40 protein-coding genes and 3 tRNA genes (1 of these 43 running past the window's edge) are annotated in these 44,484 nt (G+C 58.4%); 23 read left to right on the top strand and 20 right to left on the bottom strand.

The window, feature by feature from the left end:
- Positions 1 to 125: 125 nt before the first annotated feature.
- The 3 genes from Q0106_RS01765 to Q0106_RS01755 all read right to left on the bottom strand — a co-directional run bounded on the left by Q0106_RS01765 (position 126) and on the right by Q0106_RS01755 (position 444).
- A tRNA-Thr gene (locus Q0106_RS01765) sits at positions 126 to 200 on the bottom strand.
- Positions 201 to 208: 8 nt separating this feature from the next.
- A tRNA-Gly gene (locus tag Q0106_RS01760) sits at positions 209 to 282 on the bottom strand.
- Between the two features lie 76 nt (positions 283 to 358).
- Positions 359 to 444, bottom strand: a tRNA-Tyr gene (locus tag Q0106_RS01755).
- Positions 445 to 589: 145 nt separating this feature from the next.
- Here Q0106_RS01755 and cls point away from each other — a divergent pair.
- On the top strand, positions 590 to 2,056 hold the full coding sequence (gene cls, locus Q0106_RS01750; protein ID WP_297608053.1) for a cardiolipin synthase: 1,467 nt from the start codon (positions 590 to 592) through the stop codon (positions 2,054 to 2,056).
- A 74-nt stretch (positions 2,057 to 2,130) separates the two neighbouring features.
- On the opposite strand, the gene Q0106_RS01745 is transcribed toward cls, so the two are convergent.
- Positions 2,131 to 2,535: an adenosylhomocysteine nucleosidase gene (locus tag Q0106_RS01745; RefSeq protein WP_297608050.1), complete on the bottom strand. Its 405-nt coding sequence runs from the start codon at positions 2,533 to 2,535 to the stop codon at positions 2,131 to 2,133.
- Positions 2,536 to 2,946: 411 nt separating this feature from the next.
- Between Q0106_RS01745 and folE2 the strand changes: the two genes are divergently transcribed.
- The 5 genes from folE2 to Q0106_RS01720 all read left to right on the top strand — a co-directional run bounded on the left by folE2 (position 2,947) and on the right by Q0106_RS01720 (position 7,656).
- Positions 2,947 to 3,744 carry a GTP cyclohydrolase FolE2 gene (gene folE2, locus Q0106_RS01740; RefSeq protein ID WP_297608047.1) on the top strand — a complete coding sequence of 266 codons (798 nt, stop codon included), beginning with the start codon at positions 2,947 to 2,949 and terminating at the stop codon, positions 3,742 to 3,744.
- A gap of 49 nt (positions 3,745 to 3,793) precedes the next feature.
- Positions 3,794 to 5,566, top strand: coding sequence for an arginine--tRNA ligase (gene argS, locus Q0106_RS01735; RefSeq protein WP_297608044.1), 1,773 nt, complete (start codon positions 3,794 to 3,796; stop codon positions 5,564 to 5,566).
- A gap of 20 nt (positions 5,567 to 5,586) precedes the next feature.
- Positions 5,587 to 6,111 carry an SPOR domain-containing protein gene (locus tag Q0106_RS01730; RefSeq protein ID WP_297608041.1) on the top strand — a complete coding sequence of 175 codons (525 nt, stop codon included), beginning with the start codon at positions 5,587 to 5,589 and terminating at the stop codon, positions 6,109 to 6,111.
- A 41-nt stretch (positions 6,112 to 6,152) separates the two neighbouring features.
- Complete coding sequence (locus Q0106_RS01725; protein WP_297608036.1) at positions 6,153 to 6,794, top strand: thiol:disulfide interchange protein DsbA/DsbL; 642 nt, start codon at positions 6,153 to 6,155, stop codon at positions 6,792 to 6,794.
- A gap of 82 nt (positions 6,795 to 6,876) precedes the next feature.
- Positions 6,877 to 7,656: an SDR family oxidoreductase gene (locus Q0106_RS01720; RefSeq protein ID WP_297608033.1), complete on the top strand. Its 780-nt coding sequence runs from the start codon at positions 6,877 to 6,879 to the stop codon at positions 7,654 to 7,656.
- A 17-nt stretch (positions 7,657 to 7,673) separates the two neighbouring features.
- Here Q0106_RS01720 and recQ read toward each other — a convergent pair whose 3' ends face one another.
- Together recQ and sstT are read right to left on the bottom strand one after the other, a co-directional pair.
- Positions 7,674 to 9,509: a DNA helicase RecQ gene (gene recQ, locus Q0106_RS01715; protein ID WP_297608031.1), complete on the bottom strand. Its 1,836-nt coding sequence runs from the start codon at positions 9,507 to 9,509 to the stop codon at positions 7,674 to 7,676.
- Positions 9,510 to 9,620: 111 nt separating this feature from the next.
- A complete protein-coding gene (gene sstT, locus Q0106_RS01710) occupies positions 9,621 to 10,850 on the bottom strand; it encodes a serine/threonine transporter SstT (RefSeq protein WP_297608029.1) in 1,230 nt (409 codons plus the stop codon).
- Positions 10,851 to 11,280: 430 nt separating this feature from the next.
- Between sstT and Q0106_RS01705 the strand changes: the two genes are divergently transcribed.
- From Q0106_RS01705 to Q0106_RS01680, 6 genes are all read left to right on the top strand, one after another.
- The gene (locus tag Q0106_RS01705) at positions 11,281 to 12,498 is read left to right on the top strand and encodes an MFS transporter (protein ID WP_297608026.1); all 1,218 of its coding nucleotides are present in this window, start codon (positions 11,281 to 11,283) and stop codon (positions 12,496 to 12,498) included.
- Positions 12,499 to 12,645: 147 nt separating this feature from the next.
- Positions 12,646 to 12,882 (top strand): chaperone NapD, encoded by a 237-nt coding sequence (locus Q0106_RS01700; RefSeq protein ID WP_297608023.1) that lies wholly within the window; start codon positions 12,646 to 12,648, stop codon positions 12,880 to 12,882.
- A gap of 73 nt (positions 12,883 to 12,955) precedes the next feature.
- Positions 12,956 to 15,700, top strand: coding sequence for a nitrate reductase catalytic subunit NapA (gene napA / locus Q0106_RS01695; RefSeq protein ID WP_297608020.1), 2,745 nt, complete (start codon positions 12,956 to 12,958; stop codon positions 15,698 to 15,700).
- Positions 15,701 to 15,704: 4 nt separating this feature from the next.
- On the top strand, positions 15,705 to 16,502 hold the full coding sequence (napG, locus tag Q0106_RS01690) for a ferredoxin-type protein NapG (protein ID WP_297608017.1): 798 nt from the start codon (positions 15,705 to 15,707) through the stop codon (positions 16,500 to 16,502).
- Complete coding sequence (napH, locus tag Q0106_RS01685; RefSeq protein ID WP_297608014.1) at positions 16,499 to 17,362, top strand: quinol dehydrogenase ferredoxin subunit NapH; 864 nt, start codon at positions 16,499 to 16,501, stop codon at positions 17,360 to 17,362. Before napG ends, napH begins: the two co-directional genes overlap by 4 nt.
- Positions 17,363 to 17,380: 18 nt before the next feature.
- Positions 17,381 to 17,716, top strand: a complete 336-nt coding sequence (locus Q0106_RS01680; protein WP_297608011.1) for a nitrate reductase cytochrome c-type subunit — start codon at positions 17,381 to 17,383, stop codon at positions 17,714 to 17,716.
- Positions 17,717 to 17,747: 31 nt separating this feature from the next.
- On the opposite strand, the gene narL is transcribed toward Q0106_RS01680, so the two are convergent.
- From narL to Q0106_RS01650, 6 genes are all read right to left on the bottom strand, one after another.
- Positions 17,748 to 18,431 (bottom strand): two-component system response regulator NarL, encoded by a 684-nt coding sequence (narL, locus tag Q0106_RS01675; RefSeq protein ID WP_297608008.1) that lies wholly within the window; start codon positions 18,429 to 18,431, stop codon positions 17,748 to 17,750.
- Positions 18,432 to 18,613: 182 nt separating this feature from the next.
- Positions 18,614 to 20,422, bottom strand: a complete 1,809-nt coding sequence (locus tag Q0106_RS01670; RefSeq protein WP_297608005.1) for an ATP-binding protein — start codon at positions 20,420 to 20,422, stop codon at positions 18,614 to 18,616.
- A 106-nt stretch (positions 20,423 to 20,528) separates the two neighbouring features.
- Positions 20,529 to 22,166, bottom strand: a complete 1,638-nt coding sequence (locus Q0106_RS01665) for an NAD(P)-binding protein (RefSeq protein ID WP_297608002.1) — start codon at positions 22,164 to 22,166, stop codon at positions 20,529 to 20,531.
- A gap of 15 nt (positions 22,167 to 22,181) precedes the next feature.
- Positions 22,182 to 23,249 (bottom strand): thiamine pyrophosphate-dependent enzyme, encoded by a 1,068-nt coding sequence (locus Q0106_RS01660; RefSeq protein ID WP_297607999.1) that lies wholly within the window; start codon positions 23,247 to 23,249, stop codon positions 22,182 to 22,184.
- 2 nt (positions 23,250 to 23,251) lie between these two features.
- Complete coding sequence (locus Q0106_RS01655) at positions 23,252 to 24,517, bottom strand: transketolase C-terminal domain-containing protein (protein WP_297607996.1); 1,266 nt, start codon at positions 24,515 to 24,517, stop codon at positions 23,252 to 23,254.
- On the bottom strand, positions 24,510 to 25,088 hold the full coding sequence (locus Q0106_RS01650; protein WP_152157490.1) for a 2-oxoacid:acceptor oxidoreductase family protein: 579 nt from the start codon (positions 25,086 to 25,088) through the stop codon (positions 24,510 to 24,512). Before Q0106_RS01650 ends, Q0106_RS01655 begins: the two co-directional genes overlap by 8 nt.
- A 409-nt stretch (positions 25,089 to 25,497) precedes the next feature.
- Here Q0106_RS01650 and Q0106_RS01645 point away from each other — a divergent pair, with 409 nt between their 5' ends.
- Both Q0106_RS01645 and Q0106_RS01640 read left to right on the top strand, forming a co-directional pair.
- Complete coding sequence (locus tag Q0106_RS01645) at positions 25,498 to 25,980, top strand: DUF3455 domain-containing protein (RefSeq protein WP_297607993.1); 483 nt, start codon at positions 25,498 to 25,500, stop codon at positions 25,978 to 25,980.
- Between the two features lie 126 nt (positions 25,981 to 26,106).
- Complete coding sequence (locus tag Q0106_RS01640) at positions 26,107 to 26,616, top strand: DUF1801 domain-containing protein (protein ID WP_152157489.1); 510 nt, start codon at positions 26,107 to 26,109, stop codon at positions 26,614 to 26,616.
- 69 nt (positions 26,617 to 26,685) lie between these two features.
- Here Q0106_RS01640 and Q0106_RS01635 read toward each other — a convergent pair whose 3' ends face one another.
- Both Q0106_RS01635 and Q0106_RS01630 read right to left on the bottom strand, forming a co-directional pair.
- On the bottom strand, positions 26,686 to 27,603 hold the full coding sequence (locus Q0106_RS01635) for an alpha/beta hydrolase (RefSeq protein ID WP_297607990.1): 918 nt from the start codon (positions 27,601 to 27,603) through the stop codon (positions 26,686 to 26,688).
- Positions 27,600 to 28,880 carry a sigma 54-interacting transcriptional regulator gene (locus Q0106_RS01630; RefSeq protein ID WP_297607987.1) on the bottom strand — a complete coding sequence of 427 codons (1,281 nt, stop codon included), beginning with the start codon at positions 28,878 to 28,880 and terminating at the stop codon, positions 27,600 to 27,602. Before Q0106_RS01630 ends, Q0106_RS01635 begins: the two co-directional genes overlap by 4 nt.
- 166 nt (positions 28,881 to 29,046) lie before the next feature.
- Between Q0106_RS01630 and cydP the strand changes: the two genes are divergently transcribed.
- The 5 genes from cydP (at position 29,047) to Q0106_RS01605 (ending at position 32,863) form a co-directional block, all read left to right on the top strand.
- Complete coding sequence (gene cydP, locus Q0106_RS01625) at positions 29,047 to 29,241, top strand: cytochrome oxidase putative small subunit CydP (protein ID WP_139688364.1); 195 nt, start codon at positions 29,047 to 29,049, stop codon at positions 29,239 to 29,241.
- 30 nt (positions 29,242 to 29,271) lie between these two features.
- Positions 29,272 to 30,822 (top strand): cytochrome ubiquinol oxidase subunit I, encoded by a 1,551-nt coding sequence (locus tag Q0106_RS01620; protein WP_297607984.1) that lies wholly within the window; start codon positions 29,272 to 29,274, stop codon positions 30,820 to 30,822.
- Between the two features lie 18 nt (positions 30,823 to 30,840).
- Positions 30,841 to 31,980, top strand: coding sequence for a cytochrome d ubiquinol oxidase subunit II (gene cydB / locus Q0106_RS01615; protein ID WP_297607981.1), 1,140 nt, complete (start codon positions 30,841 to 30,843; stop codon positions 31,978 to 31,980).
- 167 nt (positions 31,981 to 32,147) lie between these two features.
- Positions 32,148 to 32,471: a cyd operon YbgE family protein gene (locus Q0106_RS01610; RefSeq protein WP_297607978.1), complete on the top strand. Its 324-nt coding sequence runs from the start codon at positions 32,148 to 32,150 to the stop codon at positions 32,469 to 32,471.
- A gap of 2 nt (positions 32,472 to 32,473) precedes the next feature.
- The gene (locus Q0106_RS01605) at positions 32,474 to 32,863 is read left to right on the top strand and encodes a hypothetical protein (protein ID WP_297607975.1); all 390 of its coding nucleotides are present in this window, start codon (positions 32,474 to 32,476) and stop codon (positions 32,861 to 32,863) included.
- 89 nt (positions 32,864 to 32,952) lie between these two features.
- Here the strand turns inward: Q0106_RS01605 and Q0106_RS01600 are convergent, their stop codons facing one another.
- Together Q0106_RS01600 and Q0106_RS01595 are read right to left on the bottom strand one after the other, a co-directional pair.
- Positions 32,953 to 33,510: a YaeQ family protein gene (locus tag Q0106_RS01600; protein WP_297607972.1), complete on the bottom strand. Its 558-nt coding sequence runs from the start codon at positions 33,508 to 33,510 to the stop codon at positions 32,953 to 32,955.
- A gap of 83 nt (positions 33,511 to 33,593) precedes the next feature.
- Positions 33,594 to 34,067, bottom strand: a complete 474-nt coding sequence (locus Q0106_RS01595) for a hypothetical protein (protein WP_297607969.1) — start codon at positions 34,065 to 34,067, stop codon at positions 33,594 to 33,596.
- Between the two features lie 53 nt (positions 34,068 to 34,120).
- Between Q0106_RS01595 and Q0106_RS01590 the strand changes: the two genes are divergently transcribed.
- The 4 genes from Q0106_RS01590 to Q0106_RS01575 all read left to right on the top strand — a co-directional run bounded on the left by Q0106_RS01590 (position 34,121) and on the right by Q0106_RS01575 (position 38,283).
- Positions 34,121 to 34,663, top strand: coding sequence for a hypothetical protein (locus tag Q0106_RS01590; RefSeq protein WP_297607966.1), 543 nt, complete (start codon positions 34,121 to 34,123; stop codon positions 34,661 to 34,663).
- Positions 34,644 to 35,300: a response regulator gene (locus Q0106_RS01585; RefSeq protein WP_297607963.1), complete on the top strand. Its 657-nt coding sequence runs from the start codon at positions 34,644 to 34,646 to the stop codon at positions 35,298 to 35,300. The genes Q0106_RS01590 and Q0106_RS01585 overlap by 20 nt, the downstream gene beginning before the upstream one ends.
- Before the next feature lie 23 nt (positions 35,301 to 35,323).
- Positions 35,324 to 36,688: an ATP-binding protein gene (locus tag Q0106_RS01580; protein WP_297607960.1), complete on the top strand. Its 1,365-nt coding sequence runs from the start codon at positions 35,324 to 35,326 to the stop codon at positions 36,686 to 36,688.
- 161 nt (positions 36,689 to 36,849) lie between these two features.
- On the top strand, positions 36,850 to 38,283 hold the full coding sequence (locus tag Q0106_RS01575) for a DegQ family serine endoprotease (protein ID WP_297607957.1): 1,434 nt from the start codon (positions 36,850 to 36,852) through the stop codon (positions 38,281 to 38,283).
- A gap of 88 nt (positions 38,284 to 38,371) precedes the next feature.
- Here the strand turns inward: Q0106_RS01575 and Q0106_RS01570 are convergent, their stop codons facing one another.
- The 4 genes from Q0106_RS01570 to Q0106_RS01555 all read right to left on the bottom strand — a co-directional run.
- Complete coding sequence (locus Q0106_RS01570) at positions 38,372 to 39,028, bottom strand: TetR/AcrR family transcriptional regulator (protein WP_297607954.1); 657 nt, start codon at positions 39,026 to 39,028, stop codon at positions 38,372 to 38,374.
- Positions 39,025 to 40,458 carry an efflux transporter outer membrane subunit gene (locus Q0106_RS01565; RefSeq protein ID WP_297607951.1) on the bottom strand — a complete coding sequence of 478 codons (1,434 nt, stop codon included), beginning with the start codon at positions 40,456 to 40,458 and terminating at the stop codon, positions 39,025 to 39,027. The genes Q0106_RS01570 and Q0106_RS01565 overlap by 4 nt, the downstream gene beginning before the upstream one ends.
- Before the next feature lie 109 nt (positions 40,459 to 40,567).
- Positions 40,568 to 43,738 (bottom strand): efflux RND transporter permease subunit, encoded by a 3,171-nt coding sequence (locus tag Q0106_RS01560; RefSeq protein ID WP_297607948.1) that lies wholly within the window; start codon positions 43,736 to 43,738, stop codon positions 40,568 to 40,570.
- Positions 43,739 to 43,755: 17 nt separating this feature from the next.
- Positions 43,756 to 44,484, bottom strand: the 3' portion of a protein-coding gene (locus tag Q0106_RS01555; RefSeq protein ID WP_297607945.1) for an efflux RND transporter periplasmic adaptor subunit. Its footprint extends 468 nt past the window's final position; 729 of the gene's 1,197 nt are visible here — the last part of the coding sequence; the start codon falls outside the window, past its right edge; it ends in the stop codon at positions 43,756 to 43,758.

Raw genomic sequence — 44,484 nt, 5'->3', positions numbered from 1 at the left:
CAATCGTGCCCACGTTCACATGCGGCTTCTTACGCTCAAATTTTTCCTTGGCCATTGTCGGCTCCTGAATGAACAAAGATCCGCCTTAGGATAGGTCGGATCAGATTGGACGTAGAAAGGAATTCTGGTGCCCATGATGCGGATCGAACGCATGACCTCTCCCTTACCAAGGGAGTGCTCTACCACTGAGCCACATGGGCAATTTATCTGGAGCGGGTGAAGGGAATCGAACCCTCGTCGGGGGCTTGGAAGGCCTCTGCTCTACCATTGAGCTACACCCGCTCAGGATCGAGAACTAGTCATTCCGCTCCGCTTTTAGGAGCTTGCGGCGCTAATGCTTGTTCGTCGCAAGTTTCGCTGGTGGAGGGGGATGGATTCGAACCATCGTAGGCGTAAGCCAACAGATTTACAGTCTGCCCCCTTTAGCCACTCGGGCACCCCTCCGTAGCGAGAGGACCGAATTATTACGGCTTTTTTAGATTCTGTCAAGAGCTGAAATGAAAAAAGTTCCTTGATTTCGTTTTTCCGAAGGCCCTAACCCCGGCAGATTTCATTAATATCATCGACATTCTTGTCGGATTATTTTTTTATGGCAATCCCAGAAAGCTTCACGCTATGGAGTGCGCTGGCTGCGCTCCTGCAGCTGCTCATCGTTCTCAGCGTCATTGTCCGCGTCATGCTGACGCGGCATCCGCCAGGTTCTGCCTTTGCCTGGATTCTGCTGACCACAATCCTTCCCTACTTCGGCTTTCTTCTTTACCTTGCCTTCGGCGAACGGCCAATCGGAAGGCTCAGAGCCAAGCGTCTGCAAGCAGCTATTGAACGCTGGGGCCAGCTCTCTCAGCATAAGCTCACGCCGCTCGGGCCCCTCCCCCGGCATCTTGCCCGCCACCGCACGCTGCTGCGGCTCGCAGCAAAATTGGCCGGAATGCCGCTTGCCACCGGTTCTTCCGCGCTCCTCAGGGCGTCCTCCGCTGAAACCATTCAATCCCTCCATAAGGACATCGCAGCAGCGCGCGAATCCATCGACATGGAGTTCTACATCTGGGAAGACGGCGGGGAGATTCGGGAAATAACTCGATCCCTTATTGCAGCCGCGAGGCGGGGCGTGCGCATACGGCTTCTCGTTGATGACTTTGGTTCGCGTGTTTTTCTTCGCTCGGACGCCAAGAAACTCCTCGAACGCGAAGGCATTGTCATCGCTGCTGCACTCCCCATGAAATTCCTTCGCTTCTTCGGCCTGCAGCGCGCTGACATCCGACTTCACCGCAAAACCGTGGTGATCGACAATAAAGTCGCTTATACGGGAAGCTTCAACATGATCGATCCCAGAAGCTATGCGGAAGCTACCGTTGTCGGGGCCTGGGTCGACGCGATGGTGCGGGTCGAAGGTCCCGCCGTCAGAGCGCTTGCCGCAGTCTGGCAATTCGACTGGGCGCTTCAGCCCGATGGCGATCTCACGGATTTCGAAGAAACCTTTGCCGCGGAATCGGCGCTTAATGTCGGAGACGCCGTTATCGCGACCGTACCGTCCGGGCCTTATGCCAACGGCGACCGCAACCTTCTGCTGGTGCTTGAAGCCATCAACCGCGCGGAACATACCCTGACCATCACCACGCCCTATTTCATTCCGACGGAATCGGTAGTCTGCGCGCTCTTTAATGCGGTGCTGCGCGGCGTCTCCGTGACGCTCATCGTGCCGGAAAAGTGCGACAGCCCCGCTACGGGCTGGGCCATGCGGCGCTATTTCGACGAACTTCTTGAATCGGGCGTGCGGATTCTTCTCTATGAGGGAGGACTCCTGCACACCAAATCCATTTCCGTAGACAATGAATTTGCTGTTTTCGGAACACTCAATATCGACAATCGCTCCCTGCACCTCAATTTTGAGCTGATGATGGCGATTTTCGACCAGGCGTTCGTACGCGACCTTTCTGCGCTCCATGCCGAATATGAAACGCACTGCAGGGAGCTTGAGGCCGACGCCTGGCGCAATCGCCCGCTTTCGGACAGACTGCGCGAAGGCGCTTCCTTCCTGATTTCACCGCTCCTCTGATGCAATTCGGGCGCACAGCTGCGATTCGCAAACTGTACGCCCGGGAATACAAATCAGGGATTCAGCCTTCTGCCTCAGGATTTCGATGAATCCTTCGGGGTCACAGGCGTTTCCTCAATATCCTCAACATCCTTCATTACGCGGCGGCGATCTCCGGGTCGCTGAGGGGAAGAAATTCGGATCTCCTCACGCTCATAAACAGTACCGCCCCCGTGATACTGAGAGCGCGCCATGGCTTCGGCCTTTTCCATCACCTGCCGGAAAGCTTTTTCCTCTTCGGACTCCCAGCCGAACTTGCGTTTAAGCCATCCCCAGCAATACACAGCCGCAATCAGCACAATGACGGCAATAACTATGCCGGCAATGAGCGGCAGGAAGAAAATCACGAGACCTATGAGAATGGCAAGGGTGGCGAGTCCGACCAAGAAACTCAGGATGGGGCTGCCGCCGCCGCTGGGGGGAAAAATAAATACTGGCATCGTTGTCTCTCTACTCTATGACGCTCGTTGCGGGAGGCTTTCCTGCTTCCTTCTATCAGCATCATGTGCCAAAAGTATATCGGGCGCATGAGCGGCATATTTCACGTTCTCAGACCTTCCGCGACCTCTAAATCATTGCAGACGGCAGAAATATGCAATAAATCGTATCTGTCTACATAGTTAGGCCCACGCTCTGCGGGCGCATCCACTGCGCACCTCTAGTAAGATAGCCTCCCAACTCAAGGAAAAACCCCTTAAGGTTTTTTCCGGTATCTGCGCGCGTGCCTCTGGCCGCCGTCTCGTTCACGCCGAACCAGCCGACGCGTGCATGAAGTCATTCAAAGGACTGCGGGGACCATCATCCTGATCGGCAACGTCAGTCCGCACCAAATAAAAGAAAAGACTTTCGCCATGGAAGCTGAAAACAAGACAACTCTCCCGGACGTACAGTCCTCCGAAGATGAGCGCAACATCGCCATCAATCGCGTCGGCGTGCGCGGCATCCGCCTGCCGGTTATTGTCGCCGGCCGCGACGCACCGCAGCATACGGTCGCCGACATCACCATGACCGTTTCGCTCCCTGCCGACAAAAAGGGCACGCACATGTCGCGCTTCATCGCGCTCATGGAGGAACTAAGCGAACCCCTTGATGCAGATCTCATGCGCCGACTCTTCACGGAGATGCTCGAGCGCCTTCATGCCGAGGACGGCACGATCGAAATTCGCTTTCCCTTCTTCGTGCGCAAAATCGCGCCCGTGAGCAAGCTCGAGAGCATCATGAATTATCAGTGCGCGCTCATCGCCACATCGGTCAATGGTGAAGTAACCGTGCGCCAGGAAGCCCTTGCGCCGGTGACAAGCCTCTGCCCCTGCTCGAAGGAAATCTCCCGCTACGGCGCTCATAATCAGCGCTCGCATCTGACGAGCTCGCTTATTCTTTCCGCTCCCATGAGCTTTGAAGAGCAGGTTGCCATTGCGGAAAACGCTGCTTCCTGCCAGCTCTGGTCGCGCCTGAAGCGTTCGGATGAAAAGTACGTCACCGAGTACGCCTACGATCATCCGAAGTTTGTCGAAGACCTCGTGCGCGACATGGCCAAGGTCCTCAACGCCGACGATCGCGTCGTCGCCTACCGCGTCGAAGCGGAAAACTTCGAATCCATTCACAATCATTCGGCCTACGCCTGGATCGAGCGCGACAAGCGCCTTTGATCTCAGAGCCCTGTCAGCGCCCGCAAAACTTAGAAGTCCGTTCTCTCCCATGCTCGACAATCAGAAAGAAGCCATTCAGAAGCTCATCGCCGGAGCTCTCGCTAAACTCGGCGCAGAAGATGCTCCGGTGACGCTTGAGCGCCCGAAGGATCCGACGCACGGCGACATCGCCTGCACCTGCGCTCTGCAGCTGGCCCGACGCCTGAAGAAAAATCCGCGCGCCATCGCCGAAGAGCTTGTTGCCGCCATGAAGGCTGATCCCGCCTTCTCCCAGACGGCAGACACGGTCGAGATCGCCGGCCCCGGCTTCATCAACATTCGCGTTGCTCAGAATGCCCGCGTGGCGATCATCGGCGAAGTGCTTCGTCAGGGCGAGAGATACGGCACGAACCGCGAGCATGAAGGCGAATCGGTCCTTCTCGAGTACGTTTCAGCGAATCCCACCGGCCCCCTGCACCTGGGCCATGCGCGTCAGGGCGCTTTGGGCGACGTGCTTGCCAATCTTCTCAGCTCTCAGGGCTGGAAGGTTTCCCGCGAGTTCTACTACAACGATGCGGGCGTTCAGATCGGGAACCTCGCGCACTCCGTGCAGCTGCGCTGCCGGGAGCTTCAGGGCGAAGCCATCGAGCTTCCTGAAAATGCCTATCACGGCGAATACATTATTTCGATCGCCCGCGATTTCCTTGACAAGAAGCCCGTCCATCCGCATGCCGGCGGCGTCATTGAATCTTCCGGCGACTACACGGACACGGATCTCGTGCGTCGTTATGCCGTCGCCTACCTTCGCAACGAGCAGGACGACGACCTCTCAGCGCTTGGCGTGAAGTTCGACAACTTCTTCCTCGAATCCTCGCTGTATTCCACCGGCGCGGTTCAGAAAACCGTTCAGGCGATCATCGACTCGGGCAATACCTACGAAAAGGATGGCGCGCTCTGGCTTCGCACCACATCGTTCGAGGACCTCGGGAACGGTCTTACGGACGACAAGGACCGCGTGATGAAAAAGGCCGACGGCACCTACACCTATTTTGTGCCGGACGTCGCCTACCACCTCAACAAGTTCAGCCGCGGCTACACCAAGGCTGTAAACATTCAGGGCACGGATCATCACGGCACCATCGCCCGCGTCCGCGCAGGCCTGCAGGCCGCGTCGGGCGTCCTTGGAATCTCAATTCCCAAGACCTTCCCGGAATACATCCTTCATAAGATGCTCTCCGTCATCAAGGACGGCGAACCCGTGAAGATGAGCAAGCGCTCGGGCAATTACGTGACGCTACGCGATCTGGTCGACTGGGCCGGCCGCGACGCCGCCCGCTACTTCCTGGTTTCGCGCAAGGCCGATGCAGAATTCGTCTTCGACGTGACGCTCGCTCAGCAAAAGAGCGACGAAAACCCGGTCTACTATCTGCAGTACGCTCATGCGCGCATCTGCTCGGTTTTCGCAAACGCCGCCGAACAGGGTTATGCCGTGCCCGCGAACGACAAGCTTGCCGAAATCGATCTTTCGCCGCTCAGTTCCAAGGCGAGCGAAGCGCTCATCGGCGCCATTGCGGAATATCCGACGACGCTGCGCGTTGCTGCACGCGATCATGCGCCGCACGTGCTCTGCTACTACCTCAAGAACCTTGCGGCCGCGTTCCATGCTTTCTACAACGCCGAACGCGTGGTGGTTGAAAATGATGCCGAACGCAATGCTCGTCTCGCGCTTCTTGCCGCCGCCCGTCAGGTCCTTGGCAATGGTCTTCGTCTTCTCGGCATTTCCGCCCCTGAGCGCATGAGCCGCCGCGAAGAGGAACCGGCTGAAGAAGAAAAGTCTGAATAACTTGGTCTGGGAGCCTTGAAGTGGCTAAAAGCGGATTCGCTGCCGGCTTTGCCGGCTTTCTCATCGGCGTGGTTACCGGTCTCGGCATCGCAGCAGGCGCAATGCTGGTCATTGCCAAAAGTCCGGTGCCTTTCGTCGATAAGGTCGACCGCGTGACTGCTGACGTGGATCCCGCCGCGAAGCTCGCGGGCGGAGTGGATCCCAATGCACGGCTTAATCAGCAAAACGATGCCGGCAGCTCCGACCAGGAAACAGGAAGCGTACGTACTGTTACCGTGGCCAGGGATTCAACTTCTGAAACAGAAAAGGCTCCTTCTTCAGCTCAAAACTTCTGGGTTCAGGTGGGATCATTCTCGAAGCAGGGTGATGCAGAAACAAGTGCCGCCACCCTTGCCATGCAGGGCATCGGCGCGCAAATCCGGCAGTCTGGTTCATACTGGCGGGTCCGCGTCGGCCCCTTTGCCTCCCGCCCTGCCGCTCAGGAAGTCCTCAACAGTCTTTCTGATCAGGGACTGAATCCTGTTATTGTTCAGGACAAGCAGTAAACACCCCTTCGGAACTGCACATTCAAAAAGGATTACGCACAATGCTTTCTCGTCGCCAGGTTGTTCTCGCCGCAGCGCTCGCCCCGGCTTCCGGTTCCCTTCTTGCCGCGCCGACCTATACCGCCGGTAAGGAATACCTCATCGTGAATCCTCCGGCGCCCACGCCGCGCGACACAATCGAAGTCGTGGAATTCTTCGCCTATACCTGCCCGCACTGCCTGCAGTTTGCGCCGCATTTTGAAAAGTGGGCCAAGACCGCCCCCAAGGACGTGACCATCCGCGTGTGCCCGGTTGCCTGGCAGCCGAAATTCCTGCCCTTCACGCAGACCTACTTTGCGCTTGAAGCGCTCGGCCTCCTCGACCAGCTTCACATGAAGTTCTTCGAGAGCGTGATTTATCAGGAGCATCCCTACAACTACGACAATCCCGCCCCCGATATTCTCGATTTCATGACGAAGGCCGGCGTCGACGGCAAGAAGTGGGAGCAGACCATGCGCTCCTTCAGCGTCATGAACAAGTCCCGCCAGGCGACGCAGTACTGGAACAGCTACCAGATTGACAGCACGCCGATGATCGGCGTGGGCGGCATCTATTCCACCGGTCCCCATCTTGTCGGCACGCGTGAAGCGACTCCGGCCTGCATCTCGTATCTCGTTGATCAGGTTCGTGCTCAGCGCCGCTGATTCGTCTTTCCTTTCCCATTAAAGACGGGGCGTTTCGGAGCCGTCATCCGAAACGCCTCTTTTTATATCCAGAGGTTTTCCTGTGCTCAATGTTTTCATCACCGGCGCTTCAAGCGGCATCGGCGCAGCGCTTGCACGCGCCTACGCAGCCCGCGGCGCCACCGTTGGCCTGGTGGCCCGAAGCCGCGATCGACTTGAAGAGCTTGCAGACTCCCTGAACGGCGGCCTGAAGCGCCACTTCGTTCTTCCGGCCGACGTCACCAATCGTGAGGAAATATTTGCTGCCGCCCGGGAGTTTGAATGCCGATCGGGGGGCACGACGCTCGTCATTGCCAACGCCGGCATTTCGCACGGCGTCAAAACGGAGTTCGAAGAAGACCTCGACATGCTCGAAGCCGTCTACCGCATCAATGTCTTCGCCATGGCCTACACCTTCCATCCCTTCATTGAACCCATGAAGGCGCGCGGCTACGGGCAGCTCGTCGGGATGGGCTCCGTCGCCGGCATCAGGGGGCTTCCCGGCTCCGAAGCCTATTGCGCGAGCAAATCCGCCGTCATTACCTACTGCGAGAGCCTGCGCATCGAACTGCAGAAATACGGCATTCTCGTGAGCACCATCTGCCCGGGCTTTGTACGGACGCCGCTCACTGCAGAAAATCCCTACAGGATGCCCTTCATCATGGAGCCTGATGATTTTGCCCGCGAAGCGGTAAAAGCCATTACGGAGCGCACGACCTACCGCGTCATTCCCTGGCAGATGGGCGTGCTCGCCAAAATCATGCGGCTTATTCCCAATTCCCTTTTTGACCGCATTCTGGCCAACAGAAAGCAGAAGCCCCGCGTAACGGCTCCGAAAGCCTGAAGCGAAGCGCCTTCCGGTCAGCACTCCGCACGCACGATTTTGATGATCTCCTCGGCATAGCTTTCAAGCTTTCTTCTGCCGACGCCGGGAATGCCGAGCATGGCGTCAAGCGTCACAGGCTTTCTGCGTGCGATTTCAAGAAGCGTGCGGTCAGGGAAAATCACATATGGAGGCTTATTGAGGGCGCGCGCCGTCTCGAGCCTCCATTTTCTAAGGGCTTCAAAGATCTGTCGGGCGCTTCCGCCGAGACCTGCCAGGATTTCATCTTTTGAAGCCCTGGCCTGCGCCCGGTGAGATTTTCCTTCCGGCTGATCGATCACCTCGCGGCGCACCTCAACCCGGATTTCCCCGCGAAGCAGATTGTTGGCGAGCTGCCCGAGCCTCAGTACATTGTGCCGCTCGGCATCGACCCACACCACATGCCGGGCAATCAGCTGCCGCAGCACTGCCCGCCACTGCTGATCATTGAGATCCTTGCCGATCCCCCAGGTGCTCAACTGAGTATGACCGCAGGAGAGTACCCGCTCGGTCTCCTTGCCGACAAGCACGTCGATGACATGCTTTGCGCCGAAGCTTGTCCCGGACTTCTGCTGAATGCGCCAGATGCAGCTGATGAGTTTTTTAGCCGCAAGCGTTGCATCCCAGATTTTCGGCGGGTTGACGCAGTTGTCGCATTTCCCGCAGGGTTCGCTTTTTTCGCCGAAATAGGCGAGGAGCCGCACCCGGCGGCAGTCGCAGGCTTCGGCAAGTCCAAGCATGGCATCAAGCTTCTGCGTGGAGAGCTGCTTATAGAGCTCGTCGGCGTCGCTTTGCTCAATAAACCTGCGCTGGCTCACCACATCCCGAAGCCCGTACGCCATCCAGGCGTCGGAAGGCAGTCCGTCGCGGCCGGCACGCCCGGTTTCCTGAAAATATCCCTCTATCGATTTCGGCATATCCACGTGCGCGACAAAGCGCACATTGGGCTTATCAATGCCCATGCCGAAAGCGATGGTCGCCACCATGACGACATCATCCTCGCGCTGAAAGAGCGCAAGGCGCGCGGCACGCTCCTCAGAAGACAGTCCGGCATGATAGAAGACCGCACGCACGCCTCTCGCCTGCAGGAATTCGCAGACGTCCTCGCAGGTGCTGCGCGCGAGACAGTAAACAACCCCGCACTCGCCGGGATGCTCCGTGCGGATGAAGTGCGCGACCTGCTCCTTCACATTGTGCTTGTCCACAATCCGATAGAAGATATTGGGCCGGTCAAAGCTCGCAATAAACTTGCGCGGATTGAGGAGGAGCTTTTCCACTATCTCCTCTCTCGTCTTCTGATCCGCCGTCGCGGTGAGCGCAATTCTCGGCACCTGAGGGAAGGTCTCCTTCAGGATCGAAAGCTTGCTGTATTCCGGCCGGAAGTCATGGCCCCAGATGCTCACGCAGTGCGCTTCGTCAATCGCAAAGAGAGAAATCCGAAGCTCCTTCAAAAAAGAGAGCATGGAGGACATCAGGAGCCGCTCCGGCGAAACATAAAGCAGGTCGATTTCGCCTCGCCGGACCTGGTTTCTGACTTCAACAGCCTCTTCCGGCAGGAGCGTCGAATTCAGATATGCCGCCCGGACGCCAAGCTCCTCGAGCGCATCCACCTGATCATGCATGAGCGCAATCAGCGGCGAAACCACAATGGCCACGCCGTCGCGCAGCAGCGCCGGGATCTGATAGCAGAGACTTTTCCCGCCGCCCGTCGGCATGAGCACAAGCGCATCCTCGCCGTTCACAACAGTCTCAACAACCTCTTTCTGAAATCCGCGGAAAGCGTCATATCCGAAGACCTGCTGAAGCGCTTCCAAAGCGGATGAATAGCGGCGCATGAATATTTGACCAGGAAAATAAACTACGAAGCTCTGCATTCTAAAAGAACGCCCTGCCGCAGCAATCCCGCGGCAGGGCGTTCTCGGATTTATGCCGGAATCAGGAAAAAATTATTCTTCCTTTCCCTGCAGCCGTTCGGCGCGCTTGCAGGCGGCAATCGTAAAGAGCGCGTCGGCCGAAGAGTTAAGCGCCGTTTCGCAGGAATCCTGCACCACGCCGATGATGAAGCCGACCGCAACCACCTGCATGGCGGTGTTCTGATCAATGCCGAACAAACCGCAGGCAAGCGGAATCAGCATGAGCGATCCCCCCGGGACGCCGGAGGCGCCTGCCGCGCAGATCGCAGCCACAAAGGAGAGGAAGATGGCCGAAAGGATGTCTACCGGCATGCCGAGCGTATGGACGCCCGCGAGCGTAAGCACCGTAATCGTGATCGCGGCGCCCTGCATGTTGACGGTGGCGCCAACCGGAATGGAGATCGAATAGGTGGATTCCGGAAGGCCAAGACGACGGCAGATCTCAAGATTCACCGGAATATTGGCTGCGGACGAACGGGTGAAGAAAGCGGCAACGCCCGATTCACGCAGCGTCATCAGCGTGTAGGGATACGGGTTCCTGCGAATGCAGAGCCAGACGAGGAACGGATTGACGACAAGCGCGATGAAGAACATCGTGCCGACGAGCACCGCAAGCACCTTCAGATAGCCGGCAAAGGCTTCGAGCCCGGTCGTTGCAAGCGTGGAGGCGACAAGACCGAAAATGCCGAAGGGAGCGAAGCGAATGACGAGGCGGACGATGAATTCCACCGCGCGGGCGGCATCGAACAGCACTTCGCGCGTGGAGCTGTGCGCATGGCGGAGCACCACGCCCATGGCGATCGCCCACACGAGAATGCTGATGTAATTGCCCTTGCTGATGGCGTTTACAGGATTATCGACAGCCTGCAGCAGCAGGTTGCGGAAGACTTCCATGATGCCGCTCGGCGCGGAAACCGCCTGATCCGTCACGGTAAGTGCAATGGACGTCGGCCAGAGGAAGCTTGCGCCTACCGCAATGAGCGCGGCAGCAAAAGTGCCGAGAAGGTAAAGAACGACAATCGGCTTGATGTGGCGGTCGCCTGCGATCTGCTGATTGGCAATCGACGACATCACCAGCACGAAGACGAGGATCGGCGCCACGCCCTTCAGTGCTGCGACAAAGAGGCTGCCCAGGAGGCCGACGCTCTTGGCGACTTCAGGAAAGGTAAGGCCGAGCGCTATGCCTAGCACAAGGCCGACTACGATCTGCTTGACAAGCGAGGCCTGAAGAAACGGCATCGCAAACTGGAAAACGCGCTTCATAAACTAGTGCTCCGGATTCGGGGAAAAGTGAGACCCGATCGTCTGGCGGAATCTGCTGCAATGATTGAGGATCCTCTCCGAACGCTTCGGAGCCGCAGAAAAAACCGCTCTGATATTTTTCTCTTGGAATGCGGATGAGTTTGCCCTGCGTCCGCATCTTCAAATGTTCAGCAGTCCGCTAGAGGCCTGAGCGCTTTCCGCATAGAGGCGCGCACGTCTTTATAGACTGCTCTCCCAACACTAGCAGGGGATCGAGGGAAGCGCCTGAGTCATCCTCCCGATATTCCTCGCCTCAACCCGTCTGAAATGTTGAGAGAAGGGATCTATTCTGATTTGCATCAGTTTTAATAGGCAAATCACCTGAATTCATAGGAGGATTGCTGTCCGGCTATTATTTCCTCTTCACTCACCTGCTTTTCGGTCCTCTTTCATGGTCAGAACGCCAGCCGCAGGCTTCGTCCTTGCCTGCGTGTTTCTTGACGCGCTGGGCATCGGGCTCATCATCCCGGTGCTGCCGCGGCTCATCGGCACGCTCGCATCCTCTCCCGATGCTCAGGCGTCCTGGTACGGCGCCATCATGGTGAGCTACGGCCTGATGCAGTTCTTTTCCGCCCCTGCGATCGGAGCCATATCCGACCGTCTCGGGCGCCGTCCGGTTCTTCTGACGGGCATTTTCGGCCTTGCGGTCATGATGCTCGTTCCGGCCTTCTGCGATTCGCTCTGGCTCATTCTCCTCTCGCGCATTCTGGGCGGCGCGATGAGCTCAAACATCGTCGTCGCTCAAGCCTACATTGCAGACGTCACGGATGAGTCCAGCCGCACCGCGGCATTCGGCCGCATCGGAGCCATTTTCGGCGTCGCCTTCATACTCGGCCCGGCTGTGGGCGGAATGCTGGGCGAAACGGATCCGAGCAGACCGTTCCTGTTTGCCGGCATCATCTGCGCCTTGAATTTCCTCTACGGCCTCTTCGTGCTTCCGGAAAGCCTCCGCGCACCGGCTCGCGACCCGTTTACGCTGAAGCGCTTCAATCCCTTTTCGTCGCTTCTTGCACTTTCCAGAGAGCGCCTGGTTCTGCCGATTCTTTTCGTCATCACGCTCTATACGCTCTCTCAGAGTCTGATGCAGTGCACCTGGGCGCTCTATACGGAATTCCGCTACGGCTGGACCCCGAAGATGATCGGCATTTCCATCTTTGTCCTGGGTGCCGCCATTACGATCACTCAAGGGTGGATTCTTCCTCGTCTTTCAGCAAAACTCACGCCCACGCAGCTTGTCTTCACCGGACTCTTTTGCGGCTTTGCAGCCCTGATCGGCATCGGCTTTTCCACTTCCGGCACATTTCTGCTGCCGCTCCTCGCGCTCTTTTCCCTCATGGGCGTCGTGGGCCCGACGCTCCAGAGCGTCATCAGCCGCACGGGGTCTCCAACAACACAGGGCGTGCGGCTCGGCGCAGCCAGTTCCCTCAACAGCTTCACTGGCGCCGTCAGTCCGCTTCTCGGCACGCCGCTTCTTTTCTTTACCTCCCAGAGCGTCCCGTCAGATCCCGCAGCCGGCACGCCCTATTTTCTTGCGGCACTCCTTGTTCTTGCCGCCATCATTCTGACGTTCCTTTCTCCGCCCCCGGCCGAAGCCGGAAATACCCATTAGAAAGCATTTCATATCTCCCGTTCGGGAGATGTTCGACTTTTTTCGCCCCTCCGCTTTGGGAGCTAGACCAACGGATTAGACCGGTCGAAAATGAATCAGTGGATTAATTCACAAAGTAAACAAAAGAATTATCCGTAGACCCCGACCATGAACTATTCCGCCATTCTCGTCATCGCACGTCCGGGCCGGCTTGAGGCTGCCGTCGAAGCAGCCGGCCGCATTGAAGGCGTGGAGCCCCACCAGACCGATCCGGCCACCAACCGCTTCATCTGCACCATTGAGGCCGCCACGACCGATGACGAAGTCCGTCTCTTCCGAACCGTCTCTGAACTCGCTGACGTCTTTGACGTGAGCCTCATTGAGCATCGTCCGGACGCCTCTTAAAGAGGCGCCGCCGGCAAAAGATGCCGTGCGTTCAGAAACCTTTCGGATCCAGCCAATCTGAGGGAGATTGCACATGACCCAGGAACGCCCAATCACATTCCATCGCCGTACGGTGCTCAAGTCGGGCATCGCCGCAAGCGCCGCGCTTACGCTCGGCATTCCCGTCACTGCAGCCGAGGCTGCTGACGCCAACGCGCTCGACCAGGGCATCAGCTGGCACAAATCCGTCTGCCGCTTCTGCGGCACCGGCTGCGGTCTGATGGTCGGCGTGCGCGACGGCCGCGTCGTCGCCACCAAGGGAGACCCTGAAGCCCCGGTGAACCGCGGCCTCAACTGCGTGAAGGGCTACTTCAACGCCAAGATCATGTACGGCAAGGACCGCCTTACGCAGCCCCTGATGCGCATGAAGGACGGCAAGTTCGACAAGTCCGGCCGCTTTGAGCCCGTGTCGTGGGAAACCGCTCTCAACGAGATGGCCAAGCACCTGCGCGCGACCTTTGAAAAGAAAGGCCCCGAAGGCATTTCGATCATCGGCTCAGGCCAGTACACGATTCCGGAAGCCTATACCGCTTCGAAGCTCATGAAGGGCGGCTTCCGCTCGAACAACATCGACCCCAATGCGCGTCTCTGCATGGCCTCCGCCGTGGTCGGCTTCTATCAGACCTTCGGCGTCGACGAACCGGCCAACTGCTACGCCGACATCGAAAAGACCAACACCATCATTCTCTGGGGCAACAACCCGGCTGAAGCGCATCCGGTGCTCTGGTCGCGCATGGCAAACCGCCGTCTTACCGACAAGGGCACGCGCATCATTCAGCTCACGACGCATCGTTCGAGCTCGTCGAACCTCTCCGACCTTGTCATCATCTTCCGTCCGAATACGGACCTTGCGATTCTCAACTTCATCCTTCGCGAGATCATCCGCCGCGGCAAGGTGAATCAGTCCTATGTCGAAAAGCACTGCATCTTCTGCGCAGGCGTGACCGACATCGGCTTCGGCCTTCGCAACACGGACAAGTTCGCCTTCCCGGCCGAAAAGGACGTGATGGCGCGTCAGCTCTCCGTGAAGCTCGACAAGTGGGAAGCCGTCGCCCAGGGCAGAAAGGAAGGCGAAGTCGTCCCGCAGAAGAATTCCGGCGGCACTGCCGGCAAGCACTGGAAGATCTCCTTTGAGGACTTCAAAAAGGGCGTCGAGCCCTACACGCTCGAGTTCGTGGCTGAACTTGCCAAGGGCGACAACGACGAGTCGATCGACACCTTCAAGAAGAAGCTCATGGAGCTCGCCGACTACATCTGCGACGAAAAGCGCGACATCATGAGCTACTGGTGCATGGGCGTCAATCAGCACCAGCGCGGCGTCTGGGTGAATGAGCAGATCTATGCCTATCACCTGCTTCTCGGCAAGCATGCGCTCCCCGGAAACGGCGCCTTCTCGCTCACGGGTCAGCCCTCTGCCTGCGGCTCCGCCCGCGAAGTGGGCGCCTTCTGCCACAGACTTCCGGCCGACATGCTGGTCGCCAATCCGGCTCATCGCGCGAAGACGGAAAAGATCTGGAATCTTCCTGCCGGCACGCTCAATCCCAAGGTCGGCGCGTCCCTCATGAAGATTCTGAGGGGCGTCGAGGACGAATCGATCGACTTCCTCTGGACCCAGGTCGTCAACATCATCCAGTCGGCTCCGAACAACAATCACTGGATCAAGGCCTGCCGTCGTCCGGACGCCTTCGTGGTCGTTTCGGACATTTATCCGACCTTCTCCGCGCGCTGCGCCGACCTGATTCTTCCGGCCGCCGCGCACTTCGAAAAGTGGGGCCTCTACGGCAATGCCGAGCGCCGCACGCAGGGCTGGCATCAACTCGTGAAGTCCCCGGGCGAAGCGCGCACCGACGTCTGGATGATGATGGAGATCGCCAAGCGCTTCACCATCGGCGAAACCTGGAAGAGCGTCCCCGTGAAGGGCGTGAAGGACGACAAGCTCCCCGACGTGCTTGCTGCGGCTGAGGCCATGGGTCTGAAGCCCGAGACCACGCTCTTTGATGCGCTCTTTGCTCCCACGGGCAAGCGCGCCGAAGCCGTGTGGCCTGATCCGCTCTACAAGACCGAACTCAACAACACGGGCGACGCGCTCGGCCTCAAGTGGTTCCCTGAAAAGGCGCTTTTCAACGAGTACCGTCAGTTCACGCTCGGCGACGGACATGACCTGGCAGACTTCGACACCTATCAGGACCCGAAGTGCCGCGGCCTCATCTGGCCGGTCGTGAACGGCAAGGAAACGCCCTACCGCTTCAATACCGAATACGATCCCTATGCGAAGGAAGACAACCTCTTCTACGGCAAGCTCATGAAGCCCGTGGCTTCCGGCGACCTCTACAACGTTACGGATCCGAAGCAGACGGCTTATGCGGGCACGGCAAAGATCTTCTTCCGTCCCTATGCCGCACCGGTCGAGCAGCCTGACGGCCACTACGACCTCTGGCTCTGCACGGGCCGCATTCTCGAGCACTGGCATACCGGCTCCATGACGCGCCGCGTGCCGGAACTGCACCGCGCAGCTCCGCAGGCGCTCCTCTACATGAACCCGGGCGACGCCGAAAGGCGCGGCCTCAAGCGCGGCGACCTTGCGCATGTTGAAAGCCGTCACGGCACCTGCGAGGCGGTTGTGGAAACTCAGGTCCGCAACATCATGCCTGCCGGCACCGTGTGGCTTGCCTTCTTCGACGAGAAGGTGAAGTGCAATGCCGTCGTCATTGACGCAACGGACCCGATTTCCGAGGAACCGGACTTCAAGAAGACCGCCGTCCTCGTGAGAAAGGCCTGATGCCGTGACAAGCCGGGAAAGCCTGAGCCGCCGGGCGCTTCTTGAGGGGATCATTTCCTCGGGATGCGCCATGACGGCAGGAGCATTTCTGCTCGGGATGATCCCTGTGCGCGAGAGCGTTGCCCGCTGGCAGCCCCGACCGCCCGGGGCGCTCCCGGCAGAAGCCTTCAGCGCCGCCTGCGCGCGCTGCGGTCAGTGCGTGAGCGCGTGTCCCTACGACACCCTCAAGCTCGCTGGCATGCGGTCTCCTGCCCCCGTCGGAACGCCTTACTTCACGCCGAGGGAGATTCCCTGCTACATGTGCAAGGATCTCCCCTGCGTCAAAGCGTGTCCGACCGGAGCGCTTGACCCTGACCTCACGGACATTCGCGACGCCCGCATGGGCGTCGCGGTGGTGGACCCCAACTCATGCCTCTCCTGGCAGGGGCTGCGCTGCGAGGTCTGCTTCCGCGAATGCCCGGAGAACGGCCGTGCGCTCACGATTGAAGTGCGTCCCCGCGGTCTTTCGCGACACGCCGTCTTTGTGCCCGTCATCCACCCGGATGCCTGCACAGGGTGCGGTCTTTGCGAAAAGGCATGTCCGACCGACGAGGCGGCTATTCGTGTGGCAGATCCTTCGTCCGTGCTCGGCACGATCGGCAGCCACTACCGTCTCGGCTGGCTCTCTGAAGAGGATCCGAAGAACATGCGCCGCGAAGGTCCTCCTGCGACGCCCAGCACCGCGCCTTCTGAAGGCGATGCTGAAAAGGCGCCGGCAACTGCTCCGGGCATGGACTACCTCAACAGCGAGGATCCGCTATGACGCAGCAAACCTTCATGCGCAGGCACCGCTTCACGATCGCCAGACGCGTTACCGAGCTCCTGGTACTCATTCTGTTTGCGGGCTCCGCTCGGCTGGGCTGGGAAATCGCTGGCAAGCCTCTGCTCCTCGGAGACCTCTCGCAATCGAAGATTCTCGGAATAATTCCGCTCGGCGACCCGCTCGCATTCCTCGAACGGCTCCTCGCCGGAATTATTCCGACGGCTACGACGCTCATCGGGACAGCGCTCATCACGCTTTTCTACAGCCTTCTCGGCTCGAGAACCTTCTGCGGATGGGTCTGTCCGATGAATCTTGTGGTTGAGGCAGCTGAATGGCTCCGGACAAAGTTCGACCTTTCCGCCGACTACATCCGTCTGCCGAGAGGCGCGCGCTATGCCGTGCTTGCAGGCACCCTCGCGGCGAGCTTTGCAACCGGTACGGCAGCATTTGAGTCCGTAAGCCCTCAGGCCATCATCTGGCGCGACGTGGTTTACGGAACCGGTCTTTCGGCTTTATCTGCCGCTCTTGCGGTCTTTGCCCTTGAACTCGGTCTCATGCGCAACGGCTGGTGCGGACATCTTTGCCCGCTCGGCGCCTTCTGGTCCCTTGCGGGCAGAGCGTCGCCGAGGCCTCTCGTGACCATTGCCTTCAGCGACGAAAAATGCACGCGCTGCGCCGACTGCCTCAGGGTCTGTCCGGAAAAGCAGATCATCCGCTTCAAGGACATGGCCGAGACCGGCCGCATTCCATCGGGGGAGTGCCTCAACTGCGGCCGCTGCATCGAAGTCTGCCCCGAAGACGCGCTTCATTTCCGCATCCCCGGCTTACCTGCCAGCAAAAATACACATAAATTGGATTAGAAAATTCTGGAGAACCTTATGACCCGCCATACGATTTTTGCCGTATTTGCCTCTGCTGCTCTTCTTGCCGGCCCTGCGCTTGCCGCCGACAATCCCATCGTTGGAGCTCCGAGCCCGGTCCCGCATCCGGTGGCGAACTATCTCCCCATTACCATCGACAAAAACAACTGCCTGATGTGCCACCGCGAGCAGCCGACTGACCGTGCGCGCCAGAAGGGCGAAATCCCCCGTTCGCACTATGCCGCTCCGGGAAAACTCGCCGGCGAACGCTTTGAATGCATGCTCTGCCATGCGGAAAGCTCGCAGGCGAAGCCTCTTGCTCCCGTAAACGCCAACGACGCCACGGAAGACTAAAGAGCTTCTCAGCTCACCCAAGCGGCAGATGTCACATCTGCCGCTTTGCTTTCTGCTCTTCGCGCTGAGCAGCCCAGACGGCAGCCTCAACCCGGCTGTTGAAGCCGAGCTTTTTGAGGAGATGCTTTACATGCCCCTTGACGGTGCCGTCAGAAATCTGGAGCTTTCGCGCGATCATCTTGTTCGTCAGTCCCTGCGCGATGTAGCTGAGCACCTCTTCCTCGCGCTCCGTGAGGGGATTGGGAGGCTCGGGCTGCGCTTTCTCGCGAATCATGTCCGTGAGATACCTCACCATCGCCGTATCCACGATGAGACGTCCTTCGAGAGCTTCATGCACGTTCTCAAGAAAGCGCTCGGGCTCCATGTCCTTCAGGAAATAGCCGTCCGCACCGGCCCGAATGCAGGCAAGGAGGTCGTCTCCGGAATCGCTCACGGTCAGAATCACAATGCGCATCGACGGGTCTTCCGACTTGAGCGTCGTCAGAATTTCCACCCCTGATGAGCCGCGCATATTGAGGTCGAGCACGATGAGTTCAGGCTCGAGCTGTCTCGCCAGAAGCACCGCCTCATCGCGAGTCCCGGCTTCGCCCACGACCGAAATCGTGTCGTCCAGCGAAAGAAGCTCCCTTACGCCCCGGCGAAAAAGCGGGTGGTCGTCAACCACCAGAACGGTGTGCTTGTCTGCTGCGGCGGGTTTTGATTCTGGCGCGTTCATAAAACGTATTCCTTAAGCCTGAGAGAGACATTCAGAGCATAGAAGCCTTTGCATCGGCGAAAACCAGGTGTAAACAATATATTCGCCAGTCCGGATCAGTCTCCAATCGTAGATTCTATGCGCCATTGCGCAGCCCGCTCTTTCAGGACAAATCCGATATTGCACTTTCCTTCAGAGCCTCATTACGCGGTCTGCTGCTTCATCTCGGGCTTCTTTTCGACGCGTACGACCGTACCGCCCTCCGGCCTGCGGGCCACTTCAATCGTGGCGCCGAGCGCCTCCGCGCGCTCCTTCATGATGCCGAGACCGAAGTGCCGCGCCTTTTCCGCATGCTCAGGAATCCCGACGCCGTTATCCGTCACGGTGAGAATGCACCCGCCGGCACCGGCGGTTTCGATGCGCACCGCAGCCTGCGTTGCCCTGGCATGCTTTTCAATATTGGAGAGCGCTTCACGAAGAATCTGAATGAAGTGCACCTGGTCGTTGGTGGAAATTTCCACACCCAGAAGGGTGTTGGTAAGCGATACCGGCATGCCGGTTCGATTTCTGAACGCGTCTACGGCAGCATTCACTGCGTCGCCGAAGCCCGTCCCCTGAAGCTGCAGCCGGAATGCCGTCAGAACCTCGCGCAGCTGCCGATATGCGGTGGAAATGCCTTCATCGAGCTCCATGAGAACCTCACGTGCCGCATCTCCCGTCGGATCCGCCTCAATTGCGCGCTTGAGCCTCAAAAGCTGAATCTTGGAGAAGGAAAGCGACTGGGCAATGGAGTCATGGAGCTCGCGCGCGATGGTGGAGCGTTCCTCAAGCACCGCAAGGCGCCTCTCATCCATCGTCCGCAGCGACGCATCCACTGCCCGGCCGATGAGCGCTGCCGTCATGCCGAGGAAGTTGCTCTGCCATGCTGAAGGCTCCTCCGGAAACCAGATCTTCAGCATGCCGAGCGTTTCCTCCCGGACTCCGATGGCCGGAATATTGAGCAGATGGCCTTCCCGACCCTGACTGTCGCCCGGCGTTTCAGCAAAGCGCCAGGATTTTCCGTCGTCCCATGTCTTCTGCGGGTCTGCGCTTACGCAAAAGGCTGCGCCATTGGCGCCCGTGAGCTGTGCGGCGCCCTCAAGCACCTTCTCGACGGCATCGGGCAATTTGGGTCCGTCGACAAGAAGCTGTTCAGAAGCCTGTGCAAGGAACTGAAGTCCCTGATTGCGTCTATTCAGATCCGCCGTCTTTTTCGCCACTTCAGCTTCCAGAGAGCCGTAAAGCCGATCGAGCTCGCTCACCATGAAATTGAAGCCGCGCGCGAAGCGCCCGATCTCTGAATTGTGTTCCGCCGCTTTCGAGCGTACATCGAAATTCCCTTCACGCACCGCTTTCGCCGCCGCCTCCAATTCCTCAAGCGGAGAGAAGATGCGCGACTTCATCACGCTCAGCAAGCCGAAAGTCACGGCGAGCGCACCGAGAAGCGTTAAAACGAGAATCGCCTTAAGCCATCCCATCAAGCCGGAAAGGCGCTCCTCGAGGGCAAATACGAAGACGTCGACATCGTCCACAAAGCCCCCGATTTTTTTCATGAAGCGCTGCCGCGCCGCTTCATCGTCAATCCCCTTCAGCGCGAGCGGACGAATCTCCGACGAAAACCGCTCGGCCACGATGTTGTACATGCCCCGGATCGGGTCTGCAGGGTCATCAGGAACGCTTGAAAGAAGTCCGGGTCTCGTGAGGCGCTCCCAGAATTCCTCGACGGCTCTCCGCGTATTGGCCTCGCGCTCTTCATGCGTTTCATAGGGGTTGCTGACGGCAACCGTGAGCTTGTAGCTCATCATGCGCAGGCTCCCCGACACATTGATGGCGCCGCCCGAACCGGTTGAAAGCTCAGTCAGCACCACCGCGGGGATTGCAGCCAGAGTCACGCAAAGCGTGATCAGAATGAAAACAAGCTTGAATTCCCTGTAAAGCGAACGATTTTGAGGAACGGATTGCGGCTCAGTCATTTCAGGCGCCCTGAAGGAGAGAAAAATACGCCCCGGCGCCGGATTCAAACCCGAACGCCGGGGCGCACTCTGAGGAGTATAGGAAACCTTATGCTGCTTCCGAAACTCAGATGTCCTCGCGCACCATTTCAATGGCGCCGCACGGACATTCATTGGCACAGATCCCGCAGCCCTTGCAGTAGTCGTAATTGAAGCGGAACTTCTTGCCGGGCCCGAGCTTTATCACCGCGTTGTCGGGGCAGACGCCGTAGCAGTTGTCGCATTCGAAGCAGTTGCCGCAGGACATGCAGCGGCGGGCTTCAAAAAGCGCGTTCTCTTCGGTCAGGCCTTCGAGCACCTCTTCGAACGTCGTCTGGCGCCGAACGATGTCGAGCTGAGGCCGGATCTTCTGCGGTGCATCCGCGTAGTACCAGGTATTGAGCTTCTCAAAGGTCGCCGGATCCCCGGGCGCCTTCTCGCCGGGCAATTCGCCTCTGATCCAGGCATCCATTGCCCTGGCCGCACGCTTGCCGTGACCGATAGCCACCGTTACGTTGCGGTCGCCCGGCACCACATCGCCGCCGGCGAAAATGCCCGGAACGCTGGTCATCATGCGGTCATCGACCACAACCGATCCCTTCTCCACCTTCAGTTCGGGAAGGGCGGAAAGGAAGGAGAGATTAGTTTCCTGACCCAAGGCAAGCACCAGACTGTCGGCTTCAATGGTTTCGTACTCTCCCGTAGGCTGCGGGTAGCCCGATTCGTCGAGCTTCATCTTTTCGATGCGGATCGTTCCGCGTTCCGCTTCGGAAATCGTGGAGAGCCACTTCATCGAAACGCCTTCTTCAAGCGCCTCCTCAATTTCAAAAGCATGCGCCGGCGCGCGTTCGCGCGTACGCCGGTAAACAACAATCGGCTCCGACCCCAGTCGTTTTGCAGTGCGCGCCACGTCAATTGCCGTATTGCCGCCGCCATAGACCACTACCCGGCGTCCAAGGAGCGGTTCTTCGCCGGGCGAAGACGACTCCACGGATCTGAGAAGACTCACGGCATCCATGATGTGCGCCGCGTCGCCGGCGGGAATGTAGGCGCGATGCGCAAGAGAAGCTCCGGCGCCGATGAACGCAGCGGCATAGCCGCCCGCCTTCATTTCAGCAGCCAGATCCGAAACCTCGCGGCCGAACTCGAATTCGACGCCCAGGGCCTCAATGCGCGCGATTTCTTCATCGAGCACCTCGCGCGGAAGGCGGTACTTCGGGATGCCGTAGCGCATCATGCCGCCCGCCGCTTCCGCACTTTCCACGACATGCACGGCATAGCCCATGCGGCGCAGGTGATAAGCCGCGGAAAGGCCTGCCGGTCCCGCTCCGACAACCAGGATGCGCTTCCCGTTTTCCTCAGCAGGCTGAGGAAGCTTCCAGCCGTGCCTGAGTGCATGGTCGCCTAAAAATCTCTCCACGGCATTGATGCCGACCGGCTCATCGAGATCGCCTCGATTGCATGCCGTCTGACAGGTGTGGTAGCAGACGCGCCCCATGACGGCAGGGAAAGGATTGTCTTCAACAATCTCTTTCCAGGCGCCTTCATAATCCCCGCTTTGCGCAAGAAAGAGCCAGTCGCGGCACTTTTCCCCGGCAGGGCATTTGGCATTGCAGGGCGGGAGGCGATTTACATAAACAGGTCTCAGCGTACGCCAGGAACCGGTCCGGTTGGCGAGCGACGACCCGACGTCGAGGGTAATCGCAAACGGTTTTTCTTGGGTCATTTTTATCCTCCGCCCTCAGATCTGCTGGCTGCGCTCTTCAGCCTGCGCGGCGACGGGAATCTGGACCTCATGGCCGTCGTCTCCGGCCATGAGGTTGAATTTTTCAATGTTGCGGTCCGCAAGCTCCTGAATGCGGGCGACAACCGCCGGGTCTCCTTTCTTGCCGAAAAGGTGCGCAAAGCGCTTCTGAAGCTTCAGATACGCTTCCACCGGCTGGCGGCGGCGAATTTTGTAGGAACTCGTCACTTCCCCGTACTCGGCTTCAAAAACCGGGAAAATGCCGGTTTCCTGCGCAAGACGCGCAACCTCGATGGTCTTTCCTGAAGCCGTGCCCCAGCCGAGCGGGCACGGGACAAAAATGTGGATGTAGCGTGCGCCGTGCATGCTCATCGCTTTTTCAACCTTGCGCTCCAGATCCCGAAGGTCTGCTACCGTCGCGGTAGCGACATACGGAATGCCGTGCGCCATGGCGATGAGCGGCACGTCCTTGCCCTGACCCCACTGATTGCCCGGTTCGCTCCCGGCAATCTGCGTGGTGGCCGTTCGCGCCGCCGGCGGCGTTGCTGACGACCGCTGCACGCCGGTATTCATATAGGCCTCGTTGTCGTAGCAGATATAGAGCACATCGTCATTGCGCTCAAACATGCCCGAAAGGCAGCCGAAGCCGATATCGGTCGTTCCGCCGTCGCCGCCCATCGCAATGACCCGCGTAGGGTCCTTCCCTTCCTTCTTAGCCCGGGCCCGGAAGGCTGCGGCCATGCCGGTGGCAACTGCGGCCGTATTGCCGAAAAGAGAATGAAACCACGGGAGCTGCCAGCTCGTTTCCGGATAAGGCGTTGAAAAGACTTCCAGGCACCCTGTGGCATTTGCCGCAGCAAGCCTGCCTCCCGTAGCGCGCATTGCCGCATCCACGGCATAACGGGCGCCAAGCGCTTCGCCGCAACCCTGACAGGCGCGGTGCCCCGAAGTGAGGGAATTAAAGCGCTCCATGGATGACTGCACGGATCTCGATTCCGGCCCGAGCAGCCGATTGCCGGCAGTGAACGTGCCGGTCTGATAGAAATGAATTTCCGACTGAGACATGTTCAGATCTCCTCGCCCCGGGCAAGTTTGCGTTCATTGACATGACGATTGAGCGCTTCGGCAACGGGGCCGATATGACGCGAAGCTTTTTCGCGCTCCATCTGCCGGCGAACAAGTTCCTCGTCAAGATCAAGGAAGATTTCCTCTTCTTCCAGCGTCCCGGCGAGCGCCCGGGCGAAATAAGGCTTCAGAGCCTGACGCGTGACAGCGCGTCCGCCAAGCCCCGCAATCAGCGTGCTCTGGCGAACAGGAAGTCCCCTGAGCGCCTTCATGACCTCAAGCGAAACTGCACCGGCACCGCCTGCGCTCACCATGCGCTCCATCACCACCACGCTGCGCAGAGACTTCAGCGCCTCCCGCAATGCCTTGAAGGGGAAGGGCCGGAAGCTCTTAAGAACGACGACGCCGATCTTCGCTCCGTCTTCACGCATTTCATCGACCGCATCCTTGACGGTTCCGGCAAGCGCACCCATCACCAGCACGGCGGCTTCCGCATCTTCCATGCGGTAGGCTGAGAGAAGCCCGCCGGAATTGCGGCCGAAGATTTCGCGGAAAAGGCCCTGAGTTTTCTCAATCACAGGAATGGCTTCCTGCATCCGGCGTTCTGCGAGCCAGCGAACCTCTGTAAATGCTTCCGGACCTACCATTGCGCCGATGGAGTAGGGATGATCGGGATCGAGCTGCTGGCGAGGCCTGTAGGGCGGCAGAAAAGCATCGACAGACGCCTGATCCGGGATGTCCATTTCCTCAAACGCGTGCGTGAGCACGAACCCGTCCATGCAAACCATGACGGGGATGGACATTTCCTCAGCAATGCGGAAGGCCTGAATGTGAAGATCGCACGCTTCCTGATTATTTTCAGCAAACAACTGAATCCAGCCGCAGTCGCGCTGGCTCATGGAGTCTGAGTGATCGTTCCAGATATTGATCGGGGCGCCGATTGCGCGGTTGGCAACCGTCATTACCACGGGGAGTCCAAGCCCGCCCGCGTTGTAGACTGCCTCCGCCATATAAAGAAGCCCCTGACTGGCCGTTGCCGTATAGGCACGACCGCCCGCCACCGAGGCGCCGATAGCCACCGACATCGCGGCAAACTCGCTTTCCACATTGATGTACTCGCAGTCGGCAAGCACCCCTTTGCGGCAAAGGAGACCAAGATTTTCAACAATGTGGGTCTGGGGAGAAATCGGGTAGGCGCATACCACGTCAGGCCTGCAAAGCGCGACAGCCTGCGCAACGCCCTGACTGCCTTCGAGCTGCTTAAGCATGGTTCGTCTCCTTCTGGGCAATTACGTATTCATATGCCTGACGGGCAATCTCGGCGTTCGCCTCGGCAATCCGGCCGGCAAACTTGACTGCATACGCGTCCGCAACGCTTTTGAGCTGCATCATCGACGTCATTGCAGCGAAACCGGCAAGCATTCCGGCCCCGGGAAGCGGCCTGCCCAGCGCTGCAAGCGCGAACTTTGTAGCCGGCACGCACATGACGTGTCCCTCCGGAAGCTCGCGCTTCAGGTCGCCGAGACCAAGCGCTTCAGGCGTCTGACTCGAATTCACCAGAACGAAGCCATCAGGCCTGAGTCCGGCAAAAACAGGAACGCTCTCGAGAAGCGTGCGGTCCTGGATCAAAACCACATCGGGTTCAAGCACGGGTTCGCGCAGGCGGATTTCGGTTGGCGAAAGACGTGCAAAAGCGACCACCGGAGCTCCGGTTCGTTCAGAACCAAAGCTTGGGAAGGCCTGTGCCTTATGCCCTTCCATGAAGCCCGCGAGCGCAAGCATTTCTGCTGCCGTCACAACGCCCTGGCCCCCGCGGCCATGTATACGAATCTGAAACACTTCGGATCCCTCTTTGCGGAAAAGAGGCCGAACGCGCGGACGAAGCTATGCCGAAGTCTCCGGCAGAAATCTTTCTGCCGGAGGCGCTTCTCTATGCCCCGTCCGAGGTTTTGCAGCCCGTTCTCTGCCTCTCTTTGAAGGCATGCCGAAAAGGCTGACGCAACCGGGGGTCCGGCCGGGTTGGCTCTGTCCGAAGCTGTCGCGCCGCCTGGAAAATGCAGTCAGCGATGCCGGGTCTGGATGCTTCCGACAGAGCGGGTTCTTTGAAATTGTTTTCTAGAGTTCCACTCTAGCAAGATTAACGAAGATTACGCGAGGCTTTTTCCGAAGGACACATTTCACGGAGCGGCATATTAAGGATGCTGCCGCTAGACTTTCGTGCATCACCTTCCTACTCTGAAGCATCCCTATGCGCGCCCTTTCCGCCCTGCTCGCGATCCTTCTACTCGCGAGCTGCACCACCATTCAGTTCACCCCCGATCCGCTGAAGGACGCTACAGCCGTCTACTCATGGGAAGCACGCGGACGAATGGTGTTTCAATGTTCCTATGATTCAGAAGGTTTTTTTTGGAATTTCGTACAAACGGAAGGCGAACTTCTGAATGACGCCGGGCAGCGCCAGGCAGTACTGCAGCCGAACTTCGGCATTACGGCCCGCGACGGATCTGCGGTCCACGCCAAAATCATCAGCCAGGGAGAACAGATCTCTCCCCGGGATCTGCGCACGGCCGTTTTTTCCGCCCAGTCCGAAGGCCGCGGGATCCTTGAAGGCATTCGCTACATCGCCCGCCGCCAGCCTTCCGGGGGCATGCCGCTCGTCACCTGCACGGCCTCTCAAAGAGGGCAGTATCTTCGGGTGCCGTTTCGCGCACGCTATGTGTTTTACCGCTGAGAAACAAAAACCTGACTGCCTGAGTCGGGAAAGCCCCCGTCCGGTTTGCTAAAATCTATTCTCTTGCGGCTTGCGAGCTCTCCCTGAGAGCCCGAAGCCTATATTTTTTTAGGGGGAAAAGTAGTCATGGTACCTGCAGCCACCACGGTGGGAGGCTATCTCCAGAGTCTGCCCAACGACCGCCGCGTTGCAATGGCCAGAGTCTGCAGCATGATCCGACGCTCCGCCCGAGGCGTGCGTGAAAGCATGCGCTTCGGTCTTGCCTTCTATGAGCTTGACGGTCCGATTTTTGCCGTCAAATCTCACGAGAAGTCTCTCATCCTCTATTACGCAGAAAAAGACGCTGCTGCCGGCAATGAGGAACGCTGGAAGGGACTTGATACCGAGCATCGCTCAATCGAGTTCAAGGATCTGAACTGCCTGCCGCTCGATGTTGTGGAAACCGTTGTCCGCAATTCGCTCAAGCTTCGCCGTGCAAGACCGGCAAGCGAGATGCCTTCTCAGAGCGAGCTTCTGGAGGTCTGGGGCATTCGCGAGGAAGACGCCGCTGTTGCGCCTCCCATTGTGCGCATCGTCGTCAATCACGATGAGGAAGGAGCCGGCGATGCTCCGGCAGGCGAACCTGCCGCCAAGTAACCGCAAATCGGCACTTGCACACTGGGAAAAGCCGCTCGAGGGAAATCTCGGCGGCTTTTTCTTTGCCGCTCAGAAATGCCGCCGCATCCAGTCCTCAACGACCGCGATCAGGTCCTGAAGGCATTCCGTTACCGGCCAGTGCCGGCATTTGAGCAGAACAAACTCTCCATCATTAAGCGCCCGGGCCTCACGGCGCATCGCCTCAGGATCCGTGTAGCTCCCGGAGGATGCCCCGATAATGAGCACGGGTTCTTTAAGCTTGGAAAGCTCCGGACTCGGACGGCCGACTTCCAGCAAATCGCGTCCGTAGTCCGCCATGTGGATATGCCCGAGATCGCGCCAGGGCGAGGAATACTCCTTCACAAAGGCTTCCAGCGCCGCTCCTCCTTCGGCAATCTTGAGCCGCGCAGCCTCGTCCCCTGTCCGGAGGTTGTAGGGCGGCAGCCGCCGCTGCAGATGAAGCTCACGGGAAACAATGCCGATTTTTTCCAGAAGAGCCGGCATCCAGCGCTTCCTTCGCATTTCAATCGCCTTCGGCGTCAGACAATTCGAAAGCAGCGGATCGAGGAGGATAAGTCCCTCGACGCGTTCGGGATACTTCGCAGCAAAATTCATTGCCACTGCGGCGCCCAGGCTATGACCGAGAATTACCGCGCGCCTGCGTCCGACGAGATCCATGAGAGCCGCAATGTCGCCGGCATGCGCTTCGAGCGTTCCGGCTGTACGCGAGGGGCTCGCCCCGTGACCGCGAAGATCGAAGCGCAGAATATCCCAGTCGTCCCTGAGCTTCGTTTTTTCCACGAATTCTTCCCAGCGCGAAGCATTGGAAGCCGCTCCGTGCACAAGGATGAGCAGTCCTCTGGCAGTTTTTCTTGCCTTTGCGAGTGCAGCGGCGATTGCCGCCTCGCCTCTCGAGATGCCAATGCGCTCCTCTCCTTCGGTCAGCCGAAAGAAAAGCCGCTCCTCGGGCCTCATCGACGCGGTCATTTTGTTCCTTTCTCCTTTTTTTGCTGCAGCTCTCTGGCTTCCTGAAGCCGGCGGTAAAGCGTACGCTCGGACAGCCCCATGCGGCGGGCGAGTCCCGCCCGGGTTCCCTGCCAGCGCGACTCTTCCTCCAGGAGCGTATCGCCGCAGACATCTTCTGCTGAAAGCTCCGAATAGCGCGGAGCTTCAAGATCGGCAGGACGAATTTTCCTTCCGCCTGCAAGAAGCTGCGCACGCATGAGCGCACATTCAAGCTCGCGAATATTACCCGGCCAGCTGCGCTTGAGAAGAAGCGCCAGAACCTCGGACGATATTTCCGCGGATTCACCGTCTCCCGTGCGACGCAGAATGAGTTCTGCGAGCTCCCCGATATCTTCGCGCCGATCCTTGAGGGGCGGCACATCAATGCGCGCAACGCAAAGCCTAAGCCACAAATCCTCCCTCAGCACTCCCGACTCCACAAGCCTGTCCGGATCCCTGGCATTGGTCGAACAGACAACACGCCAATCGAGCGCAACACTCTGCGCACTTCCGGCCTCACGCACGAAGCCCGATTCCAGAAGCGTCAGGAGGCGCCTTTGAAGCCCCGGAGTAAGCGCAGATATTTCATCAAAATAAAGCGTCCCGCCCGGGCGGGACGCCAAGCCTCCCGTCCGTGATCCGCCGAGTTTTGCCGATCTGCCGAGAAGCTCGTCCTCAAATCGTTCATCCGTAAGCGCAGTGCAGTCGAGCTTCACGAGCGCATTCACCGCTCTTCGGGAATTCTCATGCAGAAAACGCGTGAAGCTTTGCTTGCCGCATCCGCCGGGCCCGCAGAAAAGCACCGGCACATTAAGAGCAGCTACGCGGGCAATGGCGTTGAGCACGCGCCTTGTTGCCGGACTGCGGGCCACAATGCCCTCGCGAAGGGCAGCATTCTGCGCATCATCACGGATGCGGATGCGCTCCATAAAGTAAACAGGACTTCCGTCTGCCGCAGCGACGGGCACCGATTCCAGCTCAAGGAATCGTTCGCCCCCAGGCACGAGCTCCCTTTCGAGCGCCCGCTCAACCTGCCGGGAAAAGACGGATTTGTCCATCGGACAAATCCGTCCGCAGCTTCCGCAGGGGTTGAGGTCATGAAAGACCAGCTCATGACATTTCCGCCCCTCAAAATCATCAATGCCGAATTTTTGCCGGAAAGCACGATTCGCATAAGCCACGGTGTAATCCGATCTTACGAGGAGCCTCGGATCCTCAAGCGCATCAAGAATGCCCTGAAATTCTGCACTTACTGCCATTTCGAACTGCCAAAGTCCGCCAAATTATGATTTTGGCAGTCTGACAGTTCCATTTAACATCGTCAAGCCGTAAACGAAAGGCGCCAAATATAGGAGTTCCCCCAAAGCGCTCATTAAGATGTAGGCACGAAAAAGCCGCCTTCAGCGAAATCAATCGGAGCAACTGATGGACAACACCACAGACCGCCGCCGGCGTCCCGGACTTCTCGCCGAAATCATTCTGGTCGTCGCGGTCAAGCTCTTTCTCATTTTCTGTCTTTGGTACCTGTTCTTCAGCCCTGAACACCGGACTGACGTCACCCCGCAGAAGATGGGGGATGCGCTTCTCGGCGCTCCGGCGGCAACCTCGGAACCCCGCTAACAACTCTCAAAACCACATCAGGAGTCTCAAGTGATCTCAACTGATCTTGTTGACCTGTCACGCCTGCAGTTTGCGTTGACCGCGATGTACCACTTCATTTTTGTGCCGCTTACGCTCGGACTGTCGTTCCTGCTGGTGGTCATGGAAGTGACGTATGTCCTCACGGGCAAAGAGATGTACAAGGACATGACCCGCTTCTGGGGCAAGCTCTTCGGCATCAACTTCGCCCTCGGCGTCGCCACCGGCATTACGATGGAATTCCAGTTCGGCACGAACTGGGCCTACTACTCTCACTATGTAGGCGACATTTTCGGCGCACCGCTCGCCATTGAAGGCCTGATGGCCTTCTTCCTTGAGTCGACCTTCATCGGCCTCTTCTTCTTCGGCTGGGACCGCCTGTCGAAAGGCAAGCACCTTTTTGCCACGATCATGATGGCGCTCGGCTCCAACCTCTCAGCGCTCTGGATTCTTGTCGCCAACGGCTGGATGATGTATCCGACCGGCGCGGAATTCAATTTCGAAACCATGCGCATGGAGATGACCAACTTCTGGGCCGTCTTCACGAGCGAATGGGCTCAGGCTAAGTTCGTCCACACGGTTGCCGGCGGCTACATGACGGGCGCCATGTTCGTGATGGCCGTTTCCGCCTACTATCTCCTCAAGCGCCAGGACGTCAAGTTCGCCGCTTCGTCCTTCCGCCTTGCCGCCGCATTCGGCATCGTCTCGAGCATTCTGACGATCCACATGGGCGACGAATCGGGCTTTCTCGTGACGCGCGACCAGCCCACCAAGATTGCCGCCATGGAAGCGACCTGGGACACCCACGAGGCTCCGGCTCCGCTTACGCTTTTTGCGATCCCCAATGAAGCCGAACAGAAAAACGCCATGGAAATCAGCATTCCCTGGGTGTTTGGTCTGATGGGCACGCGTTCGCTGTCCACGGAAATTCCTGGCATCAAGCAGCTTGAAGCCCAGGCTGAAGAGCGCATCAAGAACGGCCAGAAAGCCGTTGCGACTCTGGAAGCGCTCCGCAAGGACCCGAAGAATGAAGCTCTGCGCACTGAATTCAAGGCGCTGCAGCCCGACCTCGGCTTCGGCCTTCTTCTGAAGCGCTATACCGAAGACGTCACGCAGGCCACGCCTGAAATGATCAAGCAGGCCGCTCAGGATACGACGCCGCAGGTTGCGCCGATGTTCTGGAGCTTCAGGCTGATGATCAGCTGCGGCCTCGGCATGGCGCTCATCTTCGTGCTCGGCCTTGTCTTCTCCATGAAGAAGACTCTCCAGAATCAGCCGCTCTACCTGCGCCTCACGCTCCTGGCGCTCCCGCTGCCCTGGATTGCCTGTGAAGCAGGCTGGTTTGTCGCTGAATACGGCCGTCAGCCCTGGACCATTTACAACATCCTGCCGACGCACCTCTCTGTTTCGTCCCTCTCCACGGGCGACCTGATCGGTTCGATCCTCGGCTTTGTTGTTCTCTATACGCTCATGCTCATCGCCGAAATGTGGCTGATGATCCGCTTCAGCCGCAAGGGTCCGAGCTCGCTCGGCACCGGCCGCTATCACTTCGAGCAGAAGTAACCCGGGAGCATTGACAAAATGATCGATTATGAAATTCTGAAAGTCATCTGGTGGCTCTTCATCGGCGTGCTCCTCACGGGCTTCGCCGTGATGGATGGTCACGACATGGGCGTCGGCTCGCTGCTGCCTTTCCTCGGCAAGAACGACAATGAACGCCGCGTGATGATCAATTCCGTCGCTCCGCACTGGGACGGCAATCAGGTGTGGCTCATCACGGGCGGCGGCGCCATGTTCGCTGCCTGGCCGATGATGTACGCCGTGGCTTTTTCGGGCTTCTACTGGGCAATGCTTGTCATTCTCGCTGCGCTCATGTTCCGCCCGCTCGCCTTCGACTACCGCAGCAAGGTGGCTGCTACCCGCTGGCGCACCACCTGGGACTGGCTCCTCTTTATCGGATCGGCTGTTCCTCCGGTGATCTGCGGCGTTGCGTTCGGCAATCTCCTTCAGGGCGTGCCCTTTGAAATTGATGCAACGATGCGCCCGATCTATACGGGGAGCTTCTTCGGCCTTCTCAATCCGTTCGGGCTGCTCTGCGGCGTGCTCGCGCTTCTGATGGTCGTCTTCCACGGCGCCAACTACCTGGCGCTTCGTACGGAGGGCGACCTCCATGACCGGGCCGTCAAGGTTTCCGGCATTGCCGGCATCCTCACGGCAGTGCTCTTCGTGCTGGGCGGCATCTGGGTCTACATGGGAATTGACGGCTATGTCGCAACTGCCGGTCTTGATCCTGCCGGCCCGGCGAATCCCCTTGCGAAGACGGTTGAAGTTCAGGCCGGCGCCTGGTTCGCCAACTACAGCGCCCTGCCTATCCTCTGGATCGTCCCCGTGCTCGGCATTGCCGGCGCGCTTCTGGGCTCGGTACTCGTAAAGAAGGGCCGCATCTGGCCGGCGATCTTCTGCTCCTCCGCAGCGATCCTCGGCATCGTCCTCACGCCGCTTATTTCGATGTTCCCCTTCGTGATGCCGTCCTCGACGATGTTCAATGCCGGCCTCACCATCTGGGACTGCACGAGCTCTCAGCTCACGCTTGAGATCATGCTTTTCGTCACGCTCATCTTCCTGCCTATCGTGGTTTTCTACACGTCCTGGGCCTATCGCGTGATGAGCGGCAAGCTCAATGCCTCGTACATCGAAAAGAACACGCACTCCCTTTACTAATTGACCGTCTCTGAGTCTTCAATTCCGAACTGCCTTCAAAAGGGGCAGTCCGGGATTGAAGGCGGATCGTTCACAGGAGTTCAACACCATGTCTTACTTCTACTGGATTGCAGGCCTCTCCTGCGCAGTTCTCCTTGCGGCAACGCTTGAAAGCTACGCATCGCGCAATGACGACTAATCTTGAAAAGCCTCTGGAGCGCATTCACGGAAGCGCCGGCGAGAAGAAAAGCTGTTCGTCTTTTCTGAGAGTTCTTTCACTTCTCGCCGCGCTTGCATGTGCCGCGCTCGTCATTCTTTATCCGCGGGCGATTGCTCATGATGCAGCCGGCGTTCCTCACGGCTTTTTGGTCGGCATGCTCATCGGCATGAGCATTCTCTGGGTCTATGGCTTCGGCTTCATTCCGCGCCATCCGCTCATTCGCCGTATTTTTTCGCCGCTCGTCGGCTGGGCGCTGCTGCTCGGCTTCGGTGCGGCCGTTTTTCTCCATTGACCATGCCAGAACAGTCCTCTCTTTACGCCGCCATTGGCGGCGAGGACGGCATTGCAAGGCTTGTCGCTTCATATGTGCGCATACTGAAGGACGATCCTTCCTTCGGACAGCTGAGAGCGCTTTATACGCCTGAGGGCATCAAACGCTACGACAGCCGCATGCGCGAATTTCTTTCCGGCTGGCTTGGGGGACCTGCGCTCTATCAGGAGCGTCACGGACTGCCCATGCTGAGGGAATCGCATCGCGCGATTCCGATCGACCGGGCGCTCATGCAGGAATGGATGCGCGTGATGCGCATGGCGCTCAATGAGGCAGTCGCCGATCCGGCTCTGCGGCTTCGTCTTGAAGGCGCCTTTGCCCGGATGTCGGAAAGCCTCATCAATCAGCGCTGAAAGCAAACCTTCCGCAATGCTCTAGACGCGAAAACCCGTTCCCTTGTGATGAGGAAACGGGTTTTCGTATATTGGGGCCAATTCGTCCGTCAGGTCCAGCGCTGGGTTTCACGCTTGAGATATTCCGGGTTGATCTGCACGTCAGCAGTATCGCTGTTTACCCAGATAACGCTGTCCTGAATGGTGACGGCAAACTTCATGCTTCGTGACGCCATCGCGGCAAGCGCATCTGCCTCAGCATCAGGAATAAAAATGACCGTCAGCTTGTCGATTTTCGAGAGCTCTCCCTTTACAGATTCCCACCAGGGCTTTGTCCGCGCCTCATCGTATGCGAGAACAAGCACATGCTCGCTTTTGCCTGCCGCCTTGCGCACGGTTCGTACGTCGGGCGCCCCAAGCTCCACCCACTCAATGATGGCCCCGGTGTCGTCCGTTTCCCAAAGTGCCGGTTCACCCTCAGAAGACAGGCCTCGACCGAATTCGAGATGTTCTCCGGCGCGCACGCACCAGGCGAGGACGCGCAGCATCAGGCGTTTTTCCGTTTCCGAAGGATGTCGGGCAATCGTGAGCACAGGCTGCCCGTACCATCCCCGATCCAGATTCGAGATGGAAAGCTGCGCCTTGTAGACCATTGCTCCGAGAGCCATGAAAACTCACTCCTTAAGGAATTTGCGAGGGAATTCTTCAGTATAGCGTTACTGCACTCCACCGGCCTTCAAATCCCCCGGGATCAATTCATGGGCATCGACTCGCGCCGCACGAGCCGCTTCCAGCCATAAAGAATCCGGTAGGAAACCCAGATGCCGAGCACGAGCAAACCGCCGATCAGCGTGAAAAATCCAATGCCAACAAAAGCAAGCGGCATCGAAATGATGTAAATAAGGATCATCCAGAGAAACGCGTACCAGAACGTACGGATCTGCCAGGAGAAGTGCGAAGCTACAAAAGTCCCGCGGGCATCGGAACGGAAGATATAGTTGATGATGACGGCAAGGATGGATGGTCCGGAAAAAACAAAAGCTCCGGCAATGGAAAGTCCTGCCGTAAGAAGTCCCGTCAGTATGGAAATGCTGTGGAGCCCGTAAACAATGTGGGCGACGGTGACTGTTCCGGATGCGGGCTCAACATAATCCTCAGGCCGATCACGATGTTCAATATCCACTATCTCGTTCGGATCGCGACGGGCATAGCGCTTCTCTGGCATGCTTCTTCTTCCTATTTGATCTGCGGGAAGCTCTTTTCCCGAGTCTCAATATTATGGTAGCTGCACTCTCAGATTGGTCTACGGCTGCGGTTTTTGCCGCTGCGCTGTTGTCTCCCGGATGGGGCGCGCTGCTCGCCGGCGGTTTTTCCTGGGTGTTTGCATCGAGCCCCGAACTCCTCGGAATATGCGCCGCTGCCGGCGGTTTTCTGCGGGATGCCGGCATCTATGCGATTCTTCGCCGTCACAATGCAGAAAAGGGAAAAATGCCTGCAGGAGGCTTTTCGCTGTTTTCATGCATCGCGTTACAATCGATTCACCTTTTTCGACCGGATCTAGCGCGCCGAGCCGCTGCCGACTGCGTTCCGAGTCTTCGCTTTTGCGGAGCTCTCGCCGCAGGTTCCTGCCTTGGAGCCCTTGTAGGCGCCTTCATCGCCTACTTTGGCCTTGCCGCATATTTCGGCGGCTGGGGCCGCGAATCCGCCTATCCCATACTTACCGGCCTCATTGTGCTTGCGCTTCTCATTGCTGAAACGTGGCGCATAGTGCTTGAGCGCCTGATTCTGAGATATCGTTTACATGAGAATTCTCCTCGTTGAAGATGACGACATGATCGGCGAAAGCGTCGTCGCCGGCCTTGAATGCGAAGGCCATGCCGTTGACTGGGTCCGGGACGGCAACTCCGCGCTTTTAGCTCTCAATACGACAGAGTTTTCACTCGTCATACTTGACCTCGGCCTTCCCGGCAAGGATGGCCTGCAGGTTCTCAAGGAAATGCGCGCCAAGCGCAACGCGACGCCTGTTCTCGTCACGACCGCCCGGGACACGGTTGACGACCGCATCCGCGGCCTTGATATGGGCGCTGACGACTACCTTGTCAAACCGTACGATCTTGATGAGCTTTCGGCGCGCATCCGCGCGCTGCTGAGGCGTTCCGCAGGCCGTGCCGACCCGATCCTGGAGCGCGGCGAACTCCGGATTTCACCTCATACGCGTGAGGTGACCTATCGCGGGGAACCCGTCATTCTCTCGTCGAAGGAATACGCGCTTCTCTTTGCACTTGCTGAACGACAGGGCGTTGTCTGGAGCCGTTCCCAGCTCGAGGAAAAGCTCTACAACTGGGACAATACGGTAGGATCGAACGCCATTGAAGTTCACATCCACCACCTGCGCAAGAAGCTTTCCGACAGCGCCATCAAAACTGTCCGCGGCGTAGGCTATCTGCTTGAAACCTAGTTGCCTGACACAAAGGGCCAAGCATGACCTCCATTCGCAGGAAGCTCCTCTTTACGCTGCTTCTGGCGCTTCTGGCTGCCGGATTCACGACAGCCACCGCCACCTTTTTCTCCGCGCAGGCGGAGTTCAATGAATTTCTGGACTCTCATCTGCGCGAAACCGCGGAGTCGCTCGGCGACTCCGTGCGGCACAGCATGCCTACCAAGGAGCCAGAGCACCTGACCATCATCGGTGATGCGCCGAGCTACCGCGTCATCGTGCAAGTCTACGATTCTGCGCACAACAGTCTCTGGCAGCGGGAGGGAGCGCCTGCCATGCCGCTTCCCGAAGGTCCCGGCTTCGGCCTCGTCAAAGTTGAGGGGAAAACCTGGCGGACTTATTCCGTCGCCGTCGGTCCGCTGGTCATCACTGCGGGGCAGGATCTGGAAGTGCGCACATCACTCGCTGCCACAGCTGCCTTCCGCATCCTTCAGCCGCTCTGTCTGCTTCTTCCCTTCATCGCCATCGCGGTTTGGATTGTTGTCGGGAGCGGCCTCGCTCCGCTCGAAAAAACCGCTCGATCCGTAGCGCGCCGTTCGCCGACATCTCTTGAACCGCTCTCTACCAAAGGGCTCCCGGCAGAGCTCGCGAGTCTGGTAAACGCCATCAACGATCTTCTGCGGCGCCTCGCAGACAGCCTCTCAGCTCAGCAGCGATTTGCGTCCGATGCTGCGCATGAACTGCGCACGCCTCTTACTGCGCTGAAACTCCAGGTTCAGCTGGCTCAAAGAGCAAAAACGCCCGAAGCGCAGCAGAAATGCTTCTCCCGCCTCAACGAAGGGATTAACCGGGCAACACGCCTTGTGCAGCAACTTCTCACCATTGCCCGTCTTGATCCGGACGCGTCCAAAAAGCCGATGACGACCATCAATCTCTCTGAACTGGTCAAAAGCGTGAGGGACGACATGGCGCCCATTGCGGCTCAGAAGCACATAGAAATCACGGAGGATGCCCGCCCTGCCATGCTCGACGGCATGGAGGATGCCATTCGTCTGATGGTTACCAACCTGACGGACAACGCGATCCGCTATACGCCTGAGGGAGGACGCATTGAAATCACGTCCTCCACCGAACACGGTCTCTCCGTGCTGCGCGTCTGCGACAACGGCCCTGGCATTGCCCCTGAAGAACGCAGCCGGGTTTTCGACCGCTTCTACCGCGCCCTCGGCACCAAAACGTCCGGTACGGGCCTGGGCCTCGCCATCGTGAAGCGCATTGTCGACATTCATCACGGCACTGTTGAGATCGAGGACGGTCTTGATGGGCGAGGAACCATCTTCAAACTTTCCTTCCCTCCGCTCGGAGCCTCATCTCCCCACAATGCCGCGGTACCATCCAGCCGCATCTGAAGATGTTCCTCTCACCTCTTCTGTTACAAATTTAACCGGGCCAAAACACGCTTTACTCTAGTGTTTCTGAAGGATTTCGCTCCCTCAGGTAGAGTTTCTGCTATTAGAAACATAGAGAACCGGTCGATGCACCCGGCATCAGGCTAAGAGGAGCCTTTTTCATGAAGTTGTTCACTAAGACCACGCTTGCTGCTGCTCTCAGCGCAGCGCTGATCCTTGCCGCCCCGCTTTCTGCCAGCGCGGCAGACTCCGAGCAGCAGACTGCCCAGTCTGTTGCTCAGCTTCCCAATTTCGTCAAGCTGGTTGAAGACAACGGCCCCGGCGTCGTCAACATTTCCGTCATTAAGAATGCCCGTACGGTTTCTGTTCCTTTCGGCATCCCCGGAATGGATGAACGCCATGCGGACATCTTCCGCCGTTTCGGCTTCCCCATGCCTTTCGGCGGCGGTGAAGAGGAAATTCCCGAGCAGCGCGGTACCGGGTCGGGCTTCATCATTTCCGATGACGGCCTCATCATGACGAATGCGCATGTTGTTGAAGGAGCGGACCGTATTGTCGTTCGACTCACCGACAAGCGCGAATTCACCGGCAAAGTGCTCGGCACCGACAAGCAGACCGACATCGCCATCGTCAAGATTGACGCCAAGAATCTGCCTGTTCTCAAGATCGGCGATTCGCAGAAGCTTAAGGTCGGCGAATGGGTGGCAGCCATCGGCAGCCCCTTTGGACTCGACAATACGGTGACCGCCGGCATCGTCTCCGCTCTTTCGCGCAATCTGCCTACAGATCAGTACGTTCCCTTTATTCAGACCGACGTTGCCGTTAATCCGGGCAATTCGGGCGGCCCGCTCTTCAATATGGCGGGCGAGGTGGTCGGCATCAATTCGCAGATCTTCTCGACTTCCGGCGGCTTCATGGGCCTCTCCTTTGCCATTCCGATCGATCTTGCCATGCAGATCAAGGATCAGCTCGTGAAGGACGGCCGCGTCACCCGCGGCTACGTTGGCGTCTACATCCAGCAAATCACCCAGGAACTGGCTGACTCCTTTGCGCTTAAGACGCCTGAAGGCGCTCTGGTGACGAAGGTCGAAAAGGGCAGCCCGGCAGAGAAGGCCGGACTCAAGGCGGGCGACGTCATTACGGAGTTCAACGGCAAGAAGATTACGTCCTCCGTGTCGCTCCCGATGCTCGTTTCCTCGGTTCGCCCCGGCACCAAGGCTGAACTTACGGTGATCCGCGACAAGAAGGAGCAAAAGCTCTCCATCACCATCGGCACCAATCCCAATTCGGATCAGTCTGCCGGCGGCGCAGCCAAGGAAAACGGACACCGTCTCGGCATTGAAGGCCGCATCCTCACGGATGAGGAAAGCCGTGAAGCCGACACGACGGGGCTTCTCATCACCAAGGTGGGCAAGTTCGCCTCTTCCGTTGGTCTTGCCCCGGGCGACATCATCGTGAGCGCCAATGGCAAGCTTGTAAAGAGCGCAGAAGATCTTCAAAAGGCTTGCCGCGAGGACAAGGTGCTTCTTCTCGTACAGCGCGATGGAGGCCGCATCTTCATCCCGGTCCGCTTCGATAAGGACCAGAAGAAGTAATCTCCTATCGGACCAGCATTGAAAAATCCCCCGTTCTTGCCGAAGACCGGGGGATTTTTTTCGTTAGCCGTCTGTGGAATGACCTGGGTCAGCGTTCAAATACGTCTTCAAACATCTTTCCCTGAGCCTTAGCCTGATCCCAGCGCCAGAGAACGCGCAGACGCTCAATGGCGCAGTCCCGCATAAGCTTGCGGTTCATTGTGGGGTTGAAAAGAAGCGAACCTCTCAGCCCCTCAAGATAAGATCGCACGGAGACGATCCGTACCTCCATTTCCTCATCCGTCACGTCAACATTGCAGTTCGGATCATGACGAATGACGTCAATCACGTGTTCGCAAACACGGCGATTGGCCGCAACGCAGATATCAAGCACCCGGGGGTTCACCAGCGCTTCACTCGCAATGAAGATCGAGAGGCGCATCGACTCGGGATCCATGTAGGCATCCACAAGTACCGAAATCTGCCTCAGCACGCGCTCCTCATGCTTTTCGCCAGGGATCTCCTCCGCCGACCGCGTGACAGTCGCAAGGAAGCGGGAAGTCTGGCGTTCAACAAGCGCCTCCACAATTTCTTCTTTATTTGTGAAGTAATTGTATATATTTCCGAGGCTATTCCCGCTTTCACGGGCAATATCGCGAAGCTTCAGCTGATGGAGGCCGGCAGCAAACACGCAGCGCTCAGCAGCATCAACGATTTCCTCGCGATGCTGCTGCTGCGCCTCAGATGCTTCTTTTGCCGCGCTCACTCGGACACCTTGCCGTCAGCCGCAGCCGGCTGAGCGATCCGCGTGCCGCCGCCGAGGACCTTGTAAAGCGTCACCATGCTGGAGGCCCGGGCAAGTTCCGCCGTAATCAGCTGCTGATCGGCAGACACTTTGGCACGCTGCGCATCAAGCACTTCCGTGTAGGCAGCCGCACCGTGCTTGTAGCGGGAGCTGGAGAGCTCATAGGCGCGTCCGGCAGCTTCTGCATAGTCGCGACGGGCCGCAAGTTCGCGCTCAACCGTGCCTTCCGTAGCGAGTGCATCAGCAACTTCGCGGAAAGCCGTTTGAATCGACTTTTCGTAGGTGGCCGCGGCAATCTGCTGCGACGCTTCCGCGGCACGCAGATTAGCGAGGTTGGCGCCGCCCGTGAAGATCGGAAGAGAAATGCTCGGAGCAAAATTCCAGATGCCGGTACCCTTGGCAAAAAGGTCGCTCAGATGCATCGCTCCTCCGGTGGAGCCCGCAGCGGCAGTGAGCGAAATGCTCGGAAAGAAGGCAGCCCGAGCCACGCCGATATTGGCATTGGCAGCAATCATGCCGCGCTCTGCGCTCATGATGTCGGGGCGGTTCAGCAGCACCTCGCTCGGCACGCCTTCAGGAATTGAGGCAGGCAAAGTGCTGTCGAGCACCAGCGTCTCCGGCAGGAGCGCCTCGTCGACCTTGGCGCCGACGAGAAGTTCCAGAGCATTGCGGTCCTGTGCAACCTGACGGACGTACGAGGCAATCTGCGCGCGGGCGGCGGCCACAGTGGTGCGCGCCTGCTCATAGTCAAGCTGGCTTGCGGCGCCGTACTTGTAGCTTTCTTCGACAAGACGGAAGCTTTCTTCCTGACTCTTAAGCGTCTCCTCCTGGAGCGTCAGCTGAGCGCGATCGGCAGAAAGCGTAAGCCACGCCATGGCGACCTCAGCGATGAGCGAGCCCTGGGATGTGCGCTGTGCATCCTCGCTCTGCAGGTAGCTCTGCAGCGACTGTTCGGTTAGATTGCGCACGCGCCCGAAGAAATCCAGCTCATAACTCGACATCGCAAGCTGCGCAGTGTACGAGTGTGTCGCAGACATGCCCCCGCGCACATCAGACGCCGTGTTGGAAGCTCGCGCCGCAACGGTCGGGAAAAGTTCAGCACGCTGCACGCCGTAAAGCGCACGAGCCTTTTCAACATTGAGCGCACTTATTCTCAGATCGCGGTTATTCGCGAGTGCGAGCTCAATTACCTTGTGCAGGCGTTCATCGCGAATAAAGTCCTGCCACTCAGGGAGCGACTCGCGCTTCATTTCACTCGTTTTATAAGACTCGCCCATCGGCCATTGGTCAGCGACAGGAGCAGCCGGACGTTCGTACTCGGGAGCCAGATTGACGCACCCCGAAAGAATCATGGCAGCCGCCAGCGGAAGAATCGGCAGAAGTTTTTTCATGTTTTGCTGCTGTCCTCTAGGACAGATTCCATCATTGAAAATGAGTTCGGTCTTCTGAGGCGTCTTCCTCCAGGAAATCCGGAGGAAAACGCCCCTGAAGAAGGCCTTATCAGACTGCGGCGGTTTCAGTTGCTGCCTTTGCAGCAGGTTTCCCGGGCTTGCCGGAAATCCTGTGCGAAATGCGGCTGATGAAGACAAAGAAGGCCGGAACGAATGCCACGCAAAGCACCGTACCCGTAATCATGCCCCCAAGCACGCCCACGCCAATAGCGTTCTGAGCGCCCGAACCGGCACCATGCGCAACCGTAAGCGGCAGCACGCCAAGACCGAAAGCAAGCGACGTCATCAGAATCGGACGCAGACGGAGCTCAACCGCATGCAGAGCCGAATGCACAACATCCTCACCCTGCTCGAGCAGATCCTTCGCGAACTCGACGATCAGAATGGCATTCTTACTCACGAGTCCCATCGTCGTCAGCATGCCCACCTTGAAGTAGACGTCATTGTTCATGTCGAGGATCCACGTGAGGCCCAGAGCGCCCACAATGCCGCACGGAATGACGAGGAGGACCGCAATCGGCACGGACCAGCTTTCATACAACGCAGCAAGGCAGAGGAACACCACGAGGAGCGAAATTGCATACAGCGCCGCTTCCTGCGAACCCGCCTGACGTTCCTGATACGAAACGCCGTTCCACGAAATCGTGTATCCCTCCGGGAAGGTCTTCTGCGCGATTTCCTCAACGGCCTTCATCGCATCGCCAGAGGAAACACCCTTGGCGGGGCTGCCCTGAATATTGATGGAAGAAAGTCCATTGAAGCGCTCGAGGTTCGGGCTGCCGTAATCCCAGGACATCGTCATGAATGCCGAGAAGGGAACCATTTCACCCTTATCGTTGCGCACATGCCAGCGCTTCAGATCATCGGGCTGCATGCGGGCAGCCTGATTGCCCTGAACCCAGACCTGCTTCACGCGGCCGCGATCCAGAAAGTCGTTGACGTAGGAACCGGCAAGAGCCGTAGAAATGGTGGAATTGACGCCCGAAATATCAAGACCGAGTGCAGAAAGCTTCTCGTAGTCGAGATTCAGCTTCATCTGCGCAGTGTCATCCATGCCGTTGTGGCGAACCATCGTCAGCCGGGGATCCTGATGCGCTGCGGCAAGGAATTTGTTCCTCACTTCCATCAGTTTCTGGTGTCCCTGACCCTTCTGATCCTGAATGAAGAAGTCGAAGCCGTCCGCAACGCCGAGTTCCGGCACAGCCGGGAGCGGGAAGACAAACGTACTCGCATTCTTAAATTCAGGCGACATCATGAAGGCGCCCATAGCACGGCCCTGAATGGCTTCCACGCTCTGGGAAGCATTCGGGCGTTCAGCCCAGTCCTTGAGCTTCAGGAAGCCCAGCGCCATGTTCTGTCCGGAACCGGCGAATGAGAAGCCGCGCACGGCAAAGAAGCTGTCGAGCGTCTCCTGTTCCGTCTTCTGCAGGAATCCTTCCACGCGACGAAGCTCATGGTCCGTACGCTCCATCGTAGCCCCCTGCGGAAGCTGCATCGTGAGGAGCGCTACGCCCTGGTCTTCTGCCGGCATGAACCCGGTCGGAAGCTTGATGAAGCCGATCACCATAGCGGCGACCACAGCGGCGTAGCTGACGACAAGCAGAAGCGGGTGATGAATGAACCCCGCCACGGCGTCGCGAACAGCAATCGTCAGAGCTTCGAAGCCGCGATTGAACCAGCCGAAGAAGCCTCCCTTGCCCATGTGGTGCTCATGGTCCACCGGCTTGAGAATCTTCGCGCAGAGAGCAGGCGTCAGCGTCAGCGCGATGACAACTGAAAGCGCCATTGCAGAAACAATGGTGATCGAGAACTGGCGGTAAATCACGCCGGTCGAACCGCCGAAGAATGCCATCGGCACAAACACGGCCGAAAGCACCATGGCGATGCCCACCAGAGCGCCGGTAATCTGCCCCATGGACTTCACCGTCGCGTCATAGGGGCTCGAACCGTCCTCGCGCATCACGCGTTCAACGTTCTCCACCACCACAATGGCATCGTCCACCAGAAGACCAATCGCAAGCACCATGGCGAACATGGTGAGCATATTGATGGAGAAGCCCGTAATGGAGAGCATGCCGAAAGTACCCAGAAGCACCACCGGCACCGCAATCGTCGGGATGATCGTGGCGCGCCAGTTCTGCAGGAAGAGGAACATCACGAACACAACGAGGATGATGGCCTCAACGAGCGTCTTCACAACTTCATGAAGCGCAGCGCGCACGAAGGGCGTGGTATCGAACGGAACCACAGCCTCGACGCCCGCCGGCAGCAGGTGCTTAAGCTCTTCAACGCGCTCCATCACCGCAGCCTGAGTTTCAAGCGCATTGGAGCCGGAGGCAAGCTTCACGGCAATGCCCGAACTGGGGTAGCCCTGATACGTGCCGAAGGCCGTGTAGGACTGCTGACCGAGAGCCACTTCCGCCACATCGCGCAGATACACGTTGGCGCCTTCATCGGTCACCTTGAGCAGAATATTGCGGAACTGCTCCGGCGTCTGCAGCAGACTTGACGAAGAAATCGTCGCCGTAAATTCCTGCTTGCCGTCAGTAGGCTGACCCGCCAGGCTGCCCGTGGAAACCTGAGCATTCTGCGCAGAGATCGCAGCCGTGATGTCCGAAGGATTGAGCTTGTACTTAACGAGCTTGTCCGGATCAAGCCAGACGCGCATTGCATAAGACGAGCCGAAGACCTGCACTTCGCCCACGCCGCTCACGCGCGAGAGCGGCTCCTTGATGCTTGACTCAAGGAAGTCGCCAAGGTCGCCCGACGTCATGGACGGGTCCTTGCTCATGAAGCCCACAACCATCAGGAAGTTGGCCGACGTTTTCTGAATTTCGACGCCGAGCTGCTGAACCACCTGCGGCAGAGATGTCAGGGCAGTCTGAATCTTATTCTGCACCTGCACCTGTGCCATATCCGGATTGGTGCCCGCCTCAAAGGTCACGGTGATGCTCACGCGGCCCGCTGAGTCGGAGGTCGAATTCATGTAGAGATAGCCGTCAAGACCCGTAAGGTTCTGCTCAATGATCTGAGTAACGGTGTTCTCAATCGTCTCGGCCGAAGCACCCGGATAGGTTGCAGTGATGCTCACCTGCGGAGGTGCAATCTGCGGATACTGACTCACCGGCAGCGTCTCGATGGAGAGCAGGCCTGCGAGCATGATCACGATTGCAATCACCCAAGAGAAGACCGGGCGATCAATAAAAAAACGCGAAAACATGAATCAGCGTCTCCAGCTTAGAAAAGCGGCTTGCCTTCCGGCGCCGTCTTGGGATCGAACTCCTTCGGAGCAACCGTTGCGCCCGGAGCAGTACGCTGGAAGCCCTCGAACATCACGCGTTCGCCTTCCTTCAGACCCGAAGTAACGAGCCAGTATGTACCCATCGTCTGACCAACCGTAATAGAGCGCTGCTCGACCTTATTGTCTGTTCCGACAACATAGACATACGCATTGCCCTTCAGATCACGCATGACCGACTGCATGTGCACGAGAATGCCCTGAGGACGAATGCCTTCCGAAAGGTTTGCGCGCACGAACATGCCCGGCAGCAGCTGACGCTGCGGATTGGGGAACACCGCGCGGAGCTTCACGGTGCCCGTACCTTCATCAACAATCGCGTCGGTAAAGGTGAGCTTGCCGGTTTCCGAATAGGTTGATCCGTCGGAAAGAATGAGCGACATGGGAGCCGCGCCATCGGCGTCCGTCTTCAGTTCGCCCGCGGCAATTTCCCGCTGAATGCGAAGGAGATCCTCGGCAGTCTGCGTCACGTCGACATAGATGGGATCAAGCTGCTGTACGGTTGTCAGCGCCTGGCTTTGATAAGCCGTGAGAAGGGCGCCTTCCGTAAATTCAGAGCGCGAAACGCGGCCGGAAATCGGAGAACGAACCTTGGTGTAGTCGAGATTGATCTTTGCCGTAAGAACCGCAGCTTCGCCCGACTTCACGGCCGCCTGAGCCGACTTAAG

Source organism: uncultured Sutterella sp., from assembly GCF_937923675.1.
Classification (GTDB): domain Bacteria; phylum Pseudomonadota; class Gammaproteobacteria; order Burkholderiales; family Burkholderiaceae_F; genus Sutterella.
The sequence above is the reverse complement of the archived record's forward strand: the minus strand, read 5'-3'. Positions and strand labels throughout refer to the sequence as shown.

What these genes read in the sequence shown, in the direction of transcription:
- cls (WP_297608053.1), top strand. Translation starts at nt 590, where the DNA reads ATGGCAATCCCAGAAAGCTTCACGCTATGGAGTGCGCTGGCTGCGCTC.
- Q0106_RS01745 (WP_297608050.1), bottom strand. Translation starts at nt 2,535, where the DNA reads ATGCCAGTATTTATTTTTCCCCCCAGCGGCGGCGGCAGCCCCATCCTG.
- folE2 (WP_297608047.1), top strand. Translation starts at nt 2,947, where the DNA reads ATGGAAGCTGAAAACAAGACAACTCTCCCGGACGTACAGTCCTCCGAA.
- argS (WP_297608044.1), top strand. Translation starts at nt 3,794, where the DNA reads ATGCTCGACAATCAGAAAGAAGCCATTCAGAAGCTCATCGCCGGAGCT.
- Q0106_RS01725 (WP_297608036.1), top strand. Translation starts at nt 6,153, where the DNA reads ATGCTTTCTCGTCGCCAGGTTGTTCTCGCCGCAGCGCTCGCCCCGGCT.
- recQ (WP_297608031.1), bottom strand. Translation starts at nt 9,509, where the DNA reads ATGCGCCGCTATTCATCCGCTTTGGAAGCGCTTCAGCAGGTCTTCGGA.
- sstT (WP_297608029.1), bottom strand. Translation starts at nt 10,850, where the DNA reads ATGAAGCGCGTTTTCCAGTTTGCGATGCCGTTTCTTCAGGCCTCGCTT.
- Q0106_RS01705 (WP_297608026.1), top strand. Translation starts at nt 11,281, where the DNA reads ATGGTCAGAACGCCAGCCGCAGGCTTCGTCCTTGCCTGCGTGTTTCTT.
- Q0106_RS01700 (WP_297608023.1), top strand. Translation starts at nt 12,646, where the DNA reads ATGAACTATTCCGCCATTCTCGTCATCGCACGTCCGGGCCGGCTTGAG.
- napA (WP_297608020.1), top strand. Translation starts at nt 12,956, where the DNA reads ATGACCCAGGAACGCCCAATCACATTCCATCGCCGTACGGTGCTCAAG.
- napH (WP_297608014.1), top strand. Translation starts at nt 16,499, where the DNA reads ATGACGCAGCAAACCTTCATGCGCAGGCACCGCTTCACGATCGCCAGA.
- Q0106_RS01680 (WP_297608011.1), top strand. Translation starts at nt 17,381, where the DNA reads ATGACCCGCCATACGATTTTTGCCGTATTTGCCTCTGCTGCTCTTCTT.
- narL (WP_297608008.1), bottom strand. Translation starts at nt 18,431, where the DNA reads ATGAACGCGCCAGAATCAAAACCCGCCGCAGCAGACAAGCACACCGTT.
- Q0106_RS01670 (WP_297608005.1), bottom strand. Translation starts at nt 20,422, where the DNA reads ATGACTGAGCCGCAATCCGTTCCTCAAAATCGTTCGCTTTACAGGGAA.
- Q0106_RS01665 (WP_297608002.1), bottom strand. Translation starts at nt 22,166, where the DNA reads ATGACCCAAGAAAAACCGTTTGCGATTACCCTCGACGTCGGGTCGTCG.
- Q0106_RS01660 (WP_297607999.1), bottom strand. Translation starts at nt 23,249, where the DNA reads ATGTCTCAGTCGGAAATTCATTTCTATCAGACCGGCACGTTCACTGCC.
- Q0106_RS01655 (WP_297607996.1), bottom strand. Translation starts at nt 24,517, where the DNA reads ATGCTTAAGCAGCTCGAAGGCAGTCAGGGCGTTGCGCAGGCTGTCGCG.
- Q0106_RS01645 (WP_297607993.1), top strand. Translation starts at nt 25,498, where the DNA reads ATGCGCGCCCTTTCCGCCCTGCTCGCGATCCTTCTACTCGCGAGCTGC.
- Q0106_RS01640 (WP_152157489.1), top strand. Translation starts at nt 26,107, where the DNA reads ATGGTACCTGCAGCCACCACGGTGGGAGGCTATCTCCAGAGTCTGCCC.
- Q0106_RS01635 (WP_297607990.1), bottom strand. Translation starts at nt 27,603, where the DNA reads ATGACCGCGTCGATGAGGCCCGAGGAGCGGCTTTTCTTTCGGCTGACC.
- Q0106_RS01630 (WP_297607987.1), bottom strand. Translation starts at nt 28,880, where the DNA reads ATGGCAGTAAGTGCAGAATTTCAGGGCATTCTTGATGCGCTTGAGGAT.
- cydP (WP_139688364.1), top strand. Translation starts at nt 29,047, where the DNA reads ATGGACAACACCACAGACCGCCGCCGGCGTCCCGGACTTCTCGCCGAA.
- cydB (WP_297607981.1), top strand. Translation starts at nt 30,841, where the DNA reads ATGATCGATTATGAAATTCTGAAAGTCATCTGGTGGCTCTTCATCGGC.
- Q0106_RS01610 (WP_297607978.1), top strand. Translation starts at nt 32,148, where the DNA reads ATGACGACTAATCTTGAAAAGCCTCTGGAGCGCATTCACGGAAGCGCC.
- Q0106_RS01605 (WP_297607975.1), top strand. Translation starts at nt 32,474, where the DNA reads ATGCCAGAACAGTCCTCTCTTTACGCCGCCATTGGCGGCGAGGACGGC.
- Q0106_RS01600 (WP_297607972.1), bottom strand. Translation starts at nt 33,510, where the DNA reads ATGGCTCTCGGAGCAATGGTCTACAAGGCGCAGCTTTCCATCTCGAAT.
- Q0106_RS01595 (WP_297607969.1), bottom strand. Translation starts at nt 34,067, where the DNA reads ATGCCAGAGAAGCGCTATGCCCGTCGCGATCCGAACGAGATAGTGGAT.
- Q0106_RS01590 (WP_297607966.1), top strand. Translation starts at nt 34,121, where the DNA reads ATGGTAGCTGCACTCTCAGATTGGTCTACGGCTGCGGTTTTTGCCGCT.
- Q0106_RS01585 (WP_297607963.1), top strand. Translation starts at nt 34,644, where the DNA reads ATGAGAATTCTCCTCGTTGAAGATGACGACATGATCGGCGAAAGCGTC.
- Q0106_RS01580 (WP_297607960.1), top strand. Translation starts at nt 35,324, where the DNA reads ATGACCTCCATTCGCAGGAAGCTCCTCTTTACGCTGCTTCTGGCGCTT.
- Q0106_RS01575 (WP_297607957.1), top strand. Translation starts at nt 36,850, where the DNA reads ATGAAGTTGTTCACTAAGACCACGCTTGCTGCTGCTCTCAGCGCAGCG.
- Q0106_RS01565 (WP_297607951.1), bottom strand. Translation starts at nt 40,458, where the DNA reads ATGAAAAAACTTCTGCCGATTCTTCCGCTGGCGGCTGCCATGATTCTT.
- Q0106_RS01560 (WP_297607948.1), bottom strand. Translation starts at nt 43,738, where the DNA reads ATGTTTTCGCGTTTTTTTATTGATCGCCCGGTCTTCTCTTGGGTGATT.